53 protein-coding genes and 1 tRNA gene (1 of these 54 cut by a window edge) are annotated in these 56614 nt (G+C 63.1%); 25 read left to right on the top strand and 29 right to left on the bottom strand.

Annotation, left to right across the window (positions count from 1 at the left end; genetic code table 11):
• From AC07WS_RS05525 to AC07WS_RS05480, 10 genes are all read right to left on the bottom strand, one after another.
• Window positions 1–569: the 5' end (the start) of a PhoH family protein gene (locus AC07WS_RS05525; RefSeq protein WP_494728099.1), read on the bottom strand. Its footprint begins 1273 nt before the window's first position; only the first 569 of its 1842 coding nucleotides appear in the window; its start codon is at window positions 567–569; its stop codon lies off the left edge, out of view.
• A 272-nt stretch (window positions 570–841) separates the two neighbouring features.
• On the bottom strand, window positions 842–1306 hold the full coding sequence (locus tag AC07WS_RS05520; RefSeq protein ID WP_494728098.1) for a peroxiredoxin: 465 nt from the start codon (window positions 1304–1306) through the stop codon (window positions 842–844).
• A gap of 24 nt (window positions 1307–1330) precedes the next feature.
• Window positions 1331–2275 (bottom strand): polysaccharide deacetylase family protein, encoded by a 945-nt coding sequence (locus AC07WS_RS05515; protein ID WP_494728925.1) that lies wholly within the window; start codon window positions 2273–2275, stop codon window positions 1331–1333.
• Window positions 2276–2311: 36 nt separating this feature from the next.
• The gene (locus AC07WS_RS05510) at window positions 2312–3364 is read right to left on the bottom strand and encodes a bifunctional UDP-4-keto-pentose/UDP-xylose synthase (protein WP_117014937.1); all 1053 of its coding nucleotides are present in this window, start codon (window positions 3362–3364) and stop codon (window positions 2312–2314) included.
• 22 nt (window positions 3365–3386) lie between these two features.
• Window positions 3387–4331: a formyltransferase gene (locus tag AC07WS_RS05505; RefSeq protein WP_494728097.1), complete on the bottom strand. Its 945-nt coding sequence runs from the start codon at window positions 4329–4331 to the stop codon at window positions 3387–3389.
• Window positions 4324–5319: a glycosyltransferase gene (locus tag AC07WS_RS05500; protein ID WP_494728096.1), complete on the bottom strand. Its 996-nt coding sequence runs from the start codon at window positions 5317–5319 to the stop codon at window positions 4324–4326. The genes AC07WS_RS05505 and AC07WS_RS05500 overlap by 8 nt, the downstream gene beginning before the upstream one ends.
• Window positions 5320–5330: 11 nt before the next feature.
• A complete protein-coding gene (locus AC07WS_RS05495; protein ID WP_494728095.1) occupies window positions 5331–6470 on the bottom strand; it encodes a DegT/DnrJ/EryC1/StrS family aminotransferase in 1140 nt (379 codons plus the stop codon).
• Window positions 6471–6522: 52 nt separating this feature from the next.
• Complete coding sequence (locus AC07WS_RS05490; protein WP_494728094.1) at window positions 6523–6894, bottom strand: SMR family transporter; 372 nt, start codon at window positions 6892–6894, stop codon at window positions 6523–6525.
• Between the two features lie 16 nt (window positions 6895–6910).
• Window positions 6911–8572 (bottom strand): glycosyltransferase family 39 protein, encoded by a 1662-nt coding sequence (locus AC07WS_RS05485; RefSeq protein ID WP_494728093.1) that lies wholly within the window; start codon window positions 8570–8572, stop codon window positions 6911–6913.
• Entirely contained in the window at window positions 8572–8964 is a 393-nt protein-coding gene (locus AC07WS_RS05480) for an Mth938-like domain-containing protein (RefSeq protein WP_494728092.1), read from the bottom strand. The genes AC07WS_RS05485 and AC07WS_RS05480 overlap by 1 nt, the downstream gene beginning before the upstream one ends.
• 196 nt (window positions 8965–9160) lie before the next feature.
• Here AC07WS_RS05480 and AC07WS_RS05475 point away from each other — a divergent pair, with 196 nt between their 5' ends.
• Together AC07WS_RS05475 and AC07WS_RS05470 are read left to right on the top strand one after the other, a co-directional pair.
• Window positions 9161–10393 carry a pyridoxal phosphate-dependent aminotransferase gene (locus AC07WS_RS05475; RefSeq protein ID WP_494728091.1) on the top strand — a complete coding sequence of 411 codons (1233 nt, stop codon included), beginning with the start codon at window positions 9161–9163 and terminating at the stop codon, window positions 10391–10393.
• Between the two features lie 21 nt (window positions 10394–10414).
• A complete protein-coding gene (locus AC07WS_RS05470; RefSeq protein WP_494728090.1) occupies window positions 10415–11737 on the top strand; it encodes a homoserine dehydrogenase in 1323 nt (440 codons plus the stop codon).
• 79 nt (window positions 11738–11816) lie between these two features.
• Here the strand turns inward: AC07WS_RS05470 and AC07WS_RS05465 are convergent, their stop codons facing one another.
• The 4 genes from AC07WS_RS05465 to AC07WS_RS05450 form a co-directional block, all read right to left on the bottom strand.
• Complete coding sequence (locus AC07WS_RS05465) at window positions 11817–12149, bottom strand: BON domain-containing protein (RefSeq protein ID WP_117014946.1); 333 nt, start codon at window positions 12147–12149, stop codon at window positions 11817–11819.
• A 227-nt stretch (window positions 12150–12376) separates the two neighbouring features.
• Window positions 12377–13837, bottom strand: a complete 1461-nt coding sequence (locus tag AC07WS_RS05460; RefSeq protein WP_494728089.1) for a sigma 54-interacting transcriptional regulator — start codon at window positions 13835–13837, stop codon at window positions 12377–12379.
• Complete coding sequence (locus tag AC07WS_RS05455) at window positions 13834–14409, bottom strand: hypothetical protein (RefSeq protein WP_494728088.1); 576 nt, start codon at window positions 14407–14409, stop codon at window positions 13834–13836. Before AC07WS_RS05455 ends, AC07WS_RS05460 begins: the two co-directional genes overlap by 4 nt.
• Window positions 14399–15823, bottom strand: a complete 1425-nt coding sequence (locus tag AC07WS_RS05450) for a sensor histidine kinase (RefSeq protein ID WP_494728087.1) — start codon at window positions 15821–15823, stop codon at window positions 14399–14401. The genes AC07WS_RS05455 and AC07WS_RS05450 overlap by 11 nt, the downstream gene beginning before the upstream one ends.
• Before the next feature lie 177 nt (window positions 15824–16000).
• On the opposite strand from AC07WS_RS05450, the gene AC07WS_RS05445 reads away from it, so the two are divergent.
• On the top strand, window positions 16001–17911 hold the full coding sequence (locus tag AC07WS_RS05445) for a methyl-accepting chemotaxis protein (protein WP_494728086.1): 1911 nt from the start codon (window positions 16001–16003) through the stop codon (window positions 17909–17911).
• 7 nt (window positions 17912–17918) lie between these two features.
• Here AC07WS_RS05445 and AC07WS_RS05440 read toward each other — a convergent pair whose 3' ends face one another.
• Both AC07WS_RS05440 and AC07WS_RS05435 read right to left on the bottom strand, forming a co-directional pair.
• Window positions 17919–18473, bottom strand: a complete 555-nt coding sequence (locus tag AC07WS_RS05440) for an AAA family ATPase (protein ID WP_494728085.1) — start codon at window positions 18471–18473, stop codon at window positions 17919–17921.
• The gene (locus tag AC07WS_RS05435; protein ID WP_494728924.1) at window positions 18470–19111 is read right to left on the bottom strand and encodes a glutathione S-transferase family protein; all 642 of its coding nucleotides are present in this window, start codon (window positions 19109–19111) and stop codon (window positions 18470–18472) included. Before AC07WS_RS05435 ends, AC07WS_RS05440 begins: the two co-directional genes overlap by 4 nt.
• Window positions 19112–19351: 240 nt before the next feature.
• Here AC07WS_RS05435 and AC07WS_RS05430 point away from each other — a divergent pair, with 240 nt between their 5' ends.
• On the top strand, window positions 19352–21337 hold the full coding sequence (locus AC07WS_RS05430) for a serine hydrolase domain-containing protein (RefSeq protein ID WP_494728084.1): 1986 nt from the start codon (window positions 19352–19354) through the stop codon (window positions 21335–21337).
• 15 nt (window positions 21338–21352) lie between these two features.
• On the opposite strand, the gene AC07WS_RS05425 is transcribed toward AC07WS_RS05430, so the two are convergent.
• From AC07WS_RS05425 to AC07WS_RS05405, 5 genes are read right to left on the bottom strand one after another with little or no spacing between them, the layout of a single operon-like run.
• Window positions 21353–21694, bottom strand: coding sequence for a ribonuclease E inhibitor RraB (locus AC07WS_RS05425; RefSeq protein WP_494728083.1), 342 nt, complete (start codon window positions 21692–21694; stop codon window positions 21353–21355).
• A 4-nt stretch (window positions 21695–21698) separates the two neighbouring features.
• Window positions 21699–22031, bottom strand: a complete 333-nt coding sequence (locus tag AC07WS_RS05420) for a nucleotidyltransferase domain-containing protein (protein WP_494728082.1) — start codon at window positions 22029–22031, stop codon at window positions 21699–21701.
• Window positions 22021–22431, bottom strand: a complete 411-nt coding sequence (locus AC07WS_RS05415) for a nucleotidyltransferase substrate binding protein (protein WP_494728081.1) — start codon at window positions 22429–22431, stop codon at window positions 22021–22023. Before AC07WS_RS05415 ends, AC07WS_RS05420 begins: the two co-directional genes overlap by 11 nt.
• 57 nt (window positions 22432–22488) lie before the next feature.
• The gene (locus tag AC07WS_RS05410; RefSeq protein ID WP_494728923.1) at window positions 22489–23967 is read right to left on the bottom strand and encodes a sensor histidine kinase N-terminal domain-containing protein; all 1479 of its coding nucleotides are present in this window, start codon (window positions 23965–23967) and stop codon (window positions 22489–22491) included.
• Window positions 23968–23990: 23 nt separating this feature from the next.
• Window positions 23991–24722: a response regulator gene (locus AC07WS_RS05405; RefSeq protein WP_494728080.1), complete on the bottom strand. Its 732-nt coding sequence runs from the start codon at window positions 24720–24722 to the stop codon at window positions 23991–23993.
• A 218-nt stretch (window positions 24723–24940) separates the two neighbouring features.
• Between AC07WS_RS05405 and AC07WS_RS05400 the strand changes: the two genes are divergently transcribed.
• From AC07WS_RS05400 to AC07WS_RS05380, 5 genes are all read left to right on the top strand, one after another.
• Window positions 24941–26008 (top strand): porin, encoded by a 1068-nt coding sequence (locus AC07WS_RS05400; protein ID WP_494728079.1) that lies wholly within the window; start codon window positions 24941–24943, stop codon window positions 26006–26008.
• Between the two features lie 88 nt (window positions 26009–26096).
• Window positions 26097–27068: a Bug family tripartite tricarboxylate transporter substrate binding protein gene (locus tag AC07WS_RS05395; RefSeq protein ID WP_494728078.1), complete on the top strand. Its 972-nt coding sequence runs from the start codon at window positions 26097–26099 to the stop codon at window positions 27066–27068.
• A gap of 33 nt (window positions 27069–27101) precedes the next feature.
• Window positions 27102–28190, top strand: coding sequence for an ABC transporter substrate-binding protein (locus tag AC07WS_RS05390; RefSeq protein ID WP_494728077.1), 1089 nt, complete (start codon window positions 27102–27104; stop codon window positions 28188–28190).
• A gap of 79 nt (window positions 28191–28269) precedes the next feature.
• Window positions 28270–30045: an ABC transporter permease gene (locus AC07WS_RS05385; RefSeq protein ID WP_494728076.1), complete on the top strand. Its 1776-nt coding sequence runs from the start codon at window positions 28270–28272 to the stop codon at window positions 30043–30045.
• A 29-nt stretch (window positions 30046–30074) separates the two neighbouring features.
• Window positions 30075–31145, top strand: a complete 1071-nt coding sequence (locus tag AC07WS_RS05380; protein WP_494728075.1) for an ABC transporter ATP-binding protein — start codon at window positions 30075–30077, stop codon at window positions 31143–31145.
• 80 nt (window positions 31146–31225) lie between these two features.
• Here AC07WS_RS05380 and AC07WS_RS05375 read toward each other — a convergent pair whose 3' ends face one another.
• Both AC07WS_RS05375 and AC07WS_RS05370 read right to left on the bottom strand, forming a co-directional pair.
• The gene (locus AC07WS_RS05375; protein WP_494728074.1) at window positions 31226–31882 is read right to left on the bottom strand and encodes an outer membrane beta-barrel protein; all 657 of its coding nucleotides are present in this window, start codon (window positions 31880–31882) and stop codon (window positions 31226–31228) included.
• A 24-nt stretch (window positions 31883–31906) separates the two neighbouring features.
• A complete protein-coding gene (locus AC07WS_RS05370; protein ID WP_494728073.1) occupies window positions 31907–32536 on the bottom strand; it encodes an energy transducer TonB in 630 nt (209 codons plus the stop codon).
• Window positions 32537–32688: 152 nt separating this feature from the next.
• Here AC07WS_RS05370 and AC07WS_RS05365 point away from each other — a divergent pair, with 152 nt between their 5' ends.
• From AC07WS_RS05365 to AC07WS_RS05345, 5 genes are all read left to right on the top strand, one after another.
• Window positions 32689–33327 carry a response regulator transcription factor gene (locus tag AC07WS_RS05365; protein WP_494728072.1) on the top strand — a complete coding sequence of 213 codons (639 nt, stop codon included), beginning with the start codon at window positions 32689–32691 and terminating at the stop codon, window positions 33325–33327.
• 3 nt (window positions 33328–33330) lie between these two features.
• Entirely contained in the window at window positions 33331–34605 is a 1275-nt protein-coding gene (locus AC07WS_RS05360) for a sensor histidine kinase (protein WP_494728071.1), read from the top strand.
• 47 nt (window positions 34606–34652) lie between these two features.
• Window positions 34653–34880, top strand: coding sequence for a hypothetical protein (locus AC07WS_RS05355; RefSeq protein WP_494728070.1), 228 nt, complete (start codon window positions 34653–34655; stop codon window positions 34878–34880).
• The gene (locus tag AC07WS_RS05350; RefSeq protein WP_494728069.1) at window positions 34877–35446 is read left to right on the top strand and encodes a PIN domain-containing protein; all 570 of its coding nucleotides are present in this window, start codon (window positions 34877–34879) and stop codon (window positions 35444–35446) included. The genes AC07WS_RS05355 and AC07WS_RS05350 overlap by 4 nt, the downstream gene beginning before the upstream one ends.
• A 103-nt stretch (window positions 35447–35549) precedes the next feature.
• Window positions 35550–37442 (top strand): MFS transporter, encoded by a 1893-nt coding sequence (locus AC07WS_RS05345; RefSeq protein ID WP_494728068.1) that lies wholly within the window; start codon window positions 35550–35552, stop codon window positions 37440–37442.
• A 12-nt stretch (window positions 37443–37454) separates the two neighbouring features.
• Here AC07WS_RS05345 and AC07WS_RS05340 read toward each other — a convergent pair whose 3' ends face one another.
• Window positions 37455–39596, bottom strand: coding sequence for a diguanylate cyclase domain-containing protein (locus AC07WS_RS05340; RefSeq protein ID WP_494728067.1), 2142 nt, complete (start codon window positions 39594–39596; stop codon window positions 37455–37457).
• A 198-nt stretch (window positions 39597–39794) separates the two neighbouring features.
• On the opposite strand from AC07WS_RS05340, the gene AC07WS_RS05335 reads away from it, so the two are divergent.
• From AC07WS_RS05335 to AC07WS_RS05315, 5 genes are all read left to right on the top strand, one after another.
• Complete coding sequence (locus tag AC07WS_RS05335; RefSeq protein ID WP_494728066.1) at window positions 39795–40982, top strand: efflux RND transporter periplasmic adaptor subunit; 1188 nt, start codon at window positions 39795–39797, stop codon at window positions 40980–40982.
• A gap of 12 nt (window positions 40983–40994) precedes the next feature.
• Window positions 40995–44129 carry an efflux RND transporter permease subunit gene (locus AC07WS_RS05330; RefSeq protein ID WP_494728065.1) on the top strand — a complete coding sequence of 1045 codons (3135 nt, stop codon included), beginning with the start codon at window positions 40995–40997 and terminating at the stop codon, window positions 44127–44129.
• Between the two features lie 2 nt (window positions 44130–44131).
• Window positions 44132–45568: an AdeC/AdeK/OprM family multidrug efflux complex outer membrane factor gene (adeC, locus tag AC07WS_RS05325; RefSeq protein WP_494728064.1), complete on the top strand. Its 1437-nt coding sequence runs from the start codon at window positions 44132–44134 to the stop codon at window positions 45566–45568.
• Between the two features lie 125 nt (window positions 45569–45693).
• A complete protein-coding gene (locus AC07WS_RS05320; RefSeq protein ID WP_494728063.1) occupies window positions 45694–46308 on the top strand; it encodes a TetR/AcrR family transcriptional regulator in 615 nt (204 codons plus the stop codon).
• An 85-nt stretch (window positions 46309–46393) separates the two neighbouring features.
• Entirely contained in the window at window positions 46394–47101 is a 708-nt protein-coding gene (locus AC07WS_RS05315; protein WP_494728062.1) for a fumarylacetoacetate hydrolase family protein, read from the top strand.
• Window positions 47102–47106: 5 nt separating this feature from the next.
• Here the strand turns inward: AC07WS_RS05315 and AC07WS_RS05310 are convergent, their stop codons facing one another.
• A complete protein-coding gene (locus AC07WS_RS05310; RefSeq protein WP_494728061.1) occupies window positions 47107–47943 on the bottom strand; it encodes an SIR2 family NAD-dependent protein deacylase in 837 nt (278 codons plus the stop codon).
• A gap of 121 nt (window positions 47944–48064) precedes the next feature.
• Between AC07WS_RS05310 and AC07WS_RS05305 the strand changes: the two genes are divergently transcribed.
• A tRNA-Pro gene (locus AC07WS_RS05305) sits at window positions 48065–48141 on the top strand.
• A 95-nt stretch (window positions 48142–48236) separates the two neighbouring features.
• On the opposite strand, the gene AC07WS_RS05300 is transcribed toward AC07WS_RS05305, so the two are convergent.
• Window positions 48237–48722 carry a helix-turn-helix transcriptional regulator gene (locus AC07WS_RS05300; RefSeq protein ID WP_494728060.1) on the bottom strand — a complete coding sequence of 162 codons (486 nt, stop codon included), beginning with the start codon at window positions 48720–48722 and terminating at the stop codon, window positions 48237–48239.
• A gap of 607 nt (window positions 48723–49329) precedes the next feature.
• Here AC07WS_RS05300 and AC07WS_RS05295 point away from each other — a divergent pair.
• The 5 genes from AC07WS_RS05295 (at window position 49330) to AC07WS_RS05275 (ending at window position 53715) form a co-directional block, all read left to right on the top strand.
• Window positions 49330–50196: a phage integrase N-terminal domain-containing protein gene (locus tag AC07WS_RS05295; protein ID WP_494728059.1), complete on the top strand. Its 867-nt coding sequence runs from the start codon at window positions 49330–49332 to the stop codon at window positions 50194–50196.
• 203 nt (window positions 50197–50399) lie between these two features.
• Window positions 50400–50498, top strand: a complete 99-nt coding sequence (locus AC07WS_RS05290) for an H-NS family nucleoid-associated regulatory protein (protein ID WP_494728922.1) — start codon at window positions 50400–50402, stop codon at window positions 50496–50498.
• An 82-nt stretch (window positions 50499–50580) separates the two neighbouring features.
• Window positions 50581–51954: an AAA family ATPase gene (locus AC07WS_RS05285; RefSeq protein ID WP_494728058.1), complete on the top strand. Its 1374-nt coding sequence runs from the start codon at window positions 50581–50583 to the stop codon at window positions 51952–51954.
• Window positions 51951–52793, top strand: coding sequence for a hypothetical protein (locus AC07WS_RS05280; protein ID WP_494728057.1), 843 nt, complete (start codon window positions 51951–51953; stop codon window positions 52791–52793). The genes AC07WS_RS05285 and AC07WS_RS05280 overlap by 4 nt, the downstream gene beginning before the upstream one ends.
• Window positions 52794–53130: 337 nt before the next feature.
• On the top strand, window positions 53131–53715 hold the full coding sequence (locus AC07WS_RS05275) for a hypothetical protein (protein WP_494728056.1): 585 nt from the start codon (window positions 53131–53133) through the stop codon (window positions 53713–53715).
• Between the two features lie 193 nt (window positions 53716–53908).
• Here the strand turns inward: AC07WS_RS05275 and AC07WS_RS05270 are convergent, their stop codons facing one another.
• The 3 genes from AC07WS_RS05270 to AC07WS_RS05260 all read right to left on the bottom strand — a co-directional run bounded on the left by AC07WS_RS05270 (window position 53909) and on the right by AC07WS_RS05260 (window position 56248).
• Window positions 53909–54334, bottom strand: coding sequence for an STY0301 family protein (locus AC07WS_RS05270; RefSeq protein ID WP_494728055.1), 426 nt, complete (start codon window positions 54332–54334; stop codon window positions 53909–53911).
• A gap of 2 nt (window positions 54335–54336) precedes the next feature.
• Entirely contained in the window at window positions 54337–54747 is a 411-nt protein-coding gene (locus AC07WS_RS05265; protein WP_494728054.1) for a BPSL0067 family protein, read from the bottom strand.
• A gap of 82 nt (window positions 54748–54829) precedes the next feature.
• Window positions 54830–56248 (bottom strand): tyrosine-type recombinase/integrase, encoded by a 1419-nt coding sequence (locus tag AC07WS_RS05260; protein ID WP_494728053.1) that lies wholly within the window; start codon window positions 56246–56248, stop codon window positions 54830–54832.
• Between the last annotated feature and the right edge of the window lie 366 nt (window positions 56249–56614).

Here is a 56614-nt window from a genome sequence, read left to right as displayed (position 1 = left end):
ATGCCCTTCTTGTGGTTGTCCAGCTCTTCCAGCGTCATCATCGGCAGGTAGACGTCGTGCTCCTCGAAGCGGAACAGCGACGATGGATCGTGCATCAGCACGTTGGTGTCCAGCACGAACAGCTTGGTGGTGCCGGTCTGGTCGGCGTGGCGGCTGGTCGAGGACTTGATCGCCACTTCATGCGGCTTGTGCTTGGCCGGATGCGGCGCCTCGGCGGTGATTGGCGTGACCTTGCCGCGCGCGGCAGGGGTGGTCTTGGCCTTGGCGGCCGGCTTGGCCGCAGGGGTGGCAACCGCTGCGGCTGGTGCGATGCCGGCGGCGGCGTTCTTCAGTACGGCAGGCGCGGCCTTCAACACGGCGGCCACGGCTTTGGACTTGGTGGTGGTTTTCGGGGTTTCTGCTTTGGCTTTTGCTACAGGCACTGCTTTGACAGGCGCCGCTTTCTTCGGCGCGGGCGCGACTTCAGCCACCGCTGCGATGGCGGGGACTGGGCGCGGCCCTGTCGCTTTTGGATAATCTTTGGCCAGAAGTATAGTCGCTGGCTTACTAGGTAATTTTGGCAGTGGCATCAGGATCTCATTTGAAGAATATCTGGAGGAATCCGCCCATGGCGCAGCACACTTCCTGGTAGTGGAAGCGTTGGGACCGTATGGGGTGGATGCTGGGTAAAACAGGGTTATAAGACTGCCGACGGGCGCTCATCATGCCCGGAGAAAGTACCGCGTGGTGGCCGGCTGGCCACCATGTAGGGTGGTGGTGTGAATTACAGTGATGACTCAAAATAACTGGATAGGCTTGGTTCGGTTGAGCAACTCTGGAAGCTGCAACACGCATCCTGTAACTAAGCCTGACGCGCTACAAATTCCAGCACTTCATCGACGTGACCCGCTACCTTCACGCCTCTCCATTCTTTCACCAATTGCCCATGAGCGTCAATCACAAACGTACTGCGCTCGATGCCGCGCACCGTCTTGCCGTACATTTGCTTCATCTTCATGACGCCGAACTGCTGGCAGAGCGCCTCGTCGGGGTCGGAAATGAGCTCGAAGGGCAGGCCCAGCTTGGTCTTGAAGCTTTCGTGCGAGCGCAGCGAATCGCGGCTGATGCCGTAGATTTCGGCGCCGGCGGCCTGGAATTGCGCGTACAGGTCGCGGAAGGCCATGTTCTCGGTGGTGCAGCCAGGGGTGTTGTCCTTGGGGTAGAAGAACAGCACGGTGTGGCGCGCAGGCCGGCCCGACAGCTGGAAGGTCTGGCCGCCGGTCATGGCGGCGGTAAAATCGGTCACTACGGAAGGGCTATCAGCCACAGGCTATCTCCTGAACGGTACGCATTAAGAACGGGCGGCGCCCTGCACGATCAACTGGCCCGAACGACCCGGCAGCTCGCCCCAGGTGATCGGGCAAACCGGCATGGTCTGGTGCCGGACCTTCTGATGGTAATCGGCCATCGACGCCAATGTGTAGCCTTGCGCCTTCCAGCCAGCCAATAACTGCTCGAATATGGGGGCGAGTTTTTGCCCTTCAAGCTCGGAGTGCAAAGTATATACGTGGTCGCGCGTGGCGCCGGCCGTCAGCCCCAGCAGGAAGGCGGCGATGTTGCCGGTGCCGATGACGACGCCGTCGATCTCGCGGCCCAGCAGCTCGTCCAGGGTCGGCAGCGTGGTCGGCAGCTGGATGTGGGACAGCACGGTGTCGCCGTCGCACAGGCGGTGCGGGCCGTCGGCCGGATTGGCCAGCGTGCCGTTCTCGTTGAGCACGCAGCGGCCGTCGGATGCGTAGGCGTAACCGGCCGCGTCGTGCTCGGCAAAGGCGGCGTTGTTCATCTGCCAGCCGGCCGCGCCGTGGGTGCGCGGCGCCGTGCCGAACACCTGCGTAAAGCGGGCGGCGGCCTTGCGCATCATGGTGGTCGACCATTTGCCGTCGCGCCTGGCGACGTTGTCCTGCCACAGCACGTGGTCCCAGGTGTGGATGCCGCATTCGAAGCCGGCGTCGCGCACCGAGCGCATCTCGCCGGCGCAATCTTTGCCGATGTCAGGGCCTGGCAGCAGGGTGCCGTACATCAGCGTCTTGAGGCCGTAGTGCTCGACCACGGAGGTGCGCGAGACTTTGCTGAAGAACCCCGGACGCAGCGCGCGGCGCAGCGCCCAGCCGGTGTGGTCCGGCCCCAGCGAAAACAGGAAAGTGGCCTGGGCGTTGTGCGCCTTCAGCATCCGCACCAGGTTCATGGTGCCTTCACGGGTGCCGCGGTAGGTGTCGACGTCTATCTTCAACACCATCAGCGGCGCTTGCGTTTGCAAAGTCTCGGTCAAATCTTAGTCCATCAGTTTTTGTGCTTCGGCCACCTGGCTGCGGTAGGCGTCGAAGATCTTCTTCAGCGCTTCGGCCATGGTGGTGGTCGGTTTCCAGCCCAGCTCTTCGCAGGTGTTGGTGATCTTCGGCACGCGGTTCTGCACGTCCTGATAGCCCGCGCCGTAGTAGGCGCCCGAGGTGGTCTCGACGATCTTGACCTTGGCCGCGCCTTCGGCGTATTCGGGGTACTGCGGCGCCAGTTCCAGCATCATGCCGGCCAGTTCGCGGATCGAGTAGTTGTTGACCGGGTTGCCGATGTTGTAGATCTTGCCGCTGGCGGCGCCGTTCTTGTTCTCGATGATCTTCATCAGCGCGTCGATGCCGTCGTCGATGTCGGTGAACGCGCGCTTCTGCGCGCCGCCGTCGACCAGCGAGATGTTCTCGCCACGGACGATGTGGCCGAAGAACTGGGTCACCACGCGCGACGAGCCTTCCTTCGGCGTGTGGATGGAGTCGAGGCCGGCGCCGATCCAGTTGAACGGACGGAACAGGGTGAAGTTCAGGCCTTCCATGCCGTAGCCCCAGATCACGCGGTCCATCAGCTGCTTGGCGTTGGAGTAGATCCAGCGCGGCTTGTTGATCGGGCCGCAGATCAGCTCGGAGTTCTCGGGATCGAACTCGTCGTCGTGGCACATGCCGTACACTTCCGAGGTCGACGGGAACACCAGGTGCTTGCCGTACTTGGCGGCCGAGCGCACGATAGGCAGGTTGGCCTCGAAGTCCAGCTCGAACACGCGCAGCGGCGCCTTGACGTAGGTCGACGGCGTGGCGATCGCCACCAGCGGCAGGATCACGTCGCACTTCTTGACATGGTACTCGACCCATTCCTTGTTGATGGTGATGTCGCCCTCGAAGAAGTGCATGCGCGACTTGTACGCCTCATTCTCCAGGACGTCGGTGATACGGTCGGTGCTCATGTCCATGCCGTAGACATGCCAGTCGGTCGTTTCCAGGATGCGCTTCGACAGGTGATGGCCGATGAAGCCGTTGACGCCGAGGATGAGGACTTTTTTCATTTGATAGTTACCCAGGTAATGTTCATTGTCCGCCAGCGGACAGCTCCGCCAGGCGGGATTGCAACTGCTCGGCCGTCACGGGTACCCCGTCGGCCGTCAAGGCGGAAATCGTCAGCATGCGGCCATCGCCGCACACGCCAAAGATGCAATTATCCACTACTGTCAAGCCAGGTGGCAAACTTAGCGATACAACATTGCCGAAATTGCCAGACAATCGGGCCCGTTGCAGCACGTAGCGCACGCCGCCGATATCGGTGAAGGCGCCGGGGTAGGGCGGGGCCACGGCGCGGTGCAGATTGTAGACGTCCTGGGCCGGCAGCAGCCAGTTGATGCGGCCGTCCTCGGGCTTGCGGCCGCCGAAGTAGCCGCCCTTGCTCAGGTCGTTCTTGATGCGCGGCGCCGTGCCGTCCAGCAGCGACGGCAGCACCATCCACAGCGCCTGCTCGGCCGCCACGGTGACCTTGCCGAACACCTCGAAGGCGGTGTCGTCGGGCAGGATGGGCACTTCCATCTGCGACACGATGTCGCCGGCGTCCGGCTTGACGGTCATCTCGTGCAGCGTGGCGCCGGTGACGGTGGCGCCGTGCAGCACCGCCCAGTTGACCGGCGCGCGGCCGCGGAATTCCGGCAGCAGCGAGCCGTGCATATTGAACGCGGGCGCCACCGCCAGCAGCTCGGCCGGCAGCATGTTGCGGTAGTAGAAGCTGAACATCAGGTCCGGCGCGATGTCCCGCACCTGCTCCAGCAGCTCGGGCGACTTGGCGTCGGCCGGCGTGATGTAGGGGATGCCTTCGGCCTGGCACAGCGAGATCACCGATTCGAACCAGATGTTCTCGTTGGCGCTGTCCTCGTGCGTGACCACCAGCGCGACGTCGACGCCGCCGGCCAGCAAGACCTTCAGGCAGCGGACGCCGACATTGTGGTAGCCGAAGACGACGGCGCGTTGACGCTTATGGGATTCACTCATGGCCTCGGCCTACAGTACGTTTTTCCACACCGGCCGGCGCATCGAGCGCCTGGCCGGGCTTTTGTTCCAGGATCGTTTGTACCACGTAGCGCGGGCGCGCGCGCACTTGCTGGAAGATGCGGCCCACGTATTCGCCCAACAGGCCGATACCGAACAGGATAGTCCCCATGAAGAAGAAGGCAATCGCGAACAGCGTGAACAGGCCCTCGGCCTCGGCGCCCAGGAACAGGCGGCGCACCAGCAGCACCAGCACCAGCAGGCCGGAGGCCAGCGACAGCAGGATGCCGAACATCGAGAAGAACTGCAGCGGCACCAGCGAGAAGCCGGTGACCAGGTCGAAGTTCAGGCGGATCAGGCTGTACAAGGAGTACTTCGATTCGCCGGCCGCGCGCTCCTCGTGCTCGACGATGATCTCGGTCGGCTTGCGGGCGAAGCGGTAGGCCAGCGCCGGCACGAAGGTGTTGACCTCGCCGCACTGGTTGACCAGGTCGATCACGTTGCGGCCGTAGGCGCGCAGCATATTGCCCTGGTCGGTGATCTTGATGTTGGTGATGCGCTCGCGCAGGTGGTTCATGGCCTTGGACGCGTAGGTGCGCCACGCCGAATCCTGGCGCTTGCGGCGGATCGAGCCGACGTAGTCGTAGCCTTCGCGGATCTTGGCCACCAGGTTGCCGATTTCCTCGGGCGGGTTCTGCAGGTCGGCGTCGAGCGTGATCATGATGTCGCCGCGCGAGGCTTCGAAGCCGGCCAGGATGGCCATGTGCTGGCCGTAGTTGCCGTTGAAGAGGACCACGCGGGTGACGTCGGGACGGCTGCGGAACTGCTCGGCCAGTATCGATACCGAGTTGTCGCGGCTGCCGTCGTTGACGAACACGATCTCGTAGGTCGTGTCGAGCTTGTCGAGCGCCGGGTACAGGCGGTCGAACAGGGCTTGCAGGCCGGCCTGCTCGTTGTAGATCGGGATAACGACGGAAATTTCAGGTTTCATCAACGACACGCTCATTTGATCAGGATTGCTTTCACGGCTGCGACGGCACGGTCGACATCGGCCGTGGTCATGGCATAGAACATCGGCAGGGTCACGGTCAGGCGGCCGACTTTTTCCGACACGGGGAACATGCCCTCCTTGAAGCCGCGCTCGCGGTACAGGGTGAACAGGTGGATGGGCGCGTAGTGGTAGCCGGTGCCGATGTTGAAGCGCTCCTGCATCGCGCGCATGAAGTCGGCGCGGGTGGTCGGGCCGTTGTCGGGCAAGACGATCTGGAACAGGTGGTAATTGCTGGTCTCGAAGGCCTGCACCGGCAGCTGCGCGCCGGACTGCGCCTCGAACTCGGGGCCGAAGGCCTGGTAGTAGTGGCGCGCCAGGTTGCGGCGGTGCGCGGTGATGTTGTCGATGTTGGCGAACTGGCCCAGGCCGATGGCGGCCATGATGTCGCTCATGTTGTACTTGCCGCCGAGGACGTCGACGTCGATGCCGTCGACGCCGCTGCGGGTCACGCCCTGCAGGCGGTACTTCTCGGCCAGCCTGGCTTCCTCCAGGTTGTTCAGTACCAGCGCGCCGCCTTCGCCGGTGGTGATGTTCTTGTTGGCCTGGAAGCTGAACGAGACGAAATCGCCGAACGAGCCGATGCGCTTGCCGTTCCACTCGGAGCCGAACGCCTGCGCGGCGTCCTCGATCACGCGCAGATTGTGCTTCCTGGCGATGGCGTACAGGCGGTCCATGTCGACCGGCAGGCCGGACAGGTAGACCGGGATGATGGCCTTGGTGCGCGGCGTGATCGCGGCTTCCACCTTGTCGAGGTCGATGTTGCGGGTGACCGGGTCGATGTCGGCGAACACCGGCGTGGCGCCCACCTCGATGATGACGTTGGCGGTGGCGACCCAGGAGATCGAGGTGGTGATGACTTCGTCGCCGGCGCCGATGCCGGCGATGCGCAGCGCGATCTCCATGGTGCAGGTGCCGGAGTTGAAGGTGCGCACGGGGCGGCCGCCGAAGTATTCGGACATCTGGGCTTCGAAGGCGGCCACTTTGGGGCCGCTGGTGATCCAGCCGGAACGCAGCACGTCGCCGACGGCGGCGATGGTTGCCTCATCGATGGTGGGTTTCGAAAAAGGCAAGAAAGGTAAGGCGGAGGTCATGGGGTGTCGCTCTCGTATTGATTTGGCTTATGGCCGCATTCTAAATTGTTCGTCAGGTCCGCGCCAGCAAGGCGACGCCGACCAGGATGATGCCGATGGCGACCAGGCGCTGCACCGTCAGCGCTTCGCCGAACAGGTACCAGGCGCCGATGGCGGTGACCACGTAGCCCAGCGACAGCATCGGGTAGGCGATCGACACGTCCACCCGCGACAGCGCGATGATCCACAGCACCACCGACAGCACGTAGCAGGTCAGGCCGCCGATGATGGGCAGCTGCGTCGCCACCTTCAGGCCGACCGAGAACAGATTGCCCAGCGTCAGATGGATCTCGCCGACGTTCTTGGCGCCGGCCTTGAGCAGCAGCTGGGCGATGGCGTTCAACAGCACGCCGAAAACGATAAAACCGAAAGTTGCGATATTCATTTGTTTTTCTTATAAGTTACAGGTTGGCGACCACGACGCGGCGCGTATCCTCGGCCACCACGCGCATCGGCAGGCCGTCGTCCTTCAGCTCTTCGTACTTCTCCGGGCTCAAAATGGCCAGCGCCTTGACGCCTTGCTTGGTGTGCGCGTTCCACTGCGCGACGAACTCGTCGACCGTGGGAATCGACAGCTCCGGCTGCTGGCGCAGGCCGAAGGTGAACTCGTCCCAGTAATCGACCAGCACCACGGTGCGGCGCAGGTAGAAGGTCATCGACTGCTCGTAGGTGCTGACCGAATAGACCTTGGTGTCCGGCTTGAGTTCGGGCAGCATCTTCAGCGCCACGGCTTTGCCGGCGCGCATTTTGCCATACGGCTCGAAGCCGGTCAGTATCAGCTGAGTGGCGGCGAAGCCGGCCACGGCCATGGTGAGCACGGTCAGGTCGCGGCGCAGGTGGCGCGCATGCAGCAGCGCCAGCGCGCCGCCGGCAGCGGCCACGATGCCGGCCATCAGCACCCATGGCTGGTAGGCTTCCAGCAGCGCGGTCTCGTCGCGGTGGCGCACCGCCATGGTGACCATCTGCGGCACGGCGGCCACGCCGGCCACGCCGATCAGCACCAGCAGGCCGGCGGCGATCATGCGGCTGCGGCGCGAGGCGTTTTCCAGGTAGACGCCGATCAGCAGGGCCAGCGCCGGGAAGATCGGCAGGATGTAGCCGGGCAGCTTGGAGCTGGAATAGCTGAAGAAGAAGAAAATAAACACGGCCCAGATCAAGAGCATCAGCTTGGGCTGGAACACGGCGTTGCGTTCGCGGCGCACCGCGCCCCACAGCGCCTGCGGCAGCACGCCCAGCCACGGCACGATGCCCGGCACCAGCATCACGAAGAAGTAGTACCACGCGCCTTCGCGGTGGTGGGTCTTGAGGAAGAAGCGTTCCCAGTGCTCGTGCACGAAGAAGAAGTAGGGCTGCTCGGGATTGCGCAGCGCCACCAGTACGAACCACGGCGTGGCGACGGCGAAGAACAGCAGCAGACCCTTGCCCAGGTGCAGGCGCTTCCAGATGGCCAGGTCGCCCGACAGCGCCGAGTACAACACCAGCACCGCGCCCGGCAGCACCAGGCCGATCAAGCCCTTGGCCAGCACCGCCAGCGCCATGCCGGCCCAGCAGACCAGCATCCAGTTGCGGCGCGCGCTATCGGTGGCGCCGTCGCGCTGGGCCAGCACCACCGCGCACAGCACGATGGTCATCATGCCCGACAGGCTCATGTCGAGCGAATCGATCTGGCCGGAAGCCACCCAGAACAGGCTGGAGCCGAGCGCCAGCGCCGCGTAGAAGCCGGCGCGGGCGCCGAACACGCGGTTGCCGGCGTAGCCGGTCAGGATCACGCCGCCCAGGCCGCACAAGCCGGTCCACAGGCGCGCCTGCCACTCGCCCAGGCCGAACACGGCGAACGAGGCCGCGTTCATCCAGGTCTGCAGCGGCGGCTTTTCAAAATACTTGATGCCGTTCAGGCGGGTGGTGATCCAGTCGCCGGTGGCGAACATTTCGCGCGCCATCTCGGCGTAGCGGCCCTCGTCGGGCGGCACCAGCGTGCGCACTCCCAGCACATACAGCCAGACGATGACGAAGGCGGCCAGCAGCGACCAGACGATTTTCTTGGAGTTGTACAGGTCGTTCATCAGGCGGTGGTGCCCTCGTTGTGGTCGATGATCAATGCGAGCGTGACCTTGCGGCCTTCGCCCATCAGGATGTTGTAGGTGCGGCAGGCGGCCTGGCTGTCCATGCATTCGACGCCGATGCGGCGCATGGTCAGCGCGGCGGTCAGGCGCGGGTGGATGAAGCGCTGGCGGGCGCCGGTGCCGAGGATGACGACGTCCGGGCTGTCGGCGCCGATCAGGTCGAAATGCTCTGCGGTAATAGAGTCGAAGGTGGGGGCGTCCCAGGCGCGCGGCGGGATTTCCGGCAGCACGATCAGGCTGTAGTTGTAGCGTTGGGCGTTGATTTCGACCCCGGTTTCATCGTAACCGGTCACGGTCTGGTATTTTTGGGTATCGCTGGCGTGGAGCTTCATGACAGAAATCGTGGGTTTAGTCGGCAAAAGAAGCGCCATTGTAGCGTTTTTCCGGGGTGTTCCTGCGCTTTCCACCCCTTACAGGTTGATTAAATGGGAGGCTTTCGGCAGAATGGATCTTTTCGCATTGCAGCACGGGCCGCCGGGGCGTTTTGGCAGTCCTGAGCGGTTTGCCTCACCAAGACAGGATTTTATTTTGCGACCGATTCAAAAATCGAACAAATTAGCGGAAGTCTGCTACGAGATCCGCGGCCCGGTGCCGGAAAAAGCCCGGCAGATGGAGGAAGAAGGCCACAAGATCACGAAGTTGAATATCGGCAACTTGGCCGTGTTCGGTTTCGATCCGCCCGATGAAATCGTCCAGGACATGAAGATCAACCTGCACAATGCTGCGGGCTACACCGATTCCAAGGGCATGTTCGCGCCGCGCAAGGCCGTGGTGCACTACACGCAGGGCAAGAATATTGCGGGTGTGAACATCGAGGATGTCTACCTGGGCAACGGCGCGTCCGAGCTGATCGTCATGTCGATGAACGCGCTGCTCAACACCGGCGACGAGGTGCTGGTGCCGGCGCCCGACTATCCGCTGTGGACCGCCGCCGTGTCGCTGTCGGGCGGCACGCCGGTGCACTACGTGTGCGACGAGATGCAGGACTGGTTCCCGGACATCGAGGACATGCGCCGCAAGATCAATTCCAACACCCGCGCCATCGTCGTCATCAACCCGAACAATCCGACCGGCGCGCTGTATCCGGTCGAGCTGCTGCTGCAGATCATCGAACTGGCGCGCCAGCACCAGCTGATCATCTACGCCGACGAGATCTACGACAAGGTGCTGTACGACGGCGCCGAGCACGTCTCTATCGCCTCGCTGGCCGACGACGTGCTGTTCGTCACCTTCAACGGCCTGTCGAAGAACTACCGCGCCTGCGGCTACCGCTCCGGCTGGATGGTGGTGTCGGGCCAGAAGGACCATGCGAAGGATTACATCGAGGGCCTGAACATGCTGGCCTCGATGCGCCTGTGCGCCAACGCGCCGGGCCAGTTTGCGATCCAGACCGCGCTGGGCGGCTACCAGTCGATCCACGACCTGGTGGGGCCGGGCGGGCGCCTGCTCAAGCAGCGCGACCTGGCGTACAAGCTGCTCACCGATATTCCAGGCGTAACGTGCGTCAAGCCGAAAGCTGCGCTGTATATGTTCCCACGCCTCGATCCGAAGATTTACCCGATCTCGGACGACCAGCAGTTCGCCTACGAGCTGCTGGCCGAAACCAAAGTGCTGATCGTCCAGGGCAGCGGCTTCAACTGGATCGCGCCGGACCACTTCCGCGTGGTGTTCCTGCCGAACACCGACGACATGACGGAAGCCTTCGGCCGTATCGCCAAGTTCATGGAAGGCTACCGGAAACGTCACGGCGCCAGCTTCTAACAAACAATAGAAACGATTTATATGAAACCCATCAAAGTAGGTTTGCTCGGCGTCGGTAACGTCGGCGGCGGCACGTTCGACGTGTTGCTGCGCAATCAGGAAGAAATCCGCCGCCGCGCCGGGCGCGGCATCGAAATCGTCGCCGTCTCGGCCCGCAACCTGGAGCGCGCCAAGCAGCGCACCGGCGGCAAGGTCAAGGTGGTGGCCGACCCGTTCGACATCGTCAACGATCCCGAGATCGACATCGTCGTCGAGCTGATCGGCGGCTACGACCAGGCCAAGGCGCTGGTGCTGCAGGCCATCGCCAACGGCAAGCACGTGGTCACCGCCAACAAGGCGCTGCTGGCCGTGCACGGCAACGAAATCTTCGCGGCGGCGCAAGCGAAGGGCGTGATGGTGGCGTTCGAGGCGGCCGTGGCCGGCGGCATCCCCATCATCAAGGCGCTGCGCGAAGGTTTGACCGCCAACCGCATCGAATGGTTCGCCGGCATCATCAACGGCACCACCAACTTCATCCTGTCCGAGATGCGCGACAAGGGCCTGGACTTCGCCACCGTGCTCAAGCAGGCGCAGGAGCTGGGCTACGCCGAAGCCGACCCGACCTTCGACATCGAGGGCGTGGACGCGGCGCACAAGGCCACCATCATGTCGGCCATCGCCTTCGGCATTCCGGTGCAGTTCGACAAGGCGTATGTGGAGGGCATCTCCAAGCTCAACGCCATCGACATCCGCTACGCCGAGCAGCTGGGCTACCGCATCAAGCTGCTGGGCATCGCCAAGCGTGCCAAGGTCAACGGCGTGGAAGGCGTGGAGCTGCGCGTGCATCCGACGCTGATCCCGTCCAAGCGCTTGATCGCCAACGTCGAAGGCGCGATGAACGCCGTGCTGGTGCATGGCGACGCCGTCGGCGCCACGCTGTACTACGGCAAGGGCGCCGGTTCCGAGCCGACCGCCTCGGCCGTGATCGCCGACCTGGTCGACATCACCCGCCTGGCCACGGCCGACGCCGAGCACCGCGTGCCGCACCTGGCGTTCCAGCCGAACGCGATGACCGACATCGAGATTTTGCCGATGTCGGAGATCACCACCAGCTACTACCTGCGGATGAACGTCAGCGACCAGCCGGGCGTGCTGGCCGACCTGACCCGCATCCTGGCCGACGCCACCATCTCCATCGACGCGATGATGCAGAAGGAACCGGCGGAAGGCGAGACCCGCACCGACATCATCTTCCTGACGCACCAGACGCAGGAAAAGAACGTCATGGCGGCCATCGCCAAGATCGAAGGGCTGGCCACCGTGTGCGGCCAGGTCACCAAGATCCGCCTGGAAAACCTGAGCTGATCAAAAAAAAACCGGACGGCGCCTACGTGCGCTGTCCGGTAAAGGGTTTCTCCTATCTACTCGGGGTTGCTGCTACTGCTTACTTCGATGCGACGGTCAGTTCGCTTTTCACTTCCTTCACGCCAGGCACGGCCGAGGCTACCTGTATCGCCTTGGTGCCGATGTCGGTGCTCGCTACCGAACCGCTCAACACAACCACGCCGTCAGTGGTGGTCACGCCGATTTGCTTTTGATCCGCCAGGGAAGCTTTGATCTTGCTGGTGATGGCTTCGTCATTGGTGGCGGTGCCAGTCTTGGCTGCGCCTGCCATGGCGGCGTCGGTCTGGCCGGCAGCGAATGCGGTACCGGTGGCTGCGGCTGCGGTCAGGGTGGCGGCAACCATCAGGCGGGCGATCAGTTTGGTAGTCATCATGATTTGCTTCCTTTGCTTAAGTTTGAGGGTGAAACGTCAGTGACGTTATCTTCTCCTTTGCAAAGGCCGTGCCAGTCATGATAAACACTTTAAAATCATATGGTTACGATTGATTTTCCTGAAGGAAATCGAGCCGGCGTGGCATTTCCGGCCATATTGCCCCGATTCTGTCGGGAGATGGCGACAAGTTGCTGCCGCCATCCGGTAAATGGTTGATTTTTAAACGCTTATTCCTGTCGCTCCGCAGCGACAGCGGCGCCGTCGGCGCGGAACAGGCTGGCGTCCAGGTCGTGTTTTTGCAGCAGGCGGTAGAACTCCGTGCGGTTGCGCTCGGCCAGGCGGGCGGCGTCGGCCACGTTGCCGTCGGTGAGTTTCAGCAGCTGGACCAGGTAGTTGCGCTCGAAGCGCTGCTTGGCCTCGGTGTAGCTCAAGACCTCCAGCGACGGCACCCGCAGGGCCCGCTGCACCAGCGACAGCGGCACCAGCGGCGCGGTCGCCAGCGCGCACACATGCTCGACCACGTTGTACAGCTGGCGCACATTGCCCGGCCAGGCCGCCGTGGTCAGCGCCTCCAGCGCGCCGGGCGCGTAGCCGCGCACCGTCTTGCCGTATTTGGCCGCCAGCGTTTGCAGGAACTGGGTCGCCATCGGCGCGATGTCCTCGCGCCGCTGCGACAGCGGCGGCAAGGTCAGCGTGATGACGTTGAGCCGGTAGTACAGGTCTTCGCGGAACTGGCCTTCGTGCATGGCCGCGTCCAGGTCGCGGTGGGTGGCCGACAGGATGCGCACGTCCACCGGCCGCGCGACGTCGGAGCCGAGCTGGCGCACCACGCGCTCCTGCAGCACGCGCAGCAGCTTCACCTGCAGCAGCAACGGCATGTCGCCGATCTCGTCGAGGAACAGCGTGCCGCCGTCGGCCGCCTGCAGCAAGCCTTCGCGGCTGGACACGGCGCCGGTGTAGGCGCCCTTGATGTGGCCGAACAGTTCGGATTCCAGCAGCGCCTCGGGTATCGCGCCGCAGTTGACGGCGATGAACGGCGCCTTGCTGCGCCGGCTGGCGCGGTGGATGGCGTTGGCCAGCAGCTCCTTGCCGGTGCCGCTGTCGCCGCGGATCAGGATGCTGGCGTCGGAGGCCGCCACCAGCCGCGCCTCGGCCAGCAACTCGTCCATGCACTGGCTGCGGCTGATCAGGCCGGCGCGCCAGGCGTGGTCGCCGCTGGCCGGGCCGGCCTCGGGCGCGGACAGGCTCAGCGCCTGCACGATGCGCTCCAGCAGCGCCTTGGCGTCGAACGGCTTGGTCAGATAGGCGAAGGCGCCCAGCGTGGTCGCTTCGACCGCGTCGGGGATGGTGCCGTGCGCGGTCAGCAGGATCACCGGCAGGGCCGGATAGCTGCTGCGGATTTCCTGGAACAGCGACATGCCGTCGCGATCGGGCAGGCGGATGTCGCTGATGACCAGGCGCGGCAGCTCGATCGACAGCCGCGCCAGCGCCGCCTCCGCGCTGCCGACCGCCGTCACGCGGTAGCCGTTGGCGCTCAGGCGCATGGACAGCAGGCGCAGCAGGTCGGCGTCGTCGTCCACCAGCAGCAGGTGCGCGCCCTGGCCGGCGGCGGCGCTGCGCGGGGCGCCGTTGTCGCCGGCGCGGGTCAGGGCGCCGGGCTCGCGTTGGGTTTCGGCTGGCGCGTTCATTTGATCACCGCCTGCGGCCCTGGCGCCGGACGAACCGGCAGCGTGCGCTCGATGGTCTTCAAGCCTTCCAGCATCTCGTTGAGCTGGTCGATGCGGCGCTGGCTGTCCTTTTGCTGCACGGCCAGCTTGTCGGCGTGCTCGGCCAGCCGCCGCGTCTCCGCGCAATTGCTGGACAACAGCTGCGCCAGCGCCTTGAATGGCTGCGCCTCGGTCTCGGTGGCGGTGGCCACGCTGTCGAGCAGCGCCTGCGCGCGCGCCAGGTCGCCGCTGCCGCGCGTGAGCATCAGCACCATGCCCATCTGGACCGCCACGCGCGGGCTGCGCTGTTGCAGTCCCAGCCCGCTCAACTCCTTGAGCATGTCGCCCTGCGTCATCTTGCGCAGCTGCTGGTGATAGCTGAGCAGCGGCCCCACTTCATCGGGCGGCGGTGGCGGCGGCAGTTCGACGATGGCCGGCGGCGGCGGCAGCGTCACTTCGGCCGGCGTGGGCAGCGCCGGCTTGGGCGAGGTCAGCGCGCAGCCGGCCAGCGCCAGGCTGAGCAGCAGCATCAGCAAGGGGGAATTACGTTTCATAGGGCAGTTCGATCCGGAAGTGCGCGCCCTGGTCGGAGGGCAGCAGTTGCAAGGCGCCGCCGTGGGCGGCGACGTATTCGTAGACGATGGAGAGGCCGATGCCATTGCCCCGGCGCGCGCCGGCGGGCTGGCGCGTGCCCTGGTAAAACGGTTCGAAGATGCGGGCCGCGTCGTCCGGCGCCACGCCCGGTCCCTGGTCGATACAGTCGAGCAGCAGCTGGCCGTGTGCCTCGGCGATGCGGAACGTCACCAGTCCGCCGCGCGGGCTGAAGCGCACGGCGTTCGACAGCAGGTTGCCGACGGCCACCGCCAGCTTGTCGGCGTCGACGGCGATCGGCCTGGCCTGGCCCTCGATGGCGACGCTCAGCCCGGCGGCCTGCCATTGCAGGCGCTGCGCCGCCACCGCCTGCGCCAGCAGCGCCGCCATGTCGGCCGGCTCGCGCCGCAGGCGGTGGGCGTCGAAGGTGGCGGCGTTGTAGCGCAGCAGCGCCTCGATCTGCGATTGCAGCGCCGCCGTGTTCTGGTTCAGGATGCCGGCGATCTCGCGCTGGTTGGGCGAGAGCGCGCCGGCCACGCCGTCCTCCAGCAGCGCCACGCCCTCGCGCAGCGCGGCCAGCGGCGTCTTCAGTTCGTGCGAGATGTGGCGCAGGAAGCGCGCCTTGTCCTCCTCCAGATCCGACAGCCGCTGGCGCAGCCAGTTCAGCTGCTGGCCCACGTGCTGCAGGTCGCTGGGCCCGCGCACGACCACCGGCTGGTCGTAGCGGTTCTCGCCGAGCCGGTCGATGGCAGATTCGATCTGCGCCAGCGGGCGCGACAGCCACAGCCCGAAGCCGCCGGCCAGCAGCGCGGCCAGCGCGATGGAGGCGATCACCTGGCCCTTGAGCACGCCGCGCCGCTGGTCCAGCTCGCTGAGCAGCTCGCCGTTGCGGCGCTCGACCTCCTGCTTGACCTCGTCGGCCAGCTCGGCGTTCACGGCCGGCAGCGGCGCCAGCACTTTTTCCAGCGCCTGCTGGCGCGCGCTGGAACGCGGCCGCGCCGGCGCCTGCAGCAGTTCCCACGCCTGCTCGCCGGCGTGGCGCCAGCGCTCGAAGGTGGCCGGCGGCGTGTAGGGCAGGGCCGCGGCCACCGCGTCCAGCGCCGCGCGCGCCTCGCGCCAGGCGTCGGCGTAACGCTTGCGGAAGGCGGGGTCGTCCAGCACCAGGAACTGGCGCGCGCTGCGCGTCATCGCCACGCTGCGCTCGGCCAGTTGCTGGGTGTTTTCGGTCAGTGCCAGGGCGTGGCGTCCGCTGTCGCGGCTGTGGGCGGCGAGCCGGTCGAGCGTCCACAACGCATGCAGCGAGGCGGCGCTCAGCAGCACGGCGATCAGCAGGAAGACGCCCAGCAGCAGCTGGCGAAACGAAAGTTTCGTAAGCATCGTCGTCAAATAGTCTCTATATTGGCTGAATGATATGGCGAAAGCGCCCCTACAGCCTGTTCGATTGGTTGCGTTGTTGGCTGGCACGGAGCGGAAAGTTTATGTTGCGCATGGCAACACTATTCGATTACGCTGATTTACAAATATGCAGGTGCCGATTTAACTTTTGGGGGTGTCATGGCTAGTCTTCTGCGTCGTTTGTCGATCCAGCAAAAACTGATGCTCAGCATGGCGGCCTGCCTGCTGCTGTTCCTGGCGATCTCGGCGACGCTGAGCGTGGTCATGACCGGCAACAGCATCCGCGAGCGCGTGGTGAACCAGGAGCTGCCGGCCGAGGTGGGCGAGATCCGCAACGACATCCTGCGCCAGATCGGCGAGCCGCTGGCGGCCACGCTGTCGGTGAGCGCCAACACCTTCCTGCTGGACTGGGAAAAAGCCGGCCTGCCCGACAGCGGCCTGCCGGCCTGGACCGCGTACGCGGCCAGCATCCGCAAGAGCGCCAAGGCGGCGGCGGTGTCGTGGGTCTCGGCCAGCACCGGCAAGTATTTCGACGACAAGGGCTACAACCGCACGCTGGACAAGGGCGCGGCGGCCGACCAGTGGTTCTATGGCTTCCTCGCCAGCGGCAAGCCGTATTCGCTGAACCTGGACAAGGAGCCGGGCGCCACCACCTACAACGTCTTCATCAACACCCGCTTCGACACCGGCGACGGCAAGATCGGCGTGGCCAGCCTGGGCCTGGCGGTCAACAAGCTGGCCGAGAACATCCGCAGCTACAAGGTGGGCGTGTCCGGCTTCGTGTACCTGGTGCGGCCGAACGGCATGCTGATCGTGCACCACGACACCGCGCTGGCGGACGGCCAGCACTACATGAAGGATCTGCCGGGCTTCAACGCCGAGCTGAGCGCCAAGCTGCTGGGCGGCCAGAACTACGCCAGCGCCGCCTACTCGGCACCGGGCGGCAAGCGCCTGGTGGCGTCGTCGTTCGTGCCGGAGCTGAATATGTACGTGATCGCCGAGGTGCCGGAGTCCGAGGTGCTGGGCGCCGTCACCCGCTCGGTGACGATCTCGGCGCTGGTGGGCGGCCTGGTGGGCGGCGGCATCGGCCTGTTCGTGGTGTTCCTGGTCAGCCGCGCGATCGCCGCGCCGGTGGCGCGCGCCGCGCAGATGCTGGGCGAGATCGCCGACGGCAACGGCGACCTGAGCCGCCGCATGACGGTCGAGAGCGAGGACGAGGTGGGCGCGCTGGCCGACGGCTTCAACCGCTTCGTGTCGTCGCTCAACGCCACCATACGCCAGGTGCGCGACAGCACGGAGACCATCGCCACGGCATCCAGCGAGATCGCCAGCGGCAACCTGGACCTGTCGGCGCGCACCGAGGCGCAGGCGTCCAGCCTGGAGCAGACCGCGTCCGCGATGGAGCAGTTGACGGCCACCGTGACGCAGAACGCGGAAAGCGCCAGGCAGGCCAACCAGCTGGTGCAGTCGGCCTCCGGCTACGCTACCGAGGGCGGCGAGGTGGTGGGCCGTGTGGTGCAGACCATGGTGTCGATCAAGGACAGTTCGCGCAAGATCGTCGACATCATCGGCGTGATCGACGGCATCGCCTTCCAGACCAACATCCTGGCCCTGAACGCGGCGGTGGAAGCGGCGCGCGCGGGCGAGCAGGGACGGGGCTTCGCGGTGGTGGCGTCCGAGGTGCGCAACCTGGCCCAGCGTTCGGCCAGCGCGGCCAAGGAGATCAAGGAACTGATCGGCGATTCGGTGACGAAGGTCGACGCCGGCAGCGTGCTGGTCGACGAGGCCGGCGCCACGATGAGCAAGATCGTGTCGTCGGTGGAGCAGGTGACCAGCATCATGGGCGAGATCGTCGCCGCCAGCCACGAGCAGAGCGAAGGCATCGCGCAGGTCAACCTGGCGGTGACCGAGATCGACAGCACCACGCAGCAGAACGCGGCGTTGGTGGAGGAGGCGGCGGCCGCCGCTGGCTCGTTGCAGGAGCAGGCCGCCAATCTGGCGGAGGTGGTCAGCGTGTTCAAGTTGGAGGACACGCCGCGCGCCGGCGCCGGTCGCCTGGCGCTGCGCTAGGTGCAGTCTACTTGCCGTCCATGGCCACCCGGTCAAGAATGAATGCGAGCCGCTGTTCGACCGATACCTTGGGAAGTACGCACATCGTGTAGCCAGCCTGCGTATATGGCGCCACGGTCGGCTCGAACGAACGGGCCGCGCGCGCAAACGGCGCTTGCCGCCATTGGTCGCAGACGTAAATCTCGGGCCAGGGTTCGGCCACGAACACGGTGTTGGCGTAGCGCCGCGCGTTCGATTCCGCAATGTATGCGGGATCGATGGCCAGGCCTAGCAGCTGCATATGCCCCAGACACTCGGGGATGGCGCGATCAAAAAACACGGGCGGAGGGAGGGACTTCGCCGCGTCGTATGCCCTGATATTCCGCTCCACGACGGCATCCATAAAAGCCTGCAAGTTGGTTCTTGGAAGAAGTGTTCCTCCGAATTTTTCCTGTTCTTGGACGATAGAAAGCGCGGCCTCTGGCACGACTGAAAATCCTTGTTCGCAAAGTGCGTTCAACAGCGTCGACTTGCCGGCGCCGGAAGCGCCGGTGATGACATAAAACTTTTCGCGACTCGTCAAGATTGATCCTTAAACGCCAACTGGGCGGCGAACGCGCGCTGGTACGCAGGGCGCGCTTCTCCGCGCGCGACATACGCGGCCAGGCTGGGGAACTCATTCAGCACACCTGACGGCCGCAGCCTGAGCAGCACCGACACCATGGTCAGGTCGCCTGCGCTGAACGCGCCGTCCAGCCATTCGGCATCCGCCAGGCGGGCGCTGAGCTGGTTCAGGCGATGGCGGATGCGATCGACGATCAGCGGCATGCGCTCTTTGCTCCAGGGCTTGTCTCCCTCCAGAATTTTCGCGGTGACGAGTTCAAGGATCGGCGGCTCCACCGTGTTGAGCGCGGCGAATATCCATGTCACCGCGCGGGCACGGGCGTTGGCCTCGTCCGGCAGCAAACCCGCGTGGCGCGAAGCGATATGGAAGATGATCGCGCCCGACTCGAACAACGCCAGATCGCCTTCCTCATAAGTCGGGATCTGGCCGAAGGGATGAAGCGCCAGATGCGCGGGCTGCTTCATCGCGGCGAACGAAACCGGGCGCACCCCGTAGGGCAGCCCGACCTCCTCAAGCGCCCAGCGAACGCGCGTATCGCGGGCCAGCCCCATGCCGCCGTCGGGCGACCGTTCAAAAGCGGTAATGGTGATTGTCATCATGCTCTCCTGTGATGGTGAATTCCTGCCGTCTCCGAAATGACGACGAACGACGCGCCGCCGAATCGACACGCCGCGAAATGTTTATTGATGTTCGCCGTCGCCGCTCCTGATCGCGCCGCCCATTCATTCCAATTATGCGTCAATGTACGGTAGACTTGTAAATTAACCAAGTTTGCCTATCGTGTGGAAGGCGCGCCGGCCAACCACCTCCACTTCATCCAAATTTCCAGGAACCGCATGAAGCTACCGTTTCGATTTGCCTGCCTGGGCCTGGCCGGCCTGCTGCAGTCGTCCATCGCCCTGGCGGCCGCGCCCGACGCCGTCCGCACCGGCAAGCTGGACGCCGACGCGCCGCTGCTGAGCGGGCACGGAACCCAGCTGACCGGCGCCGTGGACTGGAGCGTGCGGCGTGAAGCCGGCATGACCGTCCTCGATGCGCCCGAGCTCGACGCCGGCCTGGCGCTGGTCGAGGTGGATGCGCCGAATGCCGCCGCCGCGCTCAAGGCCGCCTGGTCGCGCTTCCGGCCCGGGGTGAAACGCGTGGCCGCAAGCCTGACACGCGAGCCGGCCCGCGAAGGCTGGGACGAGCGCGTCGCGGCCGGTTACGAGCTGCCCGCCAACGAACGCAGGGTCGCCAACGCGGTCGCGCTGCGCAGCGGCGGCAAATGGACCGTGGTCGCGCTCGACGGCGCGGTGGCGACCGTGCAAAAGCGCGGCGCCGCGCTGGAGATGATGCGAGGCAGCGTGCATCCGCCGGGCTACGTGCCGGAGTCGTTCGCCGGACGCCAGGCGCATCCGCTGGACGCCGCCCGCATCGCCCGCCTGCGCGCCTTCGTCGCCGACGGCATCCGGCAGCTGCGCATTCCGGGCGCGGCCCTGGCCTTGCTCGATCACGGCCAGGTCGTCTACGAAGGCGGCGTGGGCGTGCGCCGGCACGGCCGGCCGGAACCGGTGGATGCCGACACGCTGTTCATGGCGGCGTCCAACACCAAGGGGATGACGACCTTGTTGCTGGCCTCGCTGGCGGACGAGGGCAAGCTGCGCTGGGAGCAGCCGGTCACCGAGCTCTATCCAGGCTTCAAGCTCGGCGATGCGGACACCACCGCCAAGGTGCGGTTCAAGCACCTGGTGTGCGCCTGCACCGGCCTGCCGCAGCAGAACCTTGAAATGATGTTCGAGTTCGGCCACGCCAGCCCGGCCTCGTCGATCGGCCTGCTGGCGAACATGAAGCCGACCAGCAAATTCGGCGAACTGTACCAGTACAGCAATCTGATGGCGTCGGCGGCCGGCTATATCGGCGGCGCGCTGGCGCACCCCGGCATGGAGCTGGGCGCGGCCTACGACCAGGCGATGCAGGAGCGGATCTTCACGCCGCTCGGCATGCGCGGCACCACCTTCGACCTGGCCAGGGCGACCGGCGGCAACCACGCCAGTCCGCACACCATCGATTACAACAACCAGCTGCGCGTCACCGGCACCGAAATGGACAGCAGCATCGTTCCGCACCGGCCCGCCGGCGGCGCGTGGACCTCCGCGCACGACTTCATCCGCTACGTGCAGCTGGAGGCCAACCAGGGCCGGCTGGAAGACGGACGGCAGCTGGTATCGAGCGCCAACCTGCTGGCGCGCCGCGCTCCCCAGGTGGCGGCCGGCGACGACACGAACTACGGCATGGGCCTGGAGGTGATGAAGGTGAACGGCGTGCAGGTGATCGACCACGGCGGCAGCCTGCCTGGATACAAGAGCAATTTCTTCCTGCTGCCGGAGGCTGGCGTGGGCGCCGTGCTGATGCTCAACGCCGACGAGGGCTATGCGCTGCTGCCGATCTTCCAGCGCTATCTGCTGGAGGTGCTGTACGACGGCAAGCCGGAAGCGGCCGAAGACCTGCGGGTTGCGGCTGCGTCCAGCCGCGCCGGGCACGCCGCCGGACGCGCGCGCTATACGGTGCCGCCCGCGCCCGCCGTGGCCGGCAAGCTCGCCAGGCGCTATCATAGCGAGGAGCTGGGAGAGCTGGCCGTTAGCCGCAAGGGCGGGCAGGCCTTTGTCGATGCGGGGGAATGGAAGACGGCCGTCGCCACCCATGCGAATGCCGACGGCACTGTGTCGCTGCTGACGATTACCCCGGGGCTGGATTTTTTCGAGTTCGTCGTCGGCAGCAAGGGCGGCAAGCGCACGCTCATCTTGCACGATGGTCAGCGTGAATACCTGTTTACTGAAATGTGAGCGGCCTTGCTGTCATCAGACGGCGGGGCCGACGTCCATGCCGTCGTAGGATTCGAGTTGGTGCTCTTCGGCGAACTGGTAGAACTCCTGATTGCGCGCGTGCAGCGTGTCGGCCGTGTGCTTCTCGACCTTTTCAACGTGCAGCCACCACAGCGCCGGCGTTTCCGCCTCCGGCTTGGAGTCGTAGATGCCGACCACCTGGTAGCCCTTGGCCTTCAGCTGCGCCGAAGCGTCTTCGAGTTTGCTCTTGGTCGGGTCGGCGAAAAAATAGCCCCACAACAGCGGCTTGGAACTATCCCACGGCGCGTTCTGCTTCATGTCGGCAAACAGCTCGACCATGTCTTCTTTGGTGATCATCTACTTATTCCTTCTTGCGGTGATAGAACGACACGCCCACTCTTTCGATATGGGCCAGCAGTTCCGGGTTGTCGATCCGGTCGCGGATCGACAAGTCTATTTTGTAGGGCAACAGCAGGTCGTCCAATTCGTTCTCTATCCTGAGCAGCAGCGGCATGTTCAAGCCGGCGCCGATCAGACACAGGTCGATGTCCGAGCCGCGCCTGAAAGTGCCCTTGGCCCGCGAGCCATACAGGATCGCCTGTTCGACCTCGGGATGCGCCGAGAAGACAGCACCCATGCTGCGCACGACGCTGGACTTCAATCCGAATACGAGCGGTTCCAATTCATGCGACATCGGCGAGCTCCGTCATTTTCCGTTCGAAGGCGGTGAACAATGCGAAGTAATGGTCCAATATCAGGCCGGCGATTTCGTCGGCGGTTTCCTTGTTATAGGTATGCGCCGACTGGTTGCGGCTCTTGATCATACCCATCCAGTTTTCGCCGTCGCTCAGCAGGCCGTACTGAAATGCCTCGCGCGTCGCATCGCGGGAGCCGCTGATACTGCTGTTGCCCTGATAGTGAAAATAATCCTTCATCACGTTCCACGCCAGTTCGTGCGTGAATTCGAACGCCTTGATCAGGCCTTGCTGCTCAAGCTCGTTCAGGGGGCCGTGATCGACGAATTTCTTAAGCTGCGTCAGCGCGCGCCGGTAATTCGACAGGCGCTGCAGCCAGCGGATGTCCTGCTCGCTCATGATATGCCCCGGACGCTAACGTTATTGGGCGTATTTTACCGCAGCGGCGGTGGCGGGTCAGGCGCGGGAGAAGGTGACGGTGACTTTGAGGCCCTGGCCGCCGGCGGCGGCGTCCAGCGCGATGGCGGCGCCGTGCAGCGTCGCGATGTCGCGCACGATGGCCAGGCCCAGGCCTGCGCCGCCGGGGTTGCGCTCCAGCGTGGCGGCGGCGCGGTAGAAGGGCGCGAACACCCGCTCGCGCTCGGCCGGCGCGATGCCCTGGCCGCTGTCCTCCACTTCCAGCACCACGCCGCCGGCGTCCGGCCGCACCCGCAGCGTCACCGTGCCGCCCTGCGGCGTGTAGCGCAGCGCGTTGTCCACCAGGTTGGCGATCATCTCGTGCAGCAGCAAGGCCTGGCCCTGCACCACGCATTCGTTGTCCGCCTCCAGTGAGAGGTCGATCTGCTTGGCCACCGCCGCCATCGCCATCTCCAGCCCGACCTGGCGCGCGATGTCGCGCAGCGAGGCCGGCTCGGACTGGGCCACCGCGCCGTCGGCGTCGCCGCCATGTTCGATGCGCGCCAATGTCAGCAGGCGGTTGGCCAGGTTGACCGTGGAATCGGTGGTGGCGGCGATGCTGTGGACGATCTCGCGCAGCGCGGCGCGCGTGGCCTGCGGATCGGCGCCGGGCCGGTCGCATTCGCGCAGCGCCAGTTCGGCCTGCGTCTTCAGCACCGTCAGCGGCGTGCGCAATTGGTGCGAGGCGTCGGCGATGAAGCGGCGCTGGCTGCTGATCAGGATATGCAGGCGCGAACGGGAGCTGTTCATCGCCGCCACCAGCGGCCGCACCTCCTTGTGCACCAGTGTCGGATCGACGTCGGACGAATCATTGAGGCTGCGCGTCTCCACCGCGATCTTCAGCCGCATCAGCGGTTGCAGCACCAGCCGCACGGCGAACCACACCAGCAGCGCCACCGCCAGCAGCAGCAAGGCTTGCCATGCCAGCGTGTCGAACAGGATCTGGTTGGACAGGCCGCGCCGCGCCTCCAGCGTTTCGCCCACCTGGATCAGCGCGATGCCGCGCATCGAACTGTCGTACACCGGCTGCAGCAGCGCGGCGATGCGCACCGGCTGGCCGTTGTAGTTGGCGTGATAGAAGCGCACCAGCGCCGGATAGGCCTCCGAGCGCGGCACGTTGGCCGGCACCGGCGGCAGGTCGGCATAGCCGGACACGGTCTCGCCGGTGATGCCGGTGACTTTGTAGTAGATGCGGCCCAGCGTATCGGTCTCGAAGCTGTCCAGCGCCACGTAGGGCACGTCCGCCACCACCTTGCCGTCGACGATGGAGACGCGCTCCGCCAGCGCGCGCGTGGAGGCCAGCAGCGAGCGGTCGTAGGCGACATCGGCGGCGTCCAGCGCGTTGTGGTAGACCGACAGCGTGTTCAACGCCACCAGCACCAGCAAGGGTCCCAGCAGCCAGCGCAGCAGCTGGCCGCGCAGGCTGCCCAGCGGCGCGCTCGGCCCGAAGCGGCGCGCCAGCCTGGCCAGCATCGGCATGCGGAGGCCTGCCTTGGCCAACGTCAGCCGCCCTTGGCGCCGCCGTCCGGCGCAGGCGCAGGCGCTGGCGCGGGCCGCGGTTGCAGCAGGTAGCCGATGCCGCGCAGCGTGGTGATGACGGCGGCATCCGGCGCGGCGATGTCGAGCTTCTTGCGCACGCGGTGGATATACAGCTCGATCGCATCGAGGTTGGCGTCGTCCGCCAGCGCGAACACTTCGTCGAACAGCTTCTCCTTCGACACCGCGCGGCCGGAGCGCGTGATCAGCGTCTCCAGCACCGCGTGTTCGCGCGGCGTGAGCGCCAGCGGGGCGCCGGCGTAGCTGAACATGCGCGTGACGGTGTCGAAACTGAGCGCGCCGCAGCTGTGCACCAGCGCCTCGTTGCCGACGCTGCGGCGCAGCAGCGCTTTCACGCGCGCTTCCAGTTCGGCCAGTTCGAACGGCTTGGCCAGGTAATCGTCTGCGCCCAGGTTCAGGCCCTGCACGCGGTCTTCCAGCCCGCCGCGCGCGGTCAGTATCAGCACGGGCGTCTGGCCGCGCGGGCCGCCGCGCGCGCGCAGGCGCTTGAGCACTTCCAACCCGTCCATGCGCGGCAAGGTCAGGTCGAGTATCAGCAGCGCGTAGTCCTGGGTGTGCAGCAGGGCGTCGGCGTCGGCGCCGTTGTCCGCGCATTCCACCGTCAGGTTGGCGTCGCGCAGGGCTTTGGACAGCCAGTGCGATAACTCGGTGTGGTCTTCAACTAACAGAATACGCATAAATTCTTGCCAACCATATGAAATAAGTTCAGTGTAAGGCCAGAATCATGGTCTCAGCCGCCTCAAAAGGGAAGCCCCTGCCTGATTTGTGGTGCATGGACGACAGGAATCCGTACCTGAACAGCAGTGAAAGGTAATTGAAAGGAAGTGACTCCTATAGTGGCAGCCTGATTGCATCGATCAGGCTACACAAATAACTACATCCTCTGGAGACATACATGAAGAAAACCTCGTTGACCCTCGCTATCATGGCCTTGGCGGCAGCCGCTGGCGGCGCCGCTCACGCCCAATCGAATGTGCAGGTCTACGGCTTGCTGGACGTCGGCATGGAAACGGCCAACAACAAATCGGCAACCGGTGGCAGCCAGACCAGCGTGATCTCGGGCGGCATGAACACTTCGCGTTGGGGCCTGCGTGGCAGCGAAGACCTGGGCGGCGGCCTGAAAGCCATCTTCAACCTGGAAGGCGGCATCCTGATGGACACCGGCGCGCAGGACGGCGTGCTGTTCAAGCGCCAGGCCACGGTCGGCCTGGAAGGCGCATTTGGCCGCGTGGTTGTCGGCCGTTCGTTCAGCAGCGTGTACGACACCGTGATCGCCTACGATCCGATGGGCTTTGCGCCTTACTACTCGTGGGCGACCTCCGGCCCTGCGACCGGTCCCAGCAAATACGGCTTCACCACCGCCTACGATAACCTGATCAAGTACTCCGGCACTGTCGGCGACTTCAAGTTCGGCGCCAACTACGCCGCCGGCGAGCAGACCACCGGCGCGCAGGACAGCGCCAAATACGGCTTCACCGGCGCCTACAACCTGGGCGCCGTGAACCTGATGGCGACCTGGGAGCGCAACAACGGCAACACCGTTCCAGCCACCGGCAACCGTGACAAGAACACCGTCTGGCACCTGGGCGCGAACTATGAAAACGGCCCGTTGAAACTGTGGGGCGTGGTGCGCGACTACAAGCTGGTCGCCGGCAAGGCGCTGACCGCCGATGTCGACGCCACCACCACCTGGGCCGGCATCGCGTACAAGACCAACGAGGTGACCACGCTGACCGGCGCGGTCTATCACGTCAACGTCAAGAACGTCGCCGCCGGCAAGGACGCCGATCCCACCATGTACGTGCTGCGCTATCGCTACGCACTGTCCAAGCGCACCGACCTGCATATGACGGCTGCCTACGCCAAGGCCAAGAATGGCCAGCTGACCGGCCTGTCGCGCGACGACGCCGGCTTCGGCACCAGCCAGCACGGCCTGGTCGTCGGCATGCAGCACCGCTTCTAAGCCAAAGAAAAGAACGCGGCGTTTTTCAGGAAAACGCCGCGTTCTGAAAGCGCTTTGAAAGCTTCACCGTTCTAAGATACCTACCAAGATGACTAAAGTTTTGCTGGCTTTGATTGCCTCGCTCCTACTGGGCGCGGCAGCGCAAGCGGCAGGCCTGGAGTGCATCGTGCCGTCCAAGCCGGGCGGCGCGATGGACCTCACGTGCAAGCTGGCGCAAAAGGGTTTGCAGGGCTTGAGCGGCACGCCGAAGCCGCCGCCGTCGGATATGCACATCAGCTATCTGCCGGGCGGGATAGGCGCGGTGGCCTGGCATTCGCTGGTGTCGCAGCGGCGCGCGGAGCCGAACACGCTGGTGGCCTTTTCGGGCGGCTCGCTGCTCAATCTGGCGCAGGGCAAGTTCGGCAAGGCCAAGTCCTCCGATGTACGCTGGGTGGCGGCGCTGGGCGCCGACTACGGCATGATCGCGGTGCGCGCCGATTCGCCCTACAAGACGCTGGGCCAGCTGGTGGCGGCGCTGAAGGATCATCCCGAGAAGGTGCTGATCGGCGTGTCCGGCACCATCGGCAGCCAGGACTGGCTGAAGATGGCGATGGTGGTCAAGACCGCCGGCGTCGATCCGAAGGTGCTGCGCTTCGTGGCGCTGGAGGGCGGCGGCGAGGCCTTCGCCGCGATGCACGCGAATCTGGTGCAGGTGGTGTCGGGCGACGCCAGCGAGGCCACGCTGTACGCGGCCGGCGGCAACACCCGGGTGCTGGCGATCCTGGCCGAGCACCGGCTGCCGGGCGTGTTGGCGAATGCGCCGACGGCGCGCGAGCAGGGCATCGATGTGGTGTGGCCGATCATCCGGGGCCTCTGGATGGGGCCACAAGTGCCGGAAGCGGATTATCAGCACTGGGTCTCGAGCTTCGACCGCGTGCTGGCCAGTCCGCAGTTCGCGCAGATGCGCGCGGCGTCGGGTCTGTTCCCGTTTGGGCTGACCGGCGATGCGCTGGCAGCATATGTAAAAAAGGCCGTGGACGATTACGGCAGGCGCGCCGCCGAACTCGGTCTGGTGCGCTGAACACCAATACCTATAAAACGACGGAGACAAAAAATGATGTTGAAAACGACTTTGGCCGCTGCATGCGCCACCCTGTTCGCAAGCGCCGCCTTTGCCCAGGTGCCGGCCGGCTATCCCGCCGACTACCAGAAGATCATCGACGGCGCCAAGAAGGAGGGCAAGCTGGTGATCTACGGCGCCACCGACAGCAAGGCCACCCAGCCGCTGATCAAGGATTTCAACGCGCTCTACCCCGGCATCACCGTCGAATACAACGACATGAACTCCACCGAGGTGTACAACCGCTTCATCTCCGAAGTGGCGGCCGGCGGCAACACCGCCGACGGCCTGTGGTCCTCCGCGATGGACCTGCAGATGCGCCTGGCCTCCGACGGCTACGCGCTCAAATACAAATCGGTCGAAGCGTCCAAGATCCCCGGCTGGGCGGTGTGGGACGACCAGGCCTACGGCACCACCTTCGAGCCGGCCGCCATCGTCTACAACAAGCGCCTGATGGACGCCAAGGAAGTGCCGCAGACGCACGCCGATTTCGCCAAGCTCATTACGCAGCCCAAGTTCAAGGACAAGGTCACCACCTACGACATCGAGAAGTCCGGCGTCGGCTTCATGTTCATGACCCAGGACGCGCGCGAGAATCCGAAGTTCCTGGATCTGGAAAACGCCTTCGGCGTGGCCAAGGTGCGCGTGCAGTCGTCCACCGGCACCATGATGGAGCGTATCTCGTCGGGCGAGAACCTGATCGGCTACAACGTGCTGGGCTCCTACGCGCTGGTGCGCGCCAAGACCGATCCGTCGATCGGCGTGGTGCTGCCCAAGGATTACACGCTGATCCTGTCGCGCGTATTCTTCATCAACAAGGCCGCCAAGAACGCCAACGCCGCCAAGCTGTGGCTGGACTACCTGCTGTCGCACCGCGGCCAGACCATCATCGCCAACGATTCCAAGCTGTTCGCGATCCGTGCCGACGTCACCGGCGAGACCACGTCGGCGGACCTGATCAAGCAGATCGGCAAGGACAACATCAAACCGGTGCCGGTCCATCCTATCGTGCTGCAGTTCCTGGGGCCGGCCAAACGCATGGCCTTCCTCAAGCAGTGGAAAGAAACCGCAGGTAAGAAGTAATCGTTCCACCCGCCCGTGAAACCCGCCCGCTGTCCTGCGGGCCGGGCGTCCGCACGCGCACGTACACAACGGAATTCCTATGCAAACTCTGACTCTCCAAGGCTCCGGCCGGCGCAGCATCAACTGGACGCGCGGCGTGGTGGTGACGCTGGCCGCCACCGCCATCTTCCTGCCGCTGCTGCTGATTTTCTACCAAAGCTTTTTGAACGCGCCGTTCTTCATGCCCGCCAAGGAGCTGGGCCTGGACGCCTACCGCTTCATCTTCGACGATCCCGATTTCTCGGTGGCCTTCAAGAACGCCTTCCTGCTGGCCGCCGGCCTGACCGCCATCGCCGTGCCGCTGGGCGGCATGCTGGCCTTCCTGATGATACGCACCGACCTGCCGGGCCGCGGCTTCATCGCGCCGATGCTGCTGGTGCCGATCTTCGTCTCGCCGATGGTGATGGGCTTCGGCTACGTGGTCTCGATGGGTCCTGTGGGCTTCTACTCGCTGTGGGCCAAGGACATCCTCGGCTTCATCCCGTGGAACATCTACTCCTTCACCAGCATCGTGGTGATCGCCGGCCTGACGCACGTGCCGCACGTCTACCTGTACGCCTCGTCCGCGCTGAAAAGCCTGGGCTCCGACGTCGAGGAGGCGGCCCGCGTGACCGGCGCCTCGCCGCTGCAGGTGATGTTCAACGTCTCGCTGCCGATGATCACCCCGGCGCTGGCGTATGCGGCGGTGCTGGTGTTCTTCCTCGGCTTCGAGGTGTTCGGCCTGGTGCTGGTGCTGGGCGACCCGGAAGGCCACCTGGTGCTGGCGACCTATCTGTACAAGCTGACCAACAAACTGGGCACGCCGTCCTACCACCTGATGGCCGCCGTCGCCGTCTGCCTGGTGATGGTGACGATGCCGCTGGTGATGATCCAGCGCTGGCTGCTCAAGTCGGCCAACAAGTTCGTCTCGATCAAGGGCAAGGGCGCGCGTTCGAAGTCCATGCCGCTCGGTAAATGGAAGTGGCTGGCCTTCGCGCTGATCTTCGCCTGGCTGATGTTCACCATCATCATGCCGATGTCGGGCATCGTGCTGCGCTCCTTCGTGCAGTACTGGGGCGAGGGCGTCAACCTGCGCGACGTGCTGACGCTGCAGCACTTCCGCGAGATCATGGAGCAGCCGGCGCTGATGCGCGGCATCCTCAACACCGTCCTGATCGGCGTGATCGGCGGCGCCTTCGCGGTGATCTGCTACTGCGCCATCGCGCTGGCCATGCACCGCAAGCCGGACGGCGTGACCCGCTTCCTGGACTACAGCGTGCTGGTGCCGCGCGCCGTGCCTGGCCTGCTGGCCGGCCTGTCCTTCCTGTGGGTGTTCCTGTTCGTCCCGAGCTGGCTCGATGGCATGTTGAAGGGCATGGACAACGGCGTGGCCCTGTGGCTGAGCGAGAACGCGATACCGCTGCTGCGCTCCGTGCGCTCGACCATCTTCGCCCTGTGGCTGGCGTATTCGGTGGTGTGGCTGGCCTACGGCATGCGGCTGATCTCCACCGCGCTGCTGCAGGTGGGGCCGGAACTGGAGGAGGCGGCGCGCGCGGTCGGCGCATCGCGCGGCCAGGTGACGCGCGACGTCACCATCCCGCTGGTCAAATACGGCCTGCTGGGCGCATGGCTGATGGTGTTCCTGATCTTCGAGCGGGAGTATTCGACCGGCGTGTACCTGCTCTCGCCGGGCACCGAGGTGATAGGCGCGATGCTGGTGTCGCTGTGGGCCACCGGCTCCACCGACCTGGTGGCGGCGCTATCGTTCATCAATATTTCGCTGGTGGCCATCGGCCTGGGCGTGGCCCTGCGCTTTGGCGTGAAGCTGCATAATTAAGTCAAAATAAAATGAAACGAGACCTCATCATGAACGAACTGACCGTCAACGACCTGCATCTGGACTACGGCACCGGCGCCCACGCCAACCCGATCCTGAAGGGCGTGTCCATGCACCTGCAAAAAGGCGAAGTGGTGGCGTTGCTGGGCCCTTCGGGCAGCGGCAAGACCACGCTGCTGCGCGCCGTGGCGGGACTGGAAAGCCCGAAGCAGGGCACCATCTCGATCGGCGACCGCAATGTGTTCGACGGCGCGAAGAACTTCGAGATGGCGGCCGAGCACCGCAACCTGGGCCTGGTGTTCCAGTCCTACGCGCTGTGGCCGCACAAGACGGTGTTCGACAACGTCGCCTATGGCCTCAAGCTGCGCAAGATGGGCAGCAGCGAGATCAAGGACAAAGTCGCCGACGTGCTGAAGAACCTGGGCCTGGGCCACCTGGCCGAGCGCTTCCCGCACCAGCTGTCGGGCGGCCAGCAGCAGCGCGTGGCGATCGCGCGGGCGCTGGTGTACAACCCGCCGGTGATTTTGCTGGACGAGCCGCTGTCCAATCTGGACGCCAAGCTGCGCGAAGAAGCGCGCGCCTTCCTGCGCGAGCTGATCGTGCGACTGGGCCTGTCGGCGTTGATGGTCACGCACGACCAGGCCGAGGCGATGGCGATCTCCGACCGCATCCTGCTGCTCAACAACGGCAAGATCGAGCAGCAAGGCACGCCGCAAAGCATGTACGAAACGCCGGACACCCTGTTCACCGCCGAATTCATGGGCAGTAACAACCGCCTGCCGGCCAAGGTGGTGCAGCGCGATGGCGCCAACGTGACGCTGGCCGTCGGCGCCGCGCCGCTGCGGGCGACCGCGCGCGGCGCCGGCGGCGGCGAGCCGTCCACCATCATCCGCGTGGAGGAAGTGAAGATCAGCGCGACGCCGGTGGAGAACGCGATCGAGCTGCCGCTGCTGACCTGCATGTACCTGGGCGACCGTTTCGAGTGCCTGTTCAAGAGCGAGTCCGGCCCGGAGATGAGCTTGCGCGCCTATTCCAAGTACAAGCTGGAAGCGGGCAAGTACTGGCTGCAGATGCCGGCCGATAAACTCTGGGTGTTCTGACGTGAAAAAGCCCCCGTCGGACTGGACGCGATCGAGATCGCGCCCAGTACCGGCGGGGGCTTTTTGCCTGGTGCGGGAGCTTAGAAGCTGTAACGCACGCCGGCCGAGAACATGTCGGCCTTGACGTTGATGTCGCCGTCTTTAGCGACTTTGCCGAAGTTTTCGTATTCAGCCACGAAGCTGACTTTCTGGTTCAGCGCGAACGATGCGCCAACGCTGATGTATGGGGTGGTGCGGTTTTCGCTGCCGGACAGGGTGTCGCGGCCGACGGCGGCGGTCACTTTTTCGTGGGCGGTTGCGATGCCCAGTTTGCCGAACAACGAGAACTGTTCGTTCAGCGGCAGGGTGCCAGTGGCGGCAACGTAGAAGGCCGATGGCTTGGAGGTGGCTTTTGCGCCGTTGCCGGAGATCGACACTTCACGCAGGTCGGCGTAACCGATTTCGGCGCCGAAGTTCTTGTTGTAGTTGTAGCCGCCAACCAGCTTGTAAGCGGTGGTGCTTTCTTTGAGCGATACCAGTACCAGATCCGCTTTTTGTTCTGCACGGCCGATGTTGCCGCCGACGTAGTAGCCTTCAGCCTGAACTGCCAGTGGAGCTGCCAGAGCGGCGATCATTGCGATTGCGGTGATGTGTTTCATTATTTTTGTTCCTGAAGTGGCTAAAAATGCGAAACGGAACAGCCGGCTCGTACCAACGTTCCGTTTCACGTGGGCAACATTATACAGTTTGATACTCAATTCTGCAAGTTGCCTCAAGGCATCTTAGTCATCCAGGCTCCAGACATACTGCATTTTGGTCCACGATTGCTGCGGCACGCCGTCCACGGTGCCGGGCTTGAAGCGGCACAGTCCCAGCCCGGTTTGCGCGGCGCGGTCCAGCTCGCGGAAGCCGCTCGATTTCTCCACTCTTGAATCGGCCACCCGGCCGTCGACGCCGATCAGCAGGGCCAGCGTGACGGTGCCGGTGTCGCCGTTGCGCAGCGCGGATTTTGGATAGTCCGGCTTGGCGCAGGCCTTGGCGTCCACCACCGCCGCCACCAGCTGCGGCGCGGCCTTGACCACCGTTTTCGCGCCCGGATCGGCGATGCCGGTCGGCGTGGGCTGGGCCGGTTGCTGTTCGCTCAGCGGACGCGCCGTCACGGTCGGCGGATTGGACGGCAGCACCGGCGTTTCCACCTGCGGCACGAAGATGTCCGGCGGCGCCAGCTTGGGCAGCGGCACGTCGGGCGGCAGCACTTGCGGCGGCGGCACGGGTGCGGTCGGCGTCAGGTCGATCACCGATTCCTTGACCTTGAAGATCGTCAGCTTGGAGCCATGCAGGAAGGCGGCCAGCAGCGCCACATGCAGCACGGCCACGACGGTGAGACCGGTAAGGTTCTTTTTCTGATGCATAACTGCTCCTTGGTGGTGGTGGGGATTGCTATGTGTTGGAAGTATACTATTCCATGTCATGGCAAAATAACAGGTTGTTTGTGGAATTTTTTGCGCCAGACTGCTGTGGTATGCTTCCACCGGCGAGTAGTAAATATTCCTGGAGGTAGCAAGTGAAAAAGATACGGGTCATGCTGGCGGACGATCATCCGATCGTGATGACGGGCTTCGCGATGTCGTTGGAAGGGCAGGGGCTGGACGTGGTGGCGCAGGCGCGCACGCCGGAGGAGGCGCTGGAGCAGTACAAGCGCCACAAGCCGGACGTGGCGGTGCTGGACATCCGCTTCGGCGAGCAGCTGACCGGGCTGGACGTGGCCAGGCAGATGCTGGCCCACACGCCGGACGCGGCCATCGTCTTCCTCAGTCAGTTCGACCAGGACAGCCTGATCAAGGAGACCTACCGCCTGGGCGGCCGCGCCTTCATGACCAAGGACTGCGACCCGGCCGACTTGGCGGCGGCGGTGCGGCGCGCGCATGACGGCGAGCTGTACTTCCTGCCGCACATCGCCGAGCGGCTGGCCAATCTGTCGGTGCGCGGCGACGCGTCGCCGCAGTCGCAGCTCGACGAGCGCGCGCTGGAGATATTCACGCTGATGGCCGAGGGCCTGACCAACGCGGAGATCGCCGAGAAGCTCGACGTCTCCACCAAGACCATCAGCAACATCAGCCAGGCGGTGAAGGAGAAGCTGGGCGTGCACCGGCCGGCCTACATCACGCGGCTGGCCGTCAAGTACGGCCTGATCGAGCCGTAGCCGATGCGGCTTGATGTCTGGCGCCACTGGAGCGTGCGCGCGCGGCTGCTGTGCGTGACCGTGATCCCGCTGGCCTATATGTTCAGCACCTTTGTCTGGTACGCCTACCATTCGCGCCTGTCCGAGGTGCACGAGGAGATGGCCGAGCGCGGCCCGCTGGTGGCCAAGGTGCTGGCGCAGAGCAGTGAGGTCAGCCTGCTGTCGCACCGCTACGACGACCTCAAACTGACCATCCACGGCCTGCTGCAATCGGACACCAGCATCGACCGCATCGAGGTGCTGGACGCGCAGCGCCATGAGCTGGTGCAGGCCTCCGCGCACGCGCCGGGCCAGCCGGACGCCCGCTACTACGAGGCGCCCATCCTCAAGCGCCTGATGTTCGTGACCATGCTGGCGGCCGACGGCAAGCCGTATCTGAAGGACCGGCCGGCCGGCAGCAGCAGCGCGGTCGAGACCATGGGCTATGTGCGGGTGACGATGTCGCCGTCGGCGCTGCTGCTGAAACAGACGCGCCGCTTCTACGTCGAGCTGCTGGTGGCCAGCCTTGGCCTGCTGGTGTGCGCGCTGTTGGCATGGCAGCTGTCGCAAGGCTTGAACGCCTCGCTGCAGGCGTCGATGCAGGCGCTGCGCGCGGCCGACGCCGAGAAGCGGCGCCTGATCCGCAAGGTCAACACGGCCGTCGAGGATGAGCGCAAGAGCATCGCGCTGGAGATCCATGACGAATTGAACGCCACGCTGATCGCCGCGCGGCTGGAGGCGCAGCGCATCGTCGACGTCAGCGCGGAGGGCGAGGTGCGCGAGCGCGCGCAGTCCATCATCAGGCTGGCGCTGGGGCTCTACAACAGCGGCCGCACGCTGGTGCGGCGCCTGCGTCCCGAGGTGCTGGACATGCTCGGGCTGGACGGCGCGGTGGAGGAGATGGTGCGCCACTACGACGGCGCGCACGCCGGCTGCCGCTACCTGTTCCGCGCCGACGGCGACTTCGCGCAACTGGAGAGCGGCATCGGCATCTCGGCCTACCGCATCGTGCAGGAGGCCTTGTCCAACATCGCCAAACACGCGCGCGCCACGCAGGTGACGGTGGCGCTGACGCTGGACGCGGCGGGCCTGCGCATGGAGATCGCCGACAACGGCAGCGGCTACGACGCGGCGCTGGCGTCGGCGGGCATCGGCATCGTCGGCATGCGCGAGCGCGTGGCCGCCTTCGAGGGCCGCATCGACATCGCCACCGCCATCGGCGCCGGCACCCGCATCGCCATCTTCATTCCGCAGCCTTGAAGCCATTCGGTGTATAGTCAAACCGTGACTTCAACGCGAGATTCATCATGGAAACCGCAGTCGTTGCCGATACCGCCAGCCCGCAGCTGGAGCAGTTGCTGGCGGCCTATTCCGAGGGCAGCTTAGGGCGCCGCGAGCTGGAGCAATCCACCGGGCTATGGTTCGGCGAGATATTGCACGAGCTGGCCCGCCTGGGGCTGCCGCTGCCGCGCGTCGATACGCTTACGCAGTTCAACGCCGCGCAGCGCGCGCTGTTCGAACAGGTGTTCGGATGAAGATCGCGCTGATCGTGACGGACGCCAGTCCGCTCATTACGCTTGCCGTGGCCGGCGCGCTGGATACGCTGACCCTGCTGGGCGCGCGCGTCGTCATCCCGGACATGGTCCGGTTCGAGGTCACGCGCCATGCCGCCAAGCCGGGCGCCCAGGCATTCCTGGACTGGCTCGATATCAACCGGGATGCGGTGGAGATCGGCGACACCGAGGAGTTCGCGGAGTTCTCGGCCTTGCTGGCGTTGAATCCGGCCCTGCGCACGCGCAATCGCGGCGAGATGGCGGCGGCCGAAATCCTGGCCCGCGAACTGGCCGCCGGCATCGACGCCGGCCTGCTGCTGTTTGAAGACTCGGATGTCCGCAAAGCCAACTTCCTGGTGCGCATTCCCGATAAGGTCTTGATCCTGTCGACATCAACCTTCCTGCACGGCCTGCAACGCCGCCACCTGATACCCGACGCCGAGCTGATCCTGGATCGCGCCGCCGCCATCCGCGGCCCGGCCGCGCGCGTGACCGGCGCGCTGGCCAGCAGCGGGGCGGAGGACGTCCTGAACGCCTGGCTGGATTGATCTGGCGCTAGCTTGTTGCTGGTTGGCATGTTTGCGTGGCACGGCATGAGGTTATAATCCGTTCAACCTTTCCGTAACACCCATCAGAACGGATGCCGCAGACATGAGCCAGCCCAATCAGTTTTCCCTGTTGACGCAACGCCGCTTCGCGCCGTTTTTCTGGACCCAGTTCCTCGGCGCGTTCAACGACAACCTGTTCAAGACCGCCCTGGTGGTCATGCTGACCTTCGACGCGATGAGCTGGACCACGCTGTCGCCGTCGCTGATCACCAACCTGATCCCCGGCCTGTTCATTCTGCCGTACGTGCTGTTCTCGGCCACCGCCGGCCAGCTGGCCGACAAGTTCGAGAAGTCCGGCCTGACCCGCTTCATCAAGTGGCTGGAAGTGGCCATCATGTGCATCGCCGGCCTCGGATGGATGACCCACACCTTGTGGCTGCTGGTCACCGCCGTGGTCGGCATGGGCATCCATTCGACCCTGTTCGGCCCCGTCAAGTACGCCTACCTGCCGCAGCAGCTCAAGCCCGAGGAACTCATCGGCGGCAACGGCGTGACCGAGATGGGCACCTTCGTCGGCATCCTGCTGGGCGAGATCCTGGGCGCGGTGCTGGTGGTGCAGAAACCCAACGGCGTCGCCTTCGAAGCCATCGCCACCATCGCGGTGGCGCTGCTCGGCCTGGTCGCCAGCTACCGCATCCCGACCGCGCCGGCACCGGCGCCGGAGCTGAAGGTGAGCTGGAACTTCATCGGCGAATCGTTCCGCAACCTGAGCTTCTCGCGCAAGAACCGCGTGGTGTTCCTGTCCATGCTGGGCAACTCGTGGTTCTGGTTCTACGGCGCGCTGGTGCTGGCGCAGTTCCCGGTCTACGCCAAGGATTACCTGCACGGCGACCACAGCGTGTTCGTGCTGCTGCTGACGGTGTTCTCGCTGGGCGTGGGCAGCGGCTCGCTGCTGTGCGAGCGCCTGTCCGGCCGCAAGGTGGAGATCGGACTGGTGCCGTTCGGCTCCATCGGTCTGTCGGTGTTCGGCGCCGACCTGTATTTCGCCAGCCACGGCATCGCCGCCGCCACCGGCCCGCACCTGGACGCCTTCGCCCTGATGCTGCAGCACGGGATGTGGCGCATCCTGTGCGACGTGCTGTTGATCGGCATGTTCGGCGGCTTCTTCATCGTGCCGCTGTTCGCGCTGATCCAGACCCGCTGCGATCCGGCCCACATGTCGCGCACCATCGCCGGCATGAACATCCTCAACGCGCTGTTCATGGTGGCGGCGGCCGGCCTGGCCATCGTGCTGCTGGGGCAGGGCTTCACCATTCCGCAGCTGTTCCTGGTGACGGCGCTGCTCAACGCGGTGGTGGCGGTGTACATCTTCTCGCTGGTGCCGGAGTTCCTGATGCGCTTCCTGGCCTGGATGCTGATCCACACCGTGCACCGCGTGCGCCTGATCGACGCCGAGCGCATTCCGGCCGAGGGCGCGGCGGTGCTGGTGTGTAACCACGTCAGCTACGTCGACGCCATCGTCATCGGCGCGGCCAGCCCGCGGCCGATCCGCTTCGTGATGGACCACCGCATCTTCAAGCTGCCGCTGCTGGGCTGGATCTTCCGCACCGCGCGCGCGATCCCGATCGCGCCGGCCAAGGAAGACCCGTGGCTGATGGAGAAGGCCTACGTCGATATCGCGCAGGCGCTGCACGAGGGCGACCTGGTGTGCATCTTCCCCGAGGGTCGCCTGACCACCACCGGCGAGATCAATGAATTCAAGGGCGGCGTGTCCAAGATCGTCGAGCGCACCAGGGTGCCGGTGATCCCGATGGCGCTGCGCGGCCTGTGGGGCCATCTGCTGAGCCGCAACGGCGAGAACGTGTTCGGGCGCGCCTTCCGCAACGGCCTGCGTTCGCGCCTGGCGCTGGCGGTCGGTGTGCCGGTGGCGCCGCAGGACGTCACGCCGGAAGGCTTGAAGGAACGCGTGCTGGCGCTGCGCGGCGACTGGAAGTAGCCGCGGCGGCGCTCAGCCGTGCAGGCGTTGCTGCTTGTCGAGGTACATCGCGCGGTCGGCGCGGTTGAGCAGCACTTCGATATCCTGCGGATCGTCGGGGTGGTGGATGGCGATGCCGATGCTGGCGCTCAGCGACACGGTGGCGGTCTTGAGCCGGAACGGCTGTTGCAGCGCCGGCCGCAGCTTGTCGGCGGTCTCCTGCGCGGCCGTGTCGCTGTGCAGGTTCTCCAGGATGACGATGAATTCGTCGCCCGCCAGGCGGCCCACGGTGTCGGTCTTGCGCACGGTGTGCTGGACGCGCACCGCGAACTGGCGCAGCAGCTCGTCGCCTTCCTCGTGGCCGTAGCGGTCGTTGATCTGTTTGAAGCGGTCGAGGTCCAGGAAGAACACGGCGCAGCTCTGGCGCAGGCGGCTGGATCGCTGGATCGCCTCGGTCAACGCGGTCATCAGCGCGCGGCGGTTGGGCAGGCCGGTCAGCGTGTCGCGCAGCGCCATCGCCTCCATCGATTCGAACAGCGACTTGCGCTCGCTGATGTCGTGCAGGAAGGCGATGAACAGGTGGCCGCTGCTGCGCGGCACGTAGGCCAGCGACACTTCCACCGGCAGTTCCTGGCCGGCGCGGTTGTGCAGCGTCAGTTCGATGCGGCGGTTGAGCACCGTGTCGCCGCCGCACTCGGCCAGCTGGCGCATGTCGCGTTCGTAGGCCCGGCGCAGCAGCGGCGGCAGCACCATCGCCGCCAACGGCTGGCCGATCACTTCGGCACGGCTCCAGCCGATCAGCTTCTCGGCCTGCCGGTTCCAGTCCAGCACCACGCCGCCCGGGTCGAGGGCGATGAAGGCGTCATGCGCGTTGTCCAGGATGGCCCGCAGTTCGGCCGCGCGTTCCTGCAGCAGCAGCTGCGTGCTTTGCTCCTGCGCCAGCGCGCGTTCCAGCAGCAGCGCCTTGCGGGCGATCTCGCGGGTGCGTTCGCCCACCGTCGATTCCAGCTTCTCGTTCATGCCGCGCAGCGTGGCCAGGTGGTCCTGCTCGGTGCGCACCAGGTCGGCCAGCGCCTGCGACAGCACTTGCGCCTCGTGGAAGCTGTCGACCAGCGGGATCGGCGGCAGCGTGTCGGGTGAAGTGTTGGCCGGCGCGGCCGAGCGCTGCTCGATGCTTTTACTGAGCGCGTTCAGTGGGCGCGTGAGGCGCCGCGCCGCAGCCGACGCGGCCAGCGCCATGAGCACGCCGAGGATGGCGCCCAGCAGCAGGATCTGGCGTTCCAGCGCGCGGGCGCCGGCCAGCGCCACGTCCTCCGGCTGGCGCACCAGCACCGACCAGGTCAGCGTGGCGGGATTGTTCAAATCGCCCGTGCGCGAAAAGCCGGTCAGGTAGCTCTGGCCATCGTGCCAGGTTTCCTTCAGCGCCCCCGGCGCGCCCGTTTGTGACAGCGCCAGGCTGGTGCTGCCGATGGTCTTCTCCTCGGTGCCCTTGGGGCCCAGCATCACGGTGCCGTCGCCGCGCACCACGAAGATGTCGGCCGAATACTGCTGGTCGGCCGGCGTGAGGATGGTGTGCACCAGGCGCCGCGCCCAGTTCCAGCTCATATGCACGCACAGCACGCCGCGGTAGCTGCCGTCCGAGCGCCGCACCGGGCCGGCCGCGTCGACGAAGCGCCACGGGTCGGCGCTGTATGGCAGTTTTTTGCCGAGCAGGGTGGCGGGGTGGAAGTCGCCGGCGTAGAGCTTTTCGCGCCCGCCGGTGAACCAGGCGCGCTGGCTGACGTCCTGGCCTTCGAGCAGGCCCTGGGTGGCGGCGTAGACGCTGCCGTCGGGATTGGCGAGGCCGATCCACGCATAGTCGGGGAAGGTCTTTTGCAGGCTTTCGAGCACCTGGCGGATCTCGGCGGGGGAGTTGGCGTCGCGGATCTGCGGCAGCTCGGTGAGCAGCTGGACGTCGCCGGTGGCCTTCTGCACCACGCGGTTGAGCGCATCGCGCATCTGCCACGACAGCTGCTGCAAACGCTGGCCCGCTTCGCGCTCGGCGTAGTCGATGGCGAAGTGGTCGACCAGCACCAGCAGCGACAGCACCGACATCAGCACCGTCGCGGCCACCCCCACCGTCACCAGCGTGGTGAGGCGCGGCCGGGCCGTGCGTTGGGTGGACTGCGATGTCATGGCGCTGGCCAAAAAAGATGTCGGAAAGAAATTAAATTCATTGTAGCACCGGGCGTGGCGTACACCCCGGCCAGCCCGACAAATTCCCCGTCTAGCGCCACGCTTTGTCGTGTCATGGACAAATAACTTGCTTGACTTAATTAGAATGATCGTTCATTCTACGCACTTATGCTCAATTTTTATACAGAAAGTCCCATCATGGAAGCTCTTTTCAGCAAGCCGTTGGGGGCCGCAGCCCTGATCACCGCAGCCGCGCTCGTCGCCGGCTGCTCCCAATCCACGACCGAAGCACCTCACGCGCAGGTGGCGGAAGTGGGCGTTTTTAAGGTGGCGCCGGAAGCGCTGCATATCACGACCGAACTGCCGGGCCGCACCGCCGCCTTCCAGGTGGCCGAAGTGCGCCCGCAAGTCAGCGGCCTGATACAAAAACGCCTGTTCGTCGAAGGCGCCGACGTCAAGGCCGGCGTGGCGCTGTACCAGATCGACGCGGCCAGCTACCAGGCGGCCTACAACTCGGCCAAGGCGGCGCTGGCCAAGGCCAGGGCCAACCTGATGACCAGCGGCCCGAAAGTGGCGCGCTACAAGGACCTGGTGGCGATCGAAGGCGTGAGCCGCCAGGACTACGACGACGCCGTCGCCGCCAACGAGCAGGCCAAGGCCGACGTGGAATCGGCCGCCGCCGCGCTGGAGCAGGCGTCCATCAACCTCAAATACACGCATGTCGACGCGCCGATCGGCGGGCGTATCAGCCGCTCGGCCGTCACGCCGGGCGCGCTGGTGACGGCCAACCAGACCACCGCGCTGACCACCGTGCAGCAGCTGGACCCGATCTATGTCGACGTCACGCAATCGAGCGAGGACCTGCTGCGCCTCAAGCGCGAGCTGGAAAGCGGCGGCCTGAAACAGGCCGGCGGCCAGGCCAGGGTCACGCTGCTGCTGTCGGACGGCAGCAAGTACGCGGAAAGCGGCAAGCTGCAGTTCTCCGACGTGACGGTCGATCCAGGCACCGGCAACGTCACGCTGCGCGCGCTGTTCCCGAATCCCAAGCACGATCTGCTGCCCGGCATGTTCGTGCGCGCGGTGGTGGAGTCGGGCGTCAACGAGCAGGCCATCGCCGTGCCGCAGCAGGGCGTGACCCGCAACGCCAAGGGCGAGGCGACCGCGCTGGTGCTCAACAAGGAAGGCAAGGTCGAACAGCGCATGCTGGTCACCGGCGGCACCATGGGCGACAAGTGGCTGGTCAAGTCCGGCCTGAACGCGGGCGACCTGCTGATCGTCGAAGGCGTGCAGAAGGTCAAGCCGGGTGCGCCGGCCAACGCCGCCAAGCCCGCCGCCGCCGTGGCCGTGGGCGGCGCCATGCCGTCCAACGTCAAGAGCGCCCAGTAAAGGAGCACCGCCATGTCACGTTTCTTTATTGACCGCCCGATCTTCGCGTGGGTCGTCGCCATCGTCATCATGCTCTCGGGCGTGATCGCGATCCTCGGCCTGCCGATCGCGCAGTATCCAAGCATCGCGCCGCCGTCGATTTCGATCAGCGGCTCGTATCCGGGCGCCTCCGCCAAGACGGTGGAAGACGCCGTCACCCAGGTCATCGAACAGAAGATGAAGGGCATCGACGGCCTGCGCTACATGTCCTCGTCGAGCGACGGCACCGGCGGCATCAGCATCACGCTGACCTTCAGGAGCGGCACCAACCCGGACATCGCCCAGGTGCAGGTGCAGAACAAGCTGCAGCTGGCGACGCCGCTGCTGCCGGCCATCGTCACGCAGCAAGGGCTGGTGGTGGCCAAGGCCACCAAGAACTTCATGATGGTGCTGGGCTTCGTGTCCGAGGACGGCGGCATGAAGCAGGCCGACCTGGGCGACTACGTGGCCGCCAACGTCATCGATCCGCTCAGCCGCATCGAGGGCGTGGGCGACGTGACGCTGTTCGGCGCCCAGTACGCGATGCGGATCTGGCTCGATCCGGCCAAGCTGCAAAGCTATCAACTGACGCCGGCCGACGTCACCGCCGCCATCACCGCGCAGAACACCGAGGTGTCGGCCGGTGAGCTGGGCGGCGCGCCCGCCATGCCGGGGCAGCAGCTCAACGCCACCGTGTCGGCGCAGAGCCGCCTGCAGACCGCCGAGCAGTTCGGCGCGATCCTGCTCAAGACCGCCAGCAGCGGCGCCACCGTGCACCTGCGCGACGTGGCCCGCATGGAGCTCGGCAGCGAGAACTACAACGTGCTGGCCCGCTACAACGGCAAGCCCGCCACCGGCGTCGCCATCAAGCTGGCCACCGGCGCCAACGCGCTCGATACCGCCAACGCCGTCAAGGCGCGCATCGCCGTCATGGAGAAGCAGTTCCCGGCCGGGATGAAGGCGGTGATCGCCTTCGACACCACGCCGTTCGTCAAGCTGTCGATCGAGGAAGTGGTCAAGACGCTGGTGGAGGCGGTGATCCTGGTGTTCCTGGTGATGTACCTGTTCCTGCAAAACTTCCGCGCGACGCTGATTCCGACGATGGCGGTGCCGGTGGTGCTGCTGGGGACTTTCGCCATCCTTTCGGCGCTGGGCTACTCGATCAACACGCTGACCATGTTCGCGGTGGTGCTGGCGATCGGCCTGCTGGTCGACGACGCCATCGTGGTGGTGGAGAACGTCGAGCGCGTGATGACGGAGGAGGGCTTGTCCCCGATCGAGGCGACGCGCAAGTCGATGGGCCAGATCAGCGGCGCGCTGGTGGGCATCGCGATGGTGCTGTCGGCGGTGTTCGTGCCGATGGCCTTCTTCAGCGGCTCCACCGGCGTGATCTACCGCCAGTTCTCGGTGACGATCGTGTCGGCGATGGTGCTGTCGGTGCTGGTGGCGATGATCTTCACGCCGGCGCTGTGCGCGACCCTGCTCAAGCCCGTGGCCAAGGGCCATGCTGCGATCAACACCGGCTTCTTCGGATGGTTCAACCGCAGCTTCGAGCGCGGCAGCTTCAAGTACCAGGGCTGGGTGGGCGCGCTGCTCAACCGCAGCGGACGTTCGCTGCTCATGTACGCGCTGCTGCTGGCGGTGCTGGCCTTCGTGTTCGTGCGCCTGCCGACTTCCTTCCTGCCGGAGGAAGACCAGGGCGTGTTGTTCTCGCAAATCCAGCTGCCGACCGGCGCGACCCAGCAGCGCACGCTGAAGGTGATCGAAAAAGTCGAGCAGCACTTCCTGACCGACGAGAAGGACTCGGTGGCGTCGGTGTTCGCGGTGGCTGGCTTCAGCTTCAGCGGCAACGGCCAGAACACCGGTATCGCCTTCGTGCGCATGAAGGACTGGTCGGAGCGCAAGGGCGCCGGCCAGCGCGTGAACGCCATCGTCGGCCGCGCCATGGGCAGCTTCTCGCAGATCAAGGATGCGATGGTGTTCGCCTTCGCGCCGCCGGCGGTGCTGGAACTAGGTAACGCCAGCGGCTTCGATTTGCAGCTGCAGGACCAGGGCGGTGTGGGCCACGAAGCGCTGATGGCCGCGCGTAACCAGATGCTGGGCATGGCGTCCAAAAATCCCGTTCTGATGGGCGTGCGTCCGAACGGGCAGGAAGATACGCCGCAGTACAAGATCACCGTCGATCAGCAGAAGGCCACCGCGCTGGGCTTGTCCATCGCCGATGTGAACAAGGTGCTGAGCACCGCCTGGGGTAGCGCCTACGTCAACGACTTCGTCGACCGTGGCCGCGTGAAAAAGGTGTACATGCAGGGCCAGCCCGATTCGCGCATGTCGCCGGAAGACCTGGGCAAATGGTTTGTCCGCAACGCCGACGGCGAGATGGTGCCTTTCTCGGCCTTCTCGACCGGCAAATGGATCTATGCGTCGCCGCGCCTGGAACGCTACAACGGCCTGCCGTCCACCGAGATACTCGGCATGCCGGCGCCGGGCCAGAGCTCGGGCGCCGCGATGGCGGAAATCGAAAAGATGGCGGCCAAGCTGCCGCCGGGGATAGGCTTCGAGTGGACCGGCCTGTCGACGGAGGAGCGCGACTCCGGCTCGCAGACCACGCAGCTGTATGCGATCTCGATCCTGATCGTGTTCCTGTGCCTGGCCGCGCTGTATGAAAGCTGGTCGATTCCGTTCTCGGTGCTGCTGATCGTGCCGCTGGGCGTGATCGGCACGGTGCTGGCGACGTTCGTGTTCAAGCTGTCGAACGACGTGTACTTCCAGGTCGGCCTGCTGACCGTGGTGGGCCTGGCCGCGAAGAACGCGATCCTGATCGTGGAGTTTGCGAAGGAGCTGCAGGAGCAGGGCGTGGAGCTGAAGCAGGCAACCTTGCAGGCCGTGCGCCTGCGACTGCGTCCGATCCTGATGACGTCGATCGCGTTCGGCCTCGGTGTGCTGCCGCTGGCGATCAGCAGCGGCGCCGGTTCCGGCAGCCAGAATGCGATCGGCGTCGGCGTGTTGGGCGGGATGCTGTCCGCTACCTTCCTGGGCATCTTCTTTGTGCCGGTGTTCTTTGTACTGGTGCGCGGCTTCTTCAGCAAGAAGGCCGCCGCTCCTGCCGCTGTTGTGGAGGCACATTAATCATGAAAAAATCTTTAATCACGATGGCGGCGCTGGCGCTGCTGGGCGGTTGCAGCCTGGCGCCGGTGTATGAACGTCCGGCGCAGCCGGTGGCGCAAGCCTGGCCGGCCGGCGACGCCTACAAGGGCGTGCCTGCGGCGGCAGCCGATGCCAGGCCGGTGTCCGAAATCCAGTGGCGCGAATATTTTGCCGACGAGCGCCTGCGCAAAGTGATCGAGCTGGCGCTGGCCAACAACCGCGACCTGCGCGTATCGGTGCTCAACATCGAGAAGGCCAAGGCGCAATACAACATCGACAGCGCGGCCTTGCTGCCCAAGCTGTCGGCCAACGCCAGCCAGAGCGCATCGCGCACGCCGTCAACCATGACCGGCACCGGCGAGGCGGCCATCAACCGCCAGTACAGCGGCGGGCTGGCGATGGCGTCGTATGAGCTGGACTTCTTCGGCAAGGTGCGCAACCTGTCGGAGGCCGGGCTGCAGACCTATCTCGGCACCGAGGAAGCGCGCCGCGCGCAGCAGATCACGCTGGTGGCCGAAGTGGCCAACGCCTACCTGACGCTGATCGCCGACCAGCAGCGCCTGAAGCTGGCGGCGGAAACGCTGCACAGCCAGCAGACCTCCTATGACCTGAGCAAAAAGCGCTTCGATTCGGGCGTCACCTCCGGCGTGGACATGTACGAGGCGCAGACCAGCGTGGAATCGGCGCGCAGCGACATGGCGGTCTACACCGCGCAAGTGGCGCTGGACCAGAATGCGCTCACGCTGTTGGTCGGCAGCGGCGTGCCGGCGGACCTGCTGCCCGCGGGCGAGCTGGATGCGGTGACGCGGCTGGCGGCGATTCCGGCCGGCCTGCCGTCCGACCTGTTGCAATCGCGGCCCGACGTGCAGGAAGCCGAACGCGCGCTGCGTGCCGCCAACGCCAACATCGGAGTGGCGCGCGCAGCCTTCTTCCCCAGCATATCGCTGACGGCGTCGGGCGGCAGCGCGAGCAGCAATTTGTCCGGCTTGTTCAAGGCGGGATCGTCGACGTGGAGCTTCGTCCCGCAGATCAATTTGCCGATCTTCGACGGCGGCGTCAATCGCGCCAACCTGAATATCGCCAAGGCCAATCGCGACATCTCGGTGGCGCAGTACGAGAAGGCGATCCAGGTGGCGTTCCGCGAAGTGGCCGACGCGCTCGCCCAGCGCGGCACGCTGGACGAGCGCATCGCCTCGCAGCAGGCGCTGGTCGATGCGGCCGACAAGAGCTTCCGCATCCATGAGGCGCGCTACCGCAAGGGCGCGGACTCCTACCTGAACGCGCTGGTGTCGCAGCGCGCGCTGTACGCGGCGCAGCAGGGATTGATCACCGCGCGGCTGGGCAAGTCCAGCAACGCCGTCACCTTGTACAAGGTGCTGGGCGGAGGTTGGCAGCCGGAAGTGGCGCCGCAGCGCGGCTAGGGCGCCAGCGGCGGCGGGCGCCGAGTGTTGCGCGCCCGCCGCCTTCGATTGCTGATAAATTGACAAAAGTGGTCGGCTTCGCCACAGTACCGCCTCAGGCAAGACCGTTACCCAAGGAAGACTCCATGACCGCACCCATCGCAAAACGACGTACCGACCCGGAACGGGCGCAGAACCGGCGCAATCAGGTGCTGGAGGCGGCCGCCGTCTGCTTTGCGCGCAGCGGCTTCCATGGGGCCAGCATGGCCGAGATATCCAAGCAGGCCGGCATGAGCGCCGGCCATATCTACAACTACTTCGACGGCAAGGACGCCATCATCCTGGCCTTTGTGGCGCGCGAGGCCGAGCATGTATCGGGCTTGCTGCGCGACCTGGCCACGCGCGAGGACCCGTTGGAAGCGATACTGGAAGATGCGCCCATCCACATCGACGAGTCGCTCGACCCGCAGCCATGGAGCGTGCCGCTGGAGATGTTTGCCGAGGCGTCGCGCAATCCGGTCATCGCTGCCAAGATGCGCGAAAACGAGGAAGTCTCGCGGGCGCAGTTGCGGGCCTTGGTCAAGCGCGGGCGCGAACAGCGCAACTTGCCGGTGGACGACGTGCTGCTGGACGGCCGCCTCGACACGCTGATCTCCTACTTCCATGGCCTGACCATACGCGCGCTGTACCGGCCCAATATGGACCGCGCCAGCCTGGCGGACGCCTTCCGCGTCGCCATGCGCGCGCTGCTGATGACCTGATTTGTCTCGTATTGTTTCCGTCCGCTGCACGCGGGCGGAGGCTGTTGTACCATGCCTGATCTCCCATTCCAGCCATCGGAGCATCATGCCATCCTACGTCATACCCGCCCACGACATCGTCGGCCTGCCGGTCGCCGGCACCGCTGATTTGTTCCCCGTACGCCGCGTCTACTGCGTCGGCCGCAACTACGCCGCGCACGCGCGCGAGATGGGCTTCGACCCTGACCGCGAACCGCCGTTCTTCTTCTGCAAACCGAATGACGCGCAAGCGGTCGTCCCGGTGGCGCCGGGCGCCGTGCTGGAGCTGCCGTATCCGCAGGCGACCAGTAACCTGCACTACGAGTGCGAACTGGTGGTCGCCATCGGCAAAGGCGGCAGCGACATCGCCGTGGAGGACGCGGCCGGGCATATCTTCGGCTACGCGGTGGGGCTGGACATGACACGCCGCGACCTGCAATTCAAAATGCGCGACGCCGGCCGCCCGTGGGAAATCGGCAAAGCATTCGACTACTCGGCGCCGGTGGGCGTGATCCACCGCGCGGCAGAAGCGGGCGACATCAACCACGCGGCGATCCGGCTGGAGGTGGATGGCGTGACCAAGCAGTCGGCCACCATCGATCATCTGATCTGGTCGATCAGCGAGACCATCGCCAATTTGTCCACATTGTTCGCGCTGGCGCCGGGCGACCTGATTTTCAGCGGCACCCCGGAAGGCGTGGGCGCCGTGGTGCGCGGCCAGACGCTGGTGGGCAAGGTGGACGGGCTGTCCGGCATCGCGGTCAAATTGGTATAAACCGTTTATAGCAAGGCGGCGATCGCCGTCAGGGCGGAGAGGGCGCCCATCGCCAGGCCGACATCGCGCGGGCTGGCGACATCCGGTTCGCGCGGATTAATCCGTATCATGCGGCCGCTGTGCTTGACGACTACACGCTGGCTGAAATTGCGCACCGACGGTATCGCCACGCCCGCGCCCAACTCGATCACCAGCGGACGCTGCGCCGCTTGCAGCAGGGTCTGCAGGCGCGCCTCCTGCATCACTGCGCGGCGCTCGTTCCATCCCCAATCGCCGAACATCAGGATATTCGGCCGCGCCATGCCGCCGCAGTGCGGGCATTGCGGCGCGGCGTTCAGCAGGCGGCAAGCCTCGGTATCGACTTGCGGCACGAAGCCGTCGGCGCCCCAGATATCGGGGCCGCAGGGTTCCATGCATTGCAGGTGATGGATGGAGCCGTGGCATTCGTAGATGCGCTGCGGGTCGAAGCCGGCGCGCTGGAAGTGGCCGTCCACATTGCTGGTGAAGACGCCGTAGCCGCCAGCCATCTTGTCGCCCCAGGCCTTGAGCAGGGCGAAGCCGGCGTGCGGCGCGGTGTCGCGGTAGAGCTGCAGGCGATGGCCATAGAAGCCCCAGGCCAGCGTCGGATCGGAACGGAAGGTGTAGGGCGTGGCCACGCTGGCGAAGGCCATGCCGGCGCGGCCGAGGGCGGGGTAGACTTTCCAGAAGCCCTCGTTGCCGCGGAAGTCGGGCAGGCCGGAATCGACGCCCATGCCGGCGCCGGCGGCGACGAGCAGGGTATCGGCCTGGCGGACGAGGTCGGCTGCTTGGTCGAGCGCAGCGAGTTCGGCGGGCGAGGGCATGCAGACTTTCGATGGCGAGCGGAAAAGTCTATCTTACTCCTGGGTTGGGCGGGGGTGTTGCGATCAAGTTGAAAGCAAACATGACAAATACTTAAAGTCGCTGCTATAATCTCAAATTCGTCGGGGCGTAGCGCAGCCTGGTAGCGTACTTGCATGGGGTGCAAGGGGTCGGAAGTTCGAATCTTCTCGCCCCGACCAATAGAATCAACAGCTTAGGCCAGTCTTCGGACTGGCCTTTGTTGTTTTTACAAGTCTGTACCCCAACAAATACCCCAACAAACTTCTTTTAGCGGTCAAACCCCAGTCTCACGATTTTCTGCCGGTGTTGGGGTACAACTGCGACTGGCGTGGATACGGCTTTCTACCCAGGCCAGCACCTCTTCCCGAACCCATGCCGAAGCGTGCCTGGTTATCTTAACCCGCGCCGGGAATTCGCCGCGCTTGGTGTAAGCGTAGACGGTGCTGCGCGACAGCCCGCAGATCGCCATCACTTCCGGCAGGCGGATCATTCGTGTGGTGCGGGGCAGGGGTGATCGTTTCATGACTTCCTCCATTGGCTGTGTGCTGCCAGCACTGTCCTCCGATTGCTGCGCAAGTGCGACCTGAAATGGGTCCCGTTTTTGGTGTCGATTCTTCGCCAGCTTCGTCGACAAATAAATCGATGAGAATTTTAGGTAGGTGATGCCGACGCGATGCCAGGTGGAGGACAATGTGCTTTTCGACGCGAAGGGATCGCCCTTCGCGCAACTTGGCATCGCGCCAGGCGTAGCGCTCGTCACGCGCCCTTAGTCTCCACATTTGTTTTTAGATTGGCTTCGCCTTTGAGCGAGCCCGCGATCAGTCTGGATAGGCTGCATCCATATTGCGCATCCTTCCCTCGAGGGAGCTGCGCGTCACATCGTGCGCATTCACGCACCGTCACCACCTCACGCGGCGATCTGCCGCCGCGTGCATGTCGATACGCCGCCCTAGTCCGCGGCGCAAACCGCGCGTCGTTACTGGCGGCCTGCTGCCAGTGACGACGCGCTAGCAACCAAGCGCTATATGGGCTCCGGCGCTGTTTTCTCAGTGACGGCGGCCAGTGACAGCGGATCTACCGCTATCAGCGCAGCAGAACGCTGCTTGCCAACCTTGCCCCTCGTGGGCCGACAACGTGTGCGAGGCACACCCCATGGACCCTGGGTAACTGGTCCCACCGCGATCAGGCTTCTACAAGGAGCGGATCGCGGCGCCATACGCGCATGCGGCGCGGGCAAGCAGTGAACATACCGCATACACGGGAGTGGTGTCCCGGAGCCTTTACAACCCGTCCTTGCTGCGGCAAGCACGGTGGCTAGAAACACTCATCTGACTCGATCACACCAAGTTTGATTTTAGGAGCATGCGATGCGCGACTTGAACTATCAACTCAAGCAGCTATGCGACCGCAATCGCGATGGCAGCTATGCCACGCAATCCGACCGCGCGCGGATACTGTCGCACGTCGCCAACCAGTTGCACGATCTCGGATATCGCCATATGAATGCTGACAGTCTGCGTCCCAAGCATGTGGACGCGCTGGTGCAGCAGTGGAAGGCTGATGGCGTTAGTGCAGGCACGATGAAGAACCGTATGAGCGCCATGCGATGGTGGGCGCAGAAGATCGGCAAGGACAACATCATCGCGCGCGACAACGCCAGCTACGACATCGACAAGCGCATCTTTGTCACCAACATCTCCAAGGCCAAGGTGCTTGACGATGCGCGCCTGGCGAAGATCACAGATGCTTACACGGCCATGTCTTTGCGATTGCAGTCCGCGTTTGGCTTGCGGCGGGAGGAAAGCATCAAGATCGTTCCCGCGTGGGCCGATGGCGGCGATCGACTGAAGCTCAAGGACGCATGGACCAAGGGCGGCAAGTATCGCGAGATCTCCATTCGCACGCCGGAACAACGCACCGTGCTCAATGATGCCAAGCGGCTTGTTGCTGGCGGTAGTCTCATCACGCCTAACCTGCGATACCGCGATCAGCTTCAGCGCTTTCGCGCGCAGTGCGATAAGGCTGGAATTCACGGTGTTCATGGGCTACGCCACAATTATGCGCAGGAACGCTACCGCCAGCTCACCGGCTGGCAAAGCCCGGCGCGAGGAGGCCCTCGATCATCTCAGCTGGGGCCGGAGCAGAAGCAGCGCGACCTTTCCGCGCGTTTGCTACTGTCAGAAGAAATGGGCCACGGTCGTGAACAAATTACGGCGGTGTACTTAGGCCGCTAGAGCAGGACGATATGCTCTCAGTTTTAAGTTAGGCAGCCGGCTGTGACAAACTGTGAATTTTCCTTGGTGGCAAGAATGTTATGCTGGTTATGCATGAAAAAATTATCAAAAATATTGGCTTGCAGAAATCATGAAGGCTTACGATCTGGCTCTGAACGATCTTGGCAGCGGCGTTAAGGAAAAACCGGCAAGTCTGTCAACCTATTCCAGCGAAGTATCGAAATATCAAGATTCATGAGACTTGGACTGGTCGATGCCGGGCCCCGCTCTGGTTGGTTGGGAAAATAAGGATGACTTCTTGATTAAGTAATAGGGGTTGGCCGAGTTCGGCCAACATCTGATTTTGGAAAAATAGAATCATATAGTTTAACAACTGAAAATCTTATGGATAATAAAATAATACGCAAAATTAGAATTACTAAGCTTTTCGGTTTGTACACATATTCATTGCCGAAAGATTCCGATTTCCTGAATGCAGCAATTTTATATGGAGATAACGGCGTCGGGAAAAGTACGATCTTACGTTTAGCGTTCCACTTGCTCTCGGCTGCAAATGATCGGGGGCATCGAACCGCTTTGTACAAGGCGAAGTTTGAACATTTAGAAATTGATCTTTCTTCCGGCTATAGCTTGGGGGCGACATTCAAATATGAAGAAGGTATTAAATTTTTGGCTCTAACCATAAAAAATAAAACAAAAACTTTAGTTACTTGGGAATATGCGCCGAAAAACTCACGTTCAGAAATCGTCAAGGATGATTTTATTACTATTTCCGAAGATGGAACTTACTACATTCGTCGCAAGAAAAATAAGACGATACCTAAGGATGCTGGGGCGTGGGGCGAGAAGTCTTATATGGAAACACTTAAGACTATAATTCCTGCCACCTACATTCTTAGTGCGGATCGTAGATTGGATAGTGATGTGGTAGCAGATGCAAATGATGAAATTGAGTTTCGTCGGCTTATGCATTACGAAGATTCAAAGAAAATTACCGATTTAATTTCAAGATCGCGAGAGATTGCACTTTCCCAAGCGCTAGTAGCTGCAAGTAAATGGATGTCTAAAAAAGCATTGTTGAGCGCGAATCGTGGAACGGAGAACGTGCATTCGGTGTACGCCAATGTTTTGAAACATCTCAACAGTCCAACAGCTAACAAAGAAGTTGCGGCCGAACCAGATTACGCCACTTTAATAAAACAACTAAATACTGTTGAAGCTACGTCGGCAGAGTTTGCAAAATATGAATTAACTACAGAACTCTCCACAAATGAATTCAAAAAAGCGTTAGCGACTCGGAGTAGACCGAAGAAAATTCTTTCTGCAAATCTACTTAAGCCGTATATTGAAAGTTTAGACAGTCGCTTAAAGGCAATCAACCCGATATATCAATTAATTAATAGATTTGTTCTAACTGTAAATTCGCTATTAAGTGATAAAACCATTACATATAAGTTAACTCAAGGTTTCATCTTTAAAAATAGGAATAATGAAGATCTTGAGCCAAATCAACTTTCCTCTGGTGAGCAACAACTCCTTCTTTTATTCTGTAACGTATTGGTCGCAAGGGATACGCCCAGTGTATTTATGATTGATGAGCCCGAGATTTCACTCAATATAAAATGGCAGCGCCAATTAATTCAGGCATTGCTGGGTATCGCCGATGAGGCCAGGGTTCAATTTATCTTCGCTTCTCATTCTATAGAACTGCTTTCTCAGCATCGTAGCAATGTGGTTAAATTGGTGAGTGTGGAATGAAAGACGATACCCGACGCAGTATTGCTGATTTGATCGCCCGGCACGAGTTGGAGCCAGAATTGAAGGATGTTTATGTCGAGGGTGTTTTTGACAAAGAAATTATTGATCAAATTATTACAAAGAATAATCTCTCGTCCAGAATAGTTTACGAGATAGATACCATAGATGTTCCGCCGTCTTTATTAATTTCGCACGACTTAACTGAGGGAAATAAGCAGCGTGTAATTACCTTGGCACGAGAGCTAGGAGTTATCGAAGCGGAATGCGCTTATCGTTGTTTGGTAGATAGGGACCTGGATCATTGGTTTGGACCTCTAGAATCAACACCTAGGTTACGCTGGACAGATACTACTTCAATCGAGACATATTATCTTACCGAGGATTTCTTTAGAGAGATTTTTATAACGCTATCAAAATGCAAAATTTCGTCGTGGGAGGGCTTCTGCGGATCCTTTATTGATACATTACGGCAGATATATTGTTTAAGATTAACCGATAAAGAATTATCTTTGGGTTTATCTTGGATTGATTTTTCAAAATCATTAAAAATTAAAGATGGGCTAATTGATTTTGATCGTGACGGTTACACTAATAAAATTCTGGCAAAAAAATCTAAACTTAAGATAAAAGCTGGTTTTGATCAGGCATTTTATAGATGGTTTGCGAAAACTAAGGGTGACCCTAAAATATGTATTAGAGGGCATGATTTTGTCTTTTTAATCTCTTGGGCGATTGGCGAATATAAGGGTGTGACTAGTTATCGCTCTGAAATAGCAATAGAGCGAATTTTAGTTCTGCTTGCCAATCAGGCGGTAGACGTAATGAAAGTTCTCCAATAACAATTGCAGTCCAGGAAGGTGTTGTTTTAACAATTTCTAATTTCTAATTTCTAATTTCTAATTTCTAATTTCTAATTTTAAATTAATAACTAATTACTATTTAATGGAGTGAATGAAAATTTGCCCCTTGAAATACTATTTCGTGTTATTAAACGGCAGTGAATTTGAACGGCTAGCCGAATCCCGCCGAGCGCTCACAGTCGTTAGGAGAGGGGGCGGGGAACTGACCCCAAGGCGTTATAGCCTTGGGGCGTTTCTAGCTCTGCTAGCGCTTGAAGAACTGCGTCCGTTTGGCTAATTTGACTTCTCGAATCGGCATACATTTTCAGTCAGACATATGAGTGATCAATCTACCATAAGTAATCTTGAATATTCTCGTCAGCTCCAAGAGAAGTTTGAGCTCTATCTTCTGGCATTGATCTTTACTTTGCTAGGACTCGCGGTTCAAACAGCGAAGTTTGGTGCTAATCAACTGGCCGACATGTGCGAACTTTTTGGATGGGCAAGCTTGCTCATATCTGGTTTCGCTGGTTTGTCCAGACTCGAATGGTTGCCTGTGGCCTATAAAACCAACTCCCATTTAATAGATATTAAAAACGAACATATACAATTGACGGCTGTCGCCGAGCAAGGCATTACAGAAATTTCTGTGCCGAACCAAATTGAGCCTGCGGACTTACAAACGATCATCGATGATCGAGCTCAGGCAATTCTAAAGGTAGAAGCCCGAGTTAAAGAACTTGAAAAATCGATCCTTAGAAAGTACAGCATCCATAAATGGCTGTTTGTGCTTGGCCTTACTCTTCTGGTAGGAGCACGTGGTTACCCACCCATTGTTACTATGTTTAGCCGCCATCTGACGCCCCCTTCCGGTGCCCCAGCAAAAGCTATGCTTTCACCCGCAACTGAAGTTAAGCGTTAAGCGACCACTTTGGGAGTTAACTGACATTGATCTTCCATTTGAAGAAAGCTATGCCTTAACGTGTATTGTCCCTTTTAACACCTGCCGATTTCGCGGACAGAGAATGTTTTTAGCGTAAAGTCTCGCACAATCGCATATCACACTGCGAGGGATTAGAGGTAGGGCGAGCGGTCAATCTTCCCAATCCGGCTGACTAGTCTGAATGCTTGACTGTGCAATAGACTTCTATACCGACTTCGTTGTCCTTACTCCGGGAACGCCGAACGTTACAATTGTCTATTGATTCGGGAAGACGGTAGGCCTGTTCTATTTCGCTTCCTAGTCCGTAAGAGCAGATCAACCATTTTTCGCGAGCCGCCAAGCCGCTGTAGGTGGTCTTCTCAAGCCTGGCGTTGATTTGCGAGTGCTTCCCCCGTAACTCGGCTCTTGGCTCTATGTCAGGCGATCCAATAACAAGGCTGGCATTCGTGAGCAACAGTCGAGTTGGAACTATTCCTTTCCAGCCGGGCGCGGATTTGATCTGGACCGCCGAGGCGCTGATCTCAGTCGGACATTGCGGAACATCTGCTGTAGCTGTTCCGCTGAGCGCCGCGATCAAAAATGAAGCTGCTGTATGCATGATTAGCGAATGATGTAGAAGGCGTCGGCATTGTCGCAGTCCATGATGCGCCTGGCCTTGGCGTCTTCCGGACTATAGTAGTCGATGCGGCGTGACTTGATCCTGCGGCCTTTCCATTGGTCCATGACGACGATGAATTTCGGTTTGCCGGTGGTGATGTCCTTGGGGCCGGAGTACATGAAAAGCGCTGCGTGACTGCCGTGTTTTCCGATGAAGCCGGCGACCGGGCTGGAGAACGTCGCGACGGCGGTTCCCGGTGCGATCCGTGCTGCGTCCAGAACGTGCTTGCCGGCTCTCCAGTGCAGCGTGCGGGGTGCGTTCGCATACATCTGTACCAAGGCGACGCATTCGCCGCTACCGACCGGCGTGTGGCCTTGGAGTTTGTTGACATCGCCTGTGTATCTGTATTCCATGTTGCCTCCTCGATGAATAGGATCACTTGATCGATAGTGGTCCAGCTCACGAGGCGGCAAATTGGGGATGCTCAACGGCTCGCTATTTATCGGGCAAAGCTGCGACAGTTTCTGCATTTACGATTGCTTCTAACTGTCGTCCTAGCTTGTTCCATGCGTCCCGTTTTTCGCGGGCATAGTCGTAGTGCAGGTAGTGGCGGCGCACCTTGCTTCCTGCCAGTACGTGGTTTTGACAACGGTCGATGACGTCCAGCGTGACGCCGAGACTTTGCATCAGTGTGGCACCCGTCCTGCGCAAGTCATGCGCGGTCCACGCTCCGTGTTTCCCACTCTGTAGCACCAAGCGATCATCCTGGCGGCGATGCGTCATCTTGGCGCGAGGCCCGCCGTCGCGCCCGTGCTTGAACATGGTTTGCCGGTCGCTGATCTGTTTGGTGATCGCTCGCGGGGAAATGTGGAGCGTGCCCATGTAGTTCGGGAAGCACCAGTCGGTGTCCCCGCTGCAATCGTACAAGCGGCGAAAATGCCGCAGCGCGAAATCGGACAGCGAGATCGTCAGACTGCTGATGCGGTCCTTCACGTTTTCCTTTGGTATAAACCATTCCGCGCGCTCGAAGCTGACGTGTTCCCAGCGTGCCATGGTCAGCTCGCCGACCCTGCACAGGGTGGACAGCATGATCCAGATCGCGCATTCGGTTGTGATTTCGATTGGCTGCACGGCGATGCGCCTGTTTGCCGCCTGCGCATACTCCTTCCGTGCGCGGTCGAGGACGCTGTGCAACTCGTGAATCTCGGCAGGGGAGAGCACCCGCTCGCGCACGCCGCGCGGATCGAAGTCCGGGCTGACGATGCGGCCGATCTCGATCAGATCCATCGGGTTGCCCTCGACGAGCAGGCGGCGCCACGGCTGCCGTTTCTGTGCCCAGTTCAGCATCTGCTTCAGGTTGTTCCTCAGCGAGACGGCGCTGCGGTTGGCGCCACGTGCCACCATGGTACGCAGCACGTGACGCAGATCGTGCTCCGTCAGTGCGCGTACGGCGACGCCGCCGATCTTGGGCAAGACGTCGGCATTGAATTGTCGTTTCAATTCTGCGTTATCGTTCCTGCGCCGCACGCCGTCCAGCAGCCAGACGTCGAACATATCGCGCACCGTCAGGCCTGCCTCGCGTTGCGCCTCGACCTGGGCCAGCTTCGCTTCCAGCGCCTCCTGAACCTCGATCTTCTGCACCTTTTTTACCGTGGCAGGATCGGCTCCAGTGGCCGCGCGGTCGCGCGCGGCATCGCGGGCTTCCCTGATCTGCGCCAGGCTGTCATGCGGCCAGGAGCCGCATGAGATGTCGTGCAGCTTGTCGCCATGCCGGTAGCGGTAGTAGAACGGAATCGTGAGTTTGTTGTCGGCCTTCACGCGTACGCGCCCGAACAGTCCGCCATCATCCCGGACGACGAGTCCGACTTGTTTCGTCGTAATCGCCAACAATTCCTTCTGTGTGATCCTAGGCATCTTGTATTCCAGAACGTCAGCCCTGCAATGGGCCGGAGGTTTTTACAAGGGGTCGCAAGAGGAGCAAAAAATACCCCAACAAATACCCCAACAAGACGCTCGGCTAGGACTGGATGAGTACGGATGGGTATAGACGGATGGTAGCGCCAAGCCATTGATTATTAATGATGTTGCTCAATGGATGGACGTTCCTGGATGCTAAAGGAAGAGTTAACTCGGCCATGGGGTGCAAGGGGTCGGAAGTTCGAATCTTCTCGCCCCGACCAATAGAATCAATGAGTTAGGCCAACCTTCGTGAACTGACCCCAAATAGTTGGACGGTATAGTTTGCTAAGCAGCCAAGGGCTGAGTTCTGTATTGCACAGG

Source organism: Duganella sp. GW821-FHT01E12 (genome assembly GCF_059422325.1).
This window is presented reverse-complemented; position numbering and strand designations above follow the sequence as displayed.

Bases quoted from the DNA above. Each gene is read 5' to 3' on its own strand.
- AC07WS_RS05445 (WP_494728086.1), top strand. From the start codon at position 16,001: ATGGCTAGTCTTCTGCGTCGTTTGTCGATCCAGCAAAAACTGATGCTC.
- AC07WS_RS05435 (WP_494728924.1), bottom strand. From the start codon at position 19,111: ATGACAATCACCATTACCGCTTTTGAACGGTCGCCCGACGGCGGCATG.
- AC07WS_RS05480 (WP_494728092.1), bottom strand. From the start codon at position 8,964: ATGAAGCTCCACGCCAGCGATACCCAAAAATACCAGACCGTGACCGGT.
- AC07WS_RS05390 (WP_494728077.1), top strand. From the start codon at position 27,102: ATGATGTTGAAAACGACTTTGGCCGCTGCATGCGCCACCCTGTTCGCA.
- AC07WS_RS05500 (WP_494728096.1), bottom strand. From the start codon at position 5,319: ATGAAACCTGAAATTTCCGTCGTTATCCCGATCTACAACGAGCAGGCC.
- AC07WS_RS05270 (WP_494728055.1), bottom strand. From the start codon at position 54,334: ATGCATACAGCAGCTTCATTTTTGATCGCGGCGCTCAGCGGAACAGCT.
- AC07WS_RS05510 (WP_117014937.1), bottom strand. From the start codon at position 3,364: ATGAAAAAAGTCCTCATCCTCGGCGTCAACGGCTTCATCGGCCATCAC.
- AC07WS_RS05450 (WP_494728087.1), bottom strand. From the start codon at position 15,823: ATGCTTACGAAACTTTCGTTTCGCCAGCTGCTGCTGGGCGTCTTCCTG.
- AC07WS_RS05415 (WP_494728081.1), bottom strand. From the start codon at position 22,431: ATGAGCGAGCAGGACATCCGCTGGCTGCAGCGCCTGTCGAATTACCGG.
- AC07WS_RS05425 (WP_494728083.1), bottom strand. From the start codon at position 21,694: ATGATCACCAAAGAAGACATGGTCGAGCTGTTTGCCGACATGAAGCAG.
- AC07WS_RS05465 (WP_117014946.1), bottom strand. From the start codon at position 12,149: ATGATGACTACCAAACTGATCGCCCGCCTGATGGTTGCCGCCACCCTG.
- adeC (WP_494728064.1), top strand. From the start codon at position 44,132: ATGAAAAAATCTTTAATCACGATGGCGGCGCTGGCGCTGCTGGGCGGT.
- AC07WS_RS05515 (WP_494728925.1), bottom strand. From the start codon at position 2,275: ATGGTGTTGAAGATAGACGTCGACACCTACCGCGGCACCCGTGAAGGC.
- AC07WS_RS05265 (WP_494728054.1), bottom strand. From the start codon at position 54,747: ATGGAATACAGATACACAGGCGATGTCAACAAACTCCAAGGCCACACG.
- AC07WS_RS05385 (WP_494728076.1), top strand. From the start codon at position 28,270: ATGCAAACTCTGACTCTCCAAGGCTCCGGCCGGCGCAGCATCAACTGG.
- AC07WS_RS05485 (WP_494728093.1), bottom strand. From the start codon at position 8,572: ATGAACGACCTGTACAACTCCAAGAAAATCGTCTGGTCGCTGCTGGCC.
- AC07WS_RS05460 (WP_494728089.1), bottom strand. From the start codon at position 13,837: ATGAACGCGCCAGCCGAAACCCAACGCGAGCCCGGCGCCCTGACCCGC.
- AC07WS_RS05380 (WP_494728075.1), top strand. From the start codon at position 30,075: ATGAACGAACTGACCGTCAACGACCTGCATCTGGACTACGGCACCGGC.
- AC07WS_RS05340 (WP_494728067.1), bottom strand. From the start codon at position 39,596: ATGACATCGCAGTCCACCCAACGCACGGCCCGGCCGCGCCTCACCACG.
- AC07WS_RS05310 (WP_494728061.1), bottom strand. From the start codon at position 47,943: ATGCCCTCGCCCGCCGAACTCGCTGCGCTCGACCAAGCAGCCGACCTC.
- AC07WS_RS05420 (WP_494728082.1), bottom strand. From the start codon at position 22,031: ATGTCGCATGAATTGGAACCGCTCGTATTCGGATTGAAGTCCAGCGTC.
- AC07WS_RS05395 (WP_494728078.1), top strand. From the start codon at position 26,097: ATGACTAAAGTTTTGCTGGCTTTGATTGCCTCGCTCCTACTGGGCGCG.
- AC07WS_RS05315 (WP_494728062.1), top strand. From the start codon at position 46,394: ATGCCATCCTACGTCATACCCGCCCACGACATCGTCGGCCTGCCGGTC.
- AC07WS_RS05330 (WP_494728065.1), top strand. From the start codon at position 40,995: ATGTCACGTTTCTTTATTGACCGCCCGATCTTCGCGTGGGTCGTCGCC.
- AC07WS_RS05505 (WP_494728097.1), bottom strand. From the start codon at position 4,331: ATGAGTGAATCCCATAAGCGTCAACGCGCCGTCGTCTTCGGCTACCAC.
- AC07WS_RS05410 (WP_494728923.1), bottom strand. From the start codon at position 23,967: ATGCCGATGCTGGCCAGGCTGGCGCGCCGCTTCGGGCCGAGCGCGCCG.
- AC07WS_RS05400 (WP_494728079.1), top strand. From the start codon at position 24,941: ATGAAGAAAACCTCGTTGACCCTCGCTATCATGGCCTTGGCGGCAGCC.
- AC07WS_RS05490 (WP_494728094.1), bottom strand. From the start codon at position 6,894: ATGAATATCGCAACTTTCGGTTTTATCGTTTTCGGCGTGCTGTTGAAC.
- AC07WS_RS05470 (WP_494728090.1), top strand. From the start codon at position 10,415: ATGAAACCCATCAAAGTAGGTTTGCTCGGCGTCGGTAACGTCGGCGGC.
- AC07WS_RS05355 (WP_494728070.1), top strand. From the start codon at position 34,653: ATGGAAACCGCAGTCGTTGCCGATACCGCCAGCCCGCAGCTGGAGCAG.
- AC07WS_RS05350 (WP_494728069.1), top strand. From the start codon at position 34,877: ATGAAGATCGCGCTGATCGTGACGGACGCCAGTCCGCTCATTACGCTT.
- AC07WS_RS05280 (WP_494728057.1), top strand. From the start codon at position 51,951: ATGAAAGACGATACCCGACGCAGTATTGCTGATTTGATCGCCCGGCAC.
- AC07WS_RS05275 (WP_494728056.1), top strand. From the start codon at position 53,131: ATGAGTGATCAATCTACCATAAGTAATCTTGAATATTCTCGTCAGCTC.
- AC07WS_RS05335 (WP_494728066.1), top strand. From the start codon at position 39,795: ATGGAAGCTCTTTTCAGCAAGCCGTTGGGGGCCGCAGCCCTGATCACC.
- AC07WS_RS05260 (WP_494728053.1), bottom strand. From the start codon at position 56,248: ATGCCTAGGATCACACAGAAGGAATTGTTGGCGATTACGACGAAACAA.
- AC07WS_RS05285 (WP_494728058.1), top strand. From the start codon at position 50,581: ATGGATAATAAAATAATACGCAAAATTAGAATTACTAAGCTTTTCGGT.
- AC07WS_RS05360 (WP_494728071.1), top strand. From the start codon at position 33,331: ATGCGGCTTGATGTCTGGCGCCACTGGAGCGTGCGCGCGCGGCTGCTG.
- AC07WS_RS05370 (WP_494728073.1), bottom strand. From the start codon at position 32,536: ATGCATCAGAAAAAGAACCTTACCGGTCTCACCGTCGTGGCCGTGCTG.
- AC07WS_RS05345 (WP_494728068.1), top strand. From the start codon at position 35,550: ATGAGCCAGCCCAATCAGTTTTCCCTGTTGACGCAACGCCGCTTCGCG.
- AC07WS_RS05405 (WP_494728080.1), bottom strand. From the start codon at position 24,722: ATGCGTATTCTGTTAGTTGAAGACCACACCGAGTTATCGCACTGGCTG.
- AC07WS_RS05495 (WP_494728095.1), bottom strand. From the start codon at position 6,470: ATGACCTCCGCCTTACCTTTCTTGCCTTTTTCGAAACCCACCATCGAT.
- AC07WS_RS05455 (WP_494728088.1), bottom strand. From the start codon at position 14,409: ATGAAACGTAATTCCCCCTTGCTGATGCTGCTGCTCAGCCTGGCGCTG.
- AC07WS_RS05320 (WP_494728063.1), top strand. From the start codon at position 45,694: ATGACCGCACCCATCGCAAAACGACGTACCGACCCGGAACGGGCGCAG.
- AC07WS_RS05430 (WP_494728084.1), top strand. From the start codon at position 19,352: ATGAAGCTACCGTTTCGATTTGCCTGCCTGGGCCTGGCCGGCCTGCTG.
- AC07WS_RS05295 (WP_494728059.1), top strand. From the start codon at position 49,330: ATGCGCGACTTGAACTATCAACTCAAGCAGCTATGCGACCGCAATCGC.